The sequence below is a fragment of the Sporolactobacillus putidus genome, assembly GCF_014647035.1.
Lineage (GTDB): Bacteria > Bacillota > Bacilli > Bacillales > Sporolactobacillaceae > Sporolactobacillus > Sporolactobacillus putidus.
This window is the reverse complement of the sequence record NZ_BMOK01000002.1, coordinates 346,029-395,381: the sequence shown is the minus strand read 5'-3', so window position 1 is coordinate 395,381 and position 49,353 is coordinate 346,029. Positions and strand designations below refer to the sequence as shown.

35 protein-coding genes, 1 pseudogene and 1 riboswitch (1 of these 37 cut by a window edge) are annotated in these 49,353 nt (G+C 50.3%); of the genes and pseudogenes, 29 read left to right on the top strand and 7 right to left on the bottom strand.

The genetic code is table 11. The features are described from left to right. Nucleotides 1-378 precede the first annotated feature (378 nt). From bcaP to IEX81_RS04050, 6 genes are all read left to right on the top strand, one after another. The gene (gene bcaP / locus IEX81_RS04075) at nucleotides 379-1,797 is read left to right on the top strand and encodes a branched-chain amino acid transporter BcaP (RefSeq protein ID WP_188801776.1); all 1,419 of its coding nucleotides are present in this window, start codon (nucleotides 379-381) and stop codon (nucleotides 1,795-1,797) included. 214 nt (nucleotides 1,798-2,011) lie between these two features. Further along, entirely contained in the window at nucleotides 2,012-4,171 is a 2,160-nt protein-coding gene (locus tag IEX81_RS04070) for a transglycosylase domain-containing protein (protein ID WP_188801775.1), read from the top strand. A 221-nt stretch (nucleotides 4,172-4,392) separates the two neighbouring features. Further along, nucleotides 4,393-5,454, top strand: a complete 1,062-nt coding sequence (gene hemE, locus IEX81_RS04065) for a uroporphyrinogen decarboxylase (RefSeq protein WP_188801800.1) — start codon at nucleotides 4,393-4,395, stop codon at nucleotides 5,452-5,454. Continuing rightward, nucleotides 5,444-6,373, top strand: a complete 930-nt coding sequence (gene hemH / locus IEX81_RS04060; protein WP_188801774.1) for a ferrochelatase — start codon at nucleotides 5,444-5,446, stop codon at nucleotides 6,371-6,373. Before hemE ends, hemH begins: the two co-directional genes overlap by 11 nt. 642 nt (nucleotides 6,374-7,015) lie before the next feature. Continuing rightward, nucleotides 7,016-7,588, top strand: coding sequence for a TetR/AcrR family transcriptional regulator (locus IEX81_RS04055; RefSeq protein ID WP_188801773.1), 573 nt, complete (start codon nucleotides 7,016-7,018; stop codon nucleotides 7,586-7,588). A 129-nt stretch (nucleotides 7,589-7,717) separates the two neighbouring features. Next, complete coding sequence (locus tag IEX81_RS04050; protein ID WP_188801772.1) at nucleotides 7,718-10,258, top strand: YhgE/Pip domain-containing protein; 2,541 nt, start codon at nucleotides 7,718-7,720, stop codon at nucleotides 10,256-10,258. 95 nt (nucleotides 10,259-10,353) lie between these two features. Here IEX81_RS04050 and IEX81_RS04045 read toward each other — a convergent pair whose 3' ends face one another. Then, complete coding sequence (locus IEX81_RS04045) at nucleotides 10,354-11,004, bottom strand: histidine phosphatase family protein (protein WP_188801771.1); 651 nt, start codon at nucleotides 11,002-11,004, stop codon at nucleotides 10,354-10,356. Nucleotides 11,005-11,286: 282 nt separating this feature from the next. Here IEX81_RS04045 and lplA point away from each other — a divergent pair, with 282 nt between their 5' ends. From lplA to IEX81_RS04030, 3 genes are all read left to right on the top strand, one after another. After that, nucleotides 11,287-12,276 carry a lipoate--protein ligase gene (gene lplA / locus IEX81_RS04040; RefSeq protein ID WP_188801799.1) on the top strand — a complete coding sequence of 330 codons (990 nt, stop codon included), beginning with the start codon at nucleotides 11,287-11,289 and terminating at the stop codon, nucleotides 12,274-12,276. A gap of 217 nt (nucleotides 12,277-12,493) precedes the next feature. Beyond that, nucleotides 12,494-13,753: a M48 family metallopeptidase gene (locus IEX81_RS04035; protein ID WP_229727455.1), complete on the top strand. Its 1,260-nt coding sequence runs from the start codon at nucleotides 12,494-12,496 to the stop codon at nucleotides 13,751-13,753. A gap of 389 nt (nucleotides 13,754-14,142) precedes the next feature. Next, nucleotides 14,143-15,243, top strand: coding sequence for a D-alanine--D-alanine ligase (locus IEX81_RS04030; RefSeq protein WP_188801770.1), 1,101 nt, complete (start codon nucleotides 14,143-14,145; stop codon nucleotides 15,241-15,243). Between the two features lie 252 nt (nucleotides 15,244-15,495). Here IEX81_RS04030 and IEX81_RS04025 read toward each other — a convergent pair whose 3' ends face one another. Continuing rightward, complete coding sequence (locus IEX81_RS04025; RefSeq protein ID WP_188801769.1) at nucleotides 15,496-16,428, bottom strand: 3D domain-containing protein; 933 nt, start codon at nucleotides 16,426-16,428, stop codon at nucleotides 15,496-15,498. A 372-nt stretch (nucleotides 16,429-16,800) separates the two neighbouring features. On the opposite strand from IEX81_RS04025, the gene IEX81_RS04020 reads away from it, so the two are divergent. Next, nucleotides 16,801-17,316 (top strand): acyl-CoA thioesterase, encoded by a 516-nt coding sequence (locus tag IEX81_RS04020; protein WP_188801768.1) that lies wholly within the window; start codon nucleotides 16,801-16,803, stop codon nucleotides 17,314-17,316. A gap of 188 nt (nucleotides 17,317-17,504) precedes the next feature. Here IEX81_RS04020 and IEX81_RS04015 read toward each other — a convergent pair whose 3' ends face one another. The 3 genes from IEX81_RS04015 to IEX81_RS04005 form a co-directional block, all read right to left on the bottom strand. Then, nucleotides 17,505-18,110: an ECF transporter S component gene (locus IEX81_RS04015; protein WP_188801767.1), complete on the bottom strand. Its 606-nt coding sequence runs from the start codon at nucleotides 18,108-18,110 to the stop codon at nucleotides 17,505-17,507. Between the two features lie 231 nt (nucleotides 18,111-18,341). After that, nucleotides 18,342-18,470: riboswitch (FMN riboswitch) on the bottom strand. Between the two features lie 135 nt (nucleotides 18,471-18,605). After that, nucleotides 18,606-19,520, bottom strand: a complete 915-nt coding sequence (locus tag IEX81_RS04010) for a 1,4-dihydroxy-2-naphthoate polyprenyltransferase (RefSeq protein WP_188801766.1) — start codon at nucleotides 19,518-19,520, stop codon at nucleotides 18,606-18,608. Between the two features lie 345 nt (nucleotides 19,521-19,865). Further along, complete coding sequence (locus IEX81_RS04005) at nucleotides 19,866-20,147, bottom strand: YdbC family protein (protein ID WP_188801765.1); 282 nt, start codon at nucleotides 20,145-20,147, stop codon at nucleotides 19,866-19,868. Between the two features lie 197 nt (nucleotides 20,148-20,344). On the opposite strand from IEX81_RS04005, the gene IEX81_RS04000 reads away from it, so the two are divergent. Both IEX81_RS04000 and IEX81_RS03995 read left to right on the top strand, forming a co-directional pair. Further along, the gene (locus IEX81_RS04000) at nucleotides 20,345-20,848 is read left to right on the top strand and encodes an NUDIX hydrolase (protein WP_188801764.1); all 504 of its coding nucleotides are present in this window, start codon (nucleotides 20,345-20,347) and stop codon (nucleotides 20,846-20,848) included. 134 nt (nucleotides 20,849-20,982) lie between these two features. Beyond that, nucleotides 20,983-21,537, top strand: coding sequence for a superoxide dismutase family protein (locus IEX81_RS03995; protein WP_188801763.1), 555 nt, complete (start codon nucleotides 20,983-20,985; stop codon nucleotides 21,535-21,537). A 137-nt stretch (nucleotides 21,538-21,674) separates the two neighbouring features. On the opposite strand, the gene fabL is transcribed toward IEX81_RS03995, so the two are convergent. Continuing rightward, the gene (fabL, locus tag IEX81_RS03990) at nucleotides 21,675-22,430 is read right to left on the bottom strand and encodes an enoyl-[acyl-carrier-protein] reductase FabL (RefSeq protein ID WP_188801762.1); all 756 of its coding nucleotides are present in this window, start codon (nucleotides 22,428-22,430) and stop codon (nucleotides 21,675-21,677) included. A 297-nt stretch (nucleotides 22,431-22,727) separates the two neighbouring features. On the opposite strand from fabL, the gene menB reads away from it, so the two are divergent. From menB to IEX81_RS03925, 13 genes are all read left to right on the top strand, one after another. Then, complete coding sequence (gene menB / locus IEX81_RS03985) at nucleotides 22,728-23,549, top strand: 1,4-dihydroxy-2-naphthoyl-CoA synthase (RefSeq protein ID WP_188801761.1); 822 nt, start codon at nucleotides 22,728-22,730, stop codon at nucleotides 23,547-23,549. Between the two features lie 139 nt (nucleotides 23,550-23,688). Further along, the gene (locus tag IEX81_RS03980) at nucleotides 23,689-25,188 is read left to right on the top strand and encodes an o-succinylbenzoate--CoA ligase (protein WP_188801797.1); all 1,500 of its coding nucleotides are present in this window, start codon (nucleotides 23,689-23,691) and stop codon (nucleotides 25,186-25,188) included. A gap of 68 nt (nucleotides 25,189-25,256) precedes the next feature. Next, nucleotides 25,257-25,574: a hypothetical protein gene (locus tag IEX81_RS03975; RefSeq protein WP_188801760.1), complete on the top strand. Its 318-nt coding sequence runs from the start codon at nucleotides 25,257-25,259 to the stop codon at nucleotides 25,572-25,574. A gap of 138 nt (nucleotides 25,575-25,712) precedes the next feature. After that, nucleotides 25,713-26,366, top strand: a complete 654-nt coding sequence (locus IEX81_RS03970; protein ID WP_229727454.1) for a phosphatase PAP2 family protein — start codon at nucleotides 25,713-25,715, stop codon at nucleotides 26,364-26,366. A gap of 104 nt (nucleotides 26,367-26,470) precedes the next feature. After that, on the top strand, nucleotides 26,471-26,911 hold the full coding sequence (locus tag IEX81_RS03965) for a peptidylprolyl isomerase (protein WP_188801759.1): 441 nt from the start codon (nucleotides 26,471-26,473) through the stop codon (nucleotides 26,909-26,911). A gap of 23 nt (nucleotides 26,912-26,934) precedes the next feature. Then, nucleotides 26,935-27,246 carry a thiamine-binding protein gene (locus tag IEX81_RS03960; RefSeq protein WP_188801758.1) on the top strand — a complete coding sequence of 104 codons (312 nt, stop codon included), beginning with the start codon at nucleotides 26,935-26,937 and terminating at the stop codon, nucleotides 27,244-27,246. A gap of 2 nt (nucleotides 27,247-27,248) precedes the next feature. Beyond that, nucleotides 27,249-27,698 carry a hypothetical protein gene (locus IEX81_RS03955; RefSeq protein WP_188801757.1) on the top strand — a complete coding sequence of 150 codons (450 nt, stop codon included), beginning with the start codon at nucleotides 27,249-27,251 and terminating at the stop codon, nucleotides 27,696-27,698. Then, entirely contained in the window at nucleotides 27,695-28,126 is a 432-nt protein-coding gene (locus tag IEX81_RS03950) for a hypothetical protein (protein WP_188801756.1), read from the top strand. The genes IEX81_RS03955 and IEX81_RS03950 overlap by 4 nt, the downstream gene beginning before the upstream one ends. 164 nt (nucleotides 28,127-28,290) lie before the next feature. Further along, nucleotides 28,291-31,797 (top strand): helicase-exonuclease AddAB subunit AddB, encoded by a 3,507-nt coding sequence (gene addB / locus IEX81_RS03945; RefSeq protein WP_188801755.1) that lies wholly within the window; start codon nucleotides 28,291-28,293, stop codon nucleotides 31,795-31,797. Next, nucleotides 31,781-35,533 (top strand): helicase-exonuclease AddAB subunit AddA, encoded by a 3,753-nt coding sequence (addA, locus tag IEX81_RS03940; protein ID WP_188801754.1) that lies wholly within the window; start codon nucleotides 31,781-31,783, stop codon nucleotides 35,531-35,533. Before addB ends, addA begins: the two co-directional genes overlap by 17 nt. Then, nucleotides 35,530-36,735, top strand: a complete 1,206-nt coding sequence (locus tag IEX81_RS03935) for an exonuclease SbcCD subunit D (RefSeq protein WP_188801753.1) — start codon at nucleotides 35,530-35,532, stop codon at nucleotides 36,733-36,735. The genes addA and IEX81_RS03935 overlap by 4 nt, the downstream gene beginning before the upstream one ends. Next, the gene (locus IEX81_RS03930) at nucleotides 36,722-40,123 is read left to right on the top strand and encodes an AAA family ATPase (RefSeq protein WP_188801752.1); all 3,402 of its coding nucleotides are present in this window, start codon (nucleotides 36,722-36,724) and stop codon (nucleotides 40,121-40,123) included. The genes IEX81_RS03935 and IEX81_RS03930 overlap by 14 nt, the downstream gene beginning before the upstream one ends. A 703-nt stretch (nucleotides 40,124-40,826) precedes the next feature. After that, complete coding sequence (locus IEX81_RS03925) at nucleotides 40,827-44,066, top strand: efflux RND transporter permease subunit (protein WP_188801751.1); 3,240 nt, start codon at nucleotides 40,827-40,829, stop codon at nucleotides 44,064-44,066. 80 nt (nucleotides 44,067-44,146) lie between these two features. Here IEX81_RS03925 and IEX81_RS03920 read toward each other — a convergent pair whose 3' ends face one another. Next, nucleotides 44,147-44,689 carry a hypothetical protein gene (locus IEX81_RS03920; protein ID WP_188801750.1) on the bottom strand — a complete coding sequence of 181 codons (543 nt, stop codon included), beginning with the start codon at nucleotides 44,687-44,689 and terminating at the stop codon, nucleotides 44,147-44,149. A gap of 256 nt (nucleotides 44,690-44,945) precedes the next feature. Between IEX81_RS03920 and IEX81_RS03915 the strand changes: the two genes are divergently transcribed. The 4 genes and pseudogenes from IEX81_RS03915 to IEX81_RS03905 all read left to right on the top strand — a co-directional run. Further along, a complete protein-coding gene (locus IEX81_RS03915; RefSeq protein WP_188801749.1) occupies nucleotides 44,946-45,791 on the top strand; it encodes a YitT family protein in 846 nt (281 codons plus the stop codon). 110 nt (nucleotides 45,792-45,901) lie between these two features. After that, nucleotides 45,902-46,042 carry an RAxF-45 family protein gene (locus tag IEX81_RS16800; protein ID WP_373292326.1) on the top strand — a complete coding sequence of 47 codons (141 nt, stop codon included), beginning with the start codon at nucleotides 45,902-45,904 and terminating at the stop codon, nucleotides 46,040-46,042. A 167-nt stretch (nucleotides 46,043-46,209) separates the two neighbouring features. Beyond that, nucleotides 46,210-47,784: pseudogene (abc-f, locus tag IEX81_RS03910) on the top strand (ribosomal protection-like ABC-F family protein); the annotation flags it as partial. A gap of 156 nt (nucleotides 47,785-47,940) precedes the next feature. After that, nucleotides 47,941-49,353: the 5' portion of an NAD-dependent succinate-semialdehyde dehydrogenase gene (locus tag IEX81_RS03905; RefSeq protein ID WP_188801795.1), read on the top strand. It continues 9 nt past the right edge of the window; 1,413 of the gene's 1,422 nt are visible here — the first part of the coding sequence; its start codon is at nucleotides 47,941-47,943; its stop codon lies beyond the right edge, outside the window.

The following is a 49,353-nucleotide window of genomic DNA, read 5'->3' as shown; positions in this document are numbered from 1 at the left end:
ACGGCAGTTGCCGTTAACGGTATGGACAGGAAGGTAATTTGCCTACAAATATTTTACTCATACAGACAACTTACTAATAATGAATAAACAGAAATTTTCATAAAAATTTCTTTCATTTGGTTTGTCCTTCCATCTGACAATTTAATGTCATGAAAGCCAACATTTTATTGATCCGAAAAATAATAAAATATTTTTATTTATGAATACGCTATTATTCGCTGTCTTATAAAAAATCTGAAGGGGAATGCGGTGACGGATTAGTCTGAGTGTATTGAATATTTGAGAATAATGAGTATAATGGATTCTATTGAATGTAATGTTTTATTACATTAATTTTTTACACTATTTATACTATTTTAAAAGCAGGAGGCATTTTATATGAGCAACATTTTTAAAACAAAGCCGATTGCAAGCCTGATTGCCGAAACAGAAGGCAAGCAGGGCCTGAAGAAGGCGTTGGGGGCGTTTGACCTGACCTTGCTCGGAATCGGAGCCGTAATCGGAACAGGTATTTTTGTTTTAACCGGTGTCGCGGCAGCCACCTATTCTGGACCTGCACTTGTCATATCATTCATCCTATCAGGATTGGCCTGCTTCTTCGCCGCTCTGTGCTATGCAGAATTTTCGGCGTCGGTTCCGGTTGCAGGTAGCGCGTATACATACAGCTACGCTGCTCTTGGAGAAATTTGGGCATGGATCATTGGCTGGGATCTGATTCTTGAATATGCCGTTGCGATCAGCGCGGTTGCTATCGGCTGGTCTGGATATGCCGTCACCCTGCTGCAAAGCATGGGCCTGACTCTTCCAAAGGCCTTTACATTAGCGCCGCTTGACGGGGGTGTCGTCAATCTTCCGGCAATGCTTATTATCGCTCTTATTTCCTGGCTGCTGATCTCAGGCGTGCGGCAGACATCGAATTTGAACGGCACGATTGTTATTATCAAATTAGTAGTCATCGCTCTGTTCATCGTTCTCGCCGTTTGGCATGTCAAACCGGCGAACTGGGTGCCGTTCATGCCTTTCGGCTTCAACGGTGTCGTTTCGGGCGCGGCCGTTATTTTCTTCGCCTACATTGGATTTGATGCCGTATCAACGGCGGCTGAAGAAACAAAGAATCCTCAGAAAAACCTGCCAAGAGGTATTCTGTATTCACTCCTGATCTGTACAGCATTGTACATTGTCGTTTCATTGATTCTCACTGGCGTTGTCAAGTATACCGCCTTTGCCCACACATCGGCTCCTGTTGCCTATGCGCTTCAGCAGATTGGCATTAACTGGGGGTCGGCGCTTGTTTCTGTCGGCGCCATTTGCGGGATCACTTCGGTACTGCTCGTTATCACTTACGGACAGACCCGTATCTTCTTCGCGATGGCCCGCGATGGTCTCATTCCTAAAGTATTCGGCAAGGTCAGCGAAGAACGCAAAACACCGGTGACTTCAACCGTACTTGTTGCTGTTGTAACGATGATTACCGCCGGCTTCCTCCCGATCGGGATTGTTGCCGAACTGGCGAATATCGGAACGTTGTTTGCATTTATCATTGTTTCAATTGGCATCTGGGTTCTTCGCGTGAAGAAACCGGATCTGAAAAGATCGTTCAAGACACCTTGGGTTCCTGTTGTCGTTCCGCTGGCTGTCCTTTCCTGCGGCTATCTGATCATTCATCTTCAGCCGGCTACTCTGCTTCGTTTTGTCGTCTGGTTCGCGATCGGCATGGTTGTCTACTTCGCGTACAGCCGGCACCACAGCTTACTTGGGAAGGCACTTGAATCAGAAAAGTCTTCTTCGGCGTCTTAACACAGAAGCACTAAATCAAACATTAAAATCAGCGGTCTTCTTCCTCAGCGTTGCGGAAGAAGGCCGCTTTTTGTCCTATCCTGTCAAAAATTTTTGTAATCTGCTTGAGTCCTTCATTTTTTTTGGTAAGGTGTAAAGAGATAGTTCACTTAGTAAGAGCAAATAATATAGTTGGTATGGTACGCACAAGATGTTGTGAAGGAGAAATGATTCAATGGATAAGACCAGGTTGTATAACCGATTGTTTATGGCCGCCTACTTTATCTTAGGTGCGGCGATCGTCGGGCTGCTAGTCTTTTTTATAATTCTCCTTATCGGCAACTATTTGACTGATGATCAAAGTCTGGTGATGAGCCGGACATCGGTCATTGTTGATGAACAGGGGCATGAAATTTCAAAATTATATGCAGAGAACCGGGACCCCGTTTCTTTAAAGAAGGTGCCGAAGTATGTCCAGAATGCTTTCATAGCTACGGAGGACACCCGTTTTTATCAAAATTCCGGAATTGATCTTCGCGGAACGCTGCGCGCCGCTGTAACGGATATTTTATCGGGCCAGAAGGCTGAAGGCGGCAGCACGATAACGCAGCAGCTTGCACGGAATGCCTATTTATCAAATGACAAGACGTGGCTCCGGAAACTAAAAGAAGCGGCAATCGCTGTCAGCCTGGAACGGAAGTACAGCAAAAATCAGATTCTCGAGATGTATCTGAACCAACTTTATTTCGGCAACGGCATTTATGGTATCGAGATGGCTTCGAAGTTTTTCTTTAATAAAGATGTCAGCCAGCTGACCGAGGACGAGGGCGCTCTGCTCGCCGCTCTTCCAAAGGGACCCAATGGCTATTCGCCGATTTTCCATCCGGATCTTGCGCTTCAAAGGCGCAATCTTGTGCTGGATCTCATGCAAAAAAACGGATATCTCTCGGCGGAGCAGGTCGTCCGGCTGAAAGGAAGGACACTGGGGCTTAACGTGACGAAAATCCAGACCCATCCGGAGTATAATACGTATATCGACATGGTTAAGGATGAAGCCCAGCAGCGCTACCATATCGGAAACGATGAACTCATGCGCGGCGGCTATAAAATCGTTGTTCCGATCAATATTCAGGCGCAGGAGGCATCCTACACGGCCTTTAATAACAACGGCTATTTTCGCGGCACGAATCCAACTGTCTCGCCTCAAGGTGCCTTTGTGCTTATGAGTAAGGATGGCGGGGTTCTCGCCGTTCAGGGCGGGAGAGACTACGTCAGCGGCGGCTACAACCGGGTGAACGTTTTAAGGCAGCCGGGATCGTCGTTCAAGCCGCTCGCCGTGTACGGACCGGCGCTTGATTCGGGGAATTATCAGCCTTTTTCCATGCTCCAGGACAAACAGGTCGTCTATAATAATTACGACAATTACGCGCCAAAAAATTATAACGGTGTTTATACCGGACAGATGTCTATGTATGACGCAGTCACGGTCTCGCAAAATGCCCCGGCGGTCTGGCTGCTAGATCAGATCGGAATCACCCGGAGTAAGGCGTATCTGTCCAAACTGGGATTCAATCTGCCGGACAACGGACTGGCGATCGCCCTCGGCGGTTTGCAGCAGGGCGTGTCGCCGCTTCAAATGGCGGCGGCCTATACGGCATTCGATAATCAGGGTGAGAAAACGACGCCGTATTTCATTCAGGCTATCTATGATTCCAACGGTCATCAGGTTGGCGATGCGCAGCCGAAGAAAACGAAAGTCTTTTCAGCCCAAACCGCCTGGTACATGACACGGATGCTCCAGTCTGTTGTAAAGAACGGAACGGCTCAGGCGGGCTATACCGATGCGGCGCTTGCCGGGAAAACCGGTTCGACGGCCTACACAAAATACGGCCTGAGAGACGCCTGGTTTGTCGGCTATACGCCGGATGTTGTCGGATCTGTCTGGATTGGATACGATCAGACGAGCGCCAATCAGTTTCTTTCGGGCTCAAGCGATGATGCCGTGCGCTTGTTCAAATCGGTGCTCAATAATGTCCCGGGTGAATCGCGACTCGCATTTGTCAAACCGCCGGACGTTTCCGATCTTGATCAGCCGATCCGGCTGGCACAGGTGACCGATTTAAGTGTGCAGGGAACGCTCGGAAAATTTGCCATGCCGGCATTGAAACTGACCTGGAACTCTGCACCTGACAAGCGGATTGTTTACCAGATTTTTGAGGAACAGAACGGGGTCAGGACACTTAAAGGGGAAGTCACAGGGAAAAATCAGTATCAGATCGATTTTGTCAATCCGACGGCCACAGCTACCTATTTCGTGATTCCTTATAATCCCCAGACCAATCAGCAGGGCGTACCTTCGCCCAAGGTTGATGTAAACTGGTTCTCGCATTTGTGAGAGGATGGATGATTTTCAGGAATTAGGGATGAATTTTGTCATTTTATCCCGTAAAATAGAATAGTGCCCGAAAAAACGAAAGGGTGCCGGGAGACTTGCGGAGATGATCCGTAACCGTTTCTTTAAATAAAACGTAGACTTGCGGGTGCCATCTGTCTCGTTTTTACTTTAGCCAGAAAAAGGGCTGAGTGAAAAAGCCAAGGGGCACCCTCCGAAAGGGATTGGACAAATTGTTTAATGATATATTTCTGAAAGCCTGCAGACATGAGGACGTCCCCTACACGCCGGTCTGGTATATGCGCCAGGCGGGACGCTACCAGGAGGAATACCGGGCGGTCCGCGAAAAGTACTCGTTTTTTGACATCAGCCGGAACCCGGATGTCTGCGCGAAGGTCACACGTCTTCCTGTTGACAAACTGGGCGTGGACGCGGCCATCTTGTTTGCGGACATTATGACGCCGCTCAAAGCGAGAGGACTCGGCGTGGAAATCGTTGAGGGAGTGGGGCCGGTCATTGAACACCCGGTAAAGTCAGGAAAGGATCTGGCCCGTCTTGGCGAGCTGGACCCCCGCAGTGATGTGCCCTATGTCCTTGACACGGTCAATTTGCTTCATCAGCAGCTTCAAGTTCCGCTGATCGGATTTGCGGGAGCGCCTTTTACACTGGCCAGTTATCTGGTGGAAGGCGGTCCGTCGAAAAATTATCACCGGACAAAAGCGTTTATGTACACACAGCCCGGGGACTGGAACGTGCTGATGGATTATCTTTCCGGGCTGACCGTCACTTATCTGAAGGCGCAGATTGAGGCAGGCGCTCAGGCTGTTCAGGTGTTTGATTCATGGGTCGGCGCTCTCGGAGAGGAAGATTATCGGACTTATATAGCGCCAACGATGGTTAAAATTTTTACGGAACTTAAAAATACCGGAGCGGTAAGCATCTATTTTGGAGCGGGAGCGGGACATCTTCTGAAAGAGTGGGCCAAACTGCCGGCCGATGTGCTTTCCATCGACTGGCGCACATCGCTTGCAGACGCGCGCAGACAGGGGGCGGACAAGGCCCTTCAGGGCAATCTGGATCCCTCGTTGCTGCTTGCTCCCTGGTCCGTGTTAAAAGAACGTGCGAAGAAAATTCTTGATGAATCAGACGGAAAAAACGGATTCATTTTCAATCTCGGCCATGGCGTTTTTCCGGAAGTCCGGGAGCAAACATTAAAAGCCTTAACGGATTTCGTGCACGATTATTCCCAAAACCTGAAAAAGCTGGTGCAAAAGAATGGAAAATGAGACAGTTGGTCTGCTCGTCATGGCTTACGGCACGCCCTATCAAAAAGAGGACATCGTGCCTTATTATACGGCCATCCGTCACGGAAGACGGCCAAGCGACGAGCAGATTGCCGATCTGACCCGGCGCTATGAGCGTATCGGCGGATCATCTCCGCTAGCGGAACTGACGCGGCAGCAGGCTCTGGCTCTAGAGAGCAGGCTGAACGTGCGACGGAAGGGTCTGACTTTTAAAACGTATCTTGGACTGAAATACATACATCCGTTTATTGAAGACACGGTAAAGCGGATTCACAATGATGGTATCGACCGTGCCGTTGCGCTTGTGCTTGCGCCTCACTACTCACGTTTCAGTGTTCAGTCCTATGCTGACAGGGCTCGTGCCGCTGCAGAAAAGTCGGGCGGCCCGAAGATCCTGCCTATTGAGAGCTGGTACAGGGAAGCGGATTTCATTCGTTTCTGGACAAAGCAGATTCAGCAGACCCTGGCGTTGATCCCGAAGCCCGAACAGGATCAGAGTATCGTTATTTTTTCGGCGCATAGTCTGCCTGAGAAAATTCTGAAAAACGGCGATCCGTATCCTGATCAAGTCGCGGAAACAGCGGAATCGGTGGCAAAGGAAGCGGGGATCATTCACTATGTCCGGGCATGGCAGAGTGCGGGCAAGACGCGCGACCCTTGGCTCGGACCGGATGTGCTGAATGTCGTCCGGAAACTGGGAGAAACGCAGGTATATAAACATTTCATATTCTGCCCGATCGGTTTCGTGTCCGAACATCTGGAGGTGCTCTATGATAATGATCAGGAATGCCGGCAGCTCGTCGAATCGTTCGGCGGAACATATCATCGCCCGCAGATGCCTGATACCGATCCGCTCTTTATCGATGCACTCGCGTCCGCAGTGCTCAAGGCCTTAGATTAACTCAAGGCGGGGCGATTCTCCGCCTGAACAAGGCGATTCGCGACCTTATTGGGGCGAAAGTGCGCTGCTATAGGGCGAATAGCTTTTCTTTCAGGGCGATTAACTCAAGGCGGGGCGATTCTCCGCCTGAACAGGGCGATTCGCGACCTTATTGGGGCGAAAGTGCGCTGCTATAGGGCGAATAGCTTTTCTTTCAGGGCGATTAACTCAAGGCGGGGCGATTCTCCGCCTGAACAGGGCGATTCGCGACCTTATTGGGGCGAAAGCTCGCTGCCGTAGGGCGATTACTTCTTCTTTCAGGGCGATTAGCTCCAGGCGGGGCGATTCTCCACCTGAACAAGGCGATTCGCGACCTTATTGGGGCGAAAGTGCGCTGCTATAGGGCGAATAGCTTTTCTTTCAGGGCGATTAACCCAAGACGGGGCGATTCTCTTCCTGATCACGGAATTTCGCCTTCCTTATTTTGAATTCTTGCGGAACATAGTCGGGGAGAAACGCCGACTTTCGGCAAAAATAAAAATCTGATGTTGAGGGCCTGACGAATTTGTGCTTTTATCTTGCAGGCTCTTTATTATGATGTTAAGATACGTACGTAATACTAAATGACTGATTTGTTCATTCGGTCAGAAATCGGTGATAAAAATGGTTGTCGATCGCAAAGAGAGCATTGCCGAAGCAGCGGAAAGAACTTTCGCGTCTTTCGGCTACAAGGCTACGACAATGGATCTCGTGGCCCGTGTGGCCAATGTCGGCAAGGGGACAATTTACACTTTTTATAAGAATAAGGAGGAATTGTTTTATGCGATTATGAATCAGTTTATCCAGAAGCTTAAAAAAGTAGCGCTGAACGCGATTCATCCTGAGGACAGCTTCTTCACCAACCTCCACCGGGCACTGTACAATGTGCTGGAATTGCGCAAGGAACACCAGCTGACTATCAAACTGACGCAGGAAATCAAAGAAATCGGCACGATGCAGGCGAAACAGGCGCTCGCCAATGTGGAAGACGCGATTCTGCTCTTTCTTGAAGGCTTTGTGAAGGATGCGGTTCTAAAGGGAGAAATTCAGCCTTGCGACGCAAAGATCACCTCTTTTGTCATTCTGAAACTGTATATTGCGCTCGTCTTTGACTGGGAGCAGCGGCACGACTCTCTGACAAGCGAGGAGATTGCAGACCTGTTTGATCTCTATTTGGTGAAAGGATTAAGAAAATAATTGTCCGATGCTTTTTTATGGCACAAAATGACCAAATGACTAATATGGTCATTACGACTGACTTCAGACATATAAAATGAATGTGCCGGTTAAAAGTTTATGGGTGCAAAGAAAAGGGTGTTTCGCTTCATGAATGTTTTTCATTTAATCTGGGAAGAAGGAAAGGCCATTGTCAGTAAGCCAAAAAATATTATTTTTATGCTCGCTGTCATGTGCATCCCGCTTCTTTATGCGGGAATGTTTCTCTACGCATTCTGGAATGCTTACGGGATGACCGGGCATCTGCCCGTTGCCGTCGTTAATCAGGATCAGGGTACAACCATTGACGGAAAGCGCCTGAATGCAGGCAATGATCTGGTGGCGGGACTGAAAAAAAACAATAATTTCGACTGGCAATTTGTCAGCGATCAGAAGGCGAATGACGGGTTTAATAACAATCGCTACTTCATGGTTGTCCGCATACCGGAGAATTTTTCAAAAAATGCCATGACACTGACAGATCAAGTCGTTAAACCGGCCAACCTGTACTACAAGGTCAATGCCGATTATAATTTTGTCGCTTCAAAAATGGCCGGGACCGGGCTGACTGAGCTGAAATCGGGTGTGTCGGCTCAAATCACAAAATTGTATGCTCAGTCCATGTATTTCCAGCTGGATAAGCTTTCACACGGTCTGAGCGATGCTGCAAAGGGATCGAAGAATCTTGCGAAGGGCAGCAGTCAGGAAGTCGATGCTCTGAATCAATTAAAAAACGGTTTTAAGCATCTGATGGACGGTGTGAATCAGTTTACTGACGGATCAGGGAAACTCGCGAGCGGCGCTTCCGATCTGAATAACGGGGCCAAAGCTTTAAATGCCGGAGTTCAGCAGTATACGGGTGCCGTGAGCAGCCAGATTGCGCCGGGGGCCACTCAATTATCATCGGGCCTGAACCAGTTGAATAACGGTATCCGTCAGCAGAACCTGGGTACAAATATCAGCAGCCTGAACAGCGGTATGCAGGAATTTTATTCGATGATTCAAGGATTGCCGGAACAGATCAACGGCTCCATTAATCCGGCTGCGATCGGGGAAGCGGCAAAGCAGCAGGTTGTGAACAGCCAGACAGCTATTGAAAATAACGCTGTCGCGCAAGCGGGTGATCTTAAAGGTCAATCAGAAACTGCTGCAAACGGGATTGTTGCAGGTATCACTCAATCTGTGACACAATCGCAGGGTTCAATCAGTCAGTCTTTAAATTCAAGTTTACCGACAAACCTGGAACCATTGCTCGTGGCAGCCATTCAAAAGGCTAACCCTACTTTGACGCCAGTACAGGCAAATGCTCTCGCTCAGGGAATTTTGGCTGATCCGCAAACAAAGTCACAGTTGAATCAATTATCCGCCGGAGTCGCGGGTCAGACTGTTTCAACCATTAACAGCGCCATTTCAAGCAGTACGCCAACAATTGCAGGAAGCTTACAGAGTTCGGCGGAAAATACCATAGGACAAACTGCCTTTGCGACAGCTCAGCAAGTCGCGCAGGAAACGGCCGCAAATACGGCTTCACAAATTAAGGGCGGTATTGCGGTCAGCCTGCAGCAAAAAGATCCGAAAACAGGCCAGACGCTTGAATCGGCTGCCGGGCAGCTGGCCGGCGGAACGGCTCAGCTGGCTGGAAGCAACGGTATTCCGTTTATTATTTCAAGTATCAATCAGGCCGCTCAGGGTGCCCAGACGTTAAACGGCGGATTAAATCAGCTGAACAGCAACTCTGCCGGCTTGGCAAGTGGGGCGTCGACACTGGCCGGCAGTACGGGCACTTTGGCAAATGGCGCTAAATCTCTGGCAAGCGGTGCCGGGCAATTAGCCGGCGGAACAGCACAGTTGCAATCGGGTACCGGAAAACTGTCCGCCGGGGCTCAGAAAATTTCTGACGGAAATGCGAAGCTGAGCGGCAGTCTGGCTGGCGCCCATCAGCAGTTGGCCGGCACGCCGACGAATAACGCGCATGCCGTTAAATTTTCACAGCCGGTTACGGCGATTGACGGCACGCATCAGTCGGTCAGCACATTCGGATCAGGCTTTGCACCTTATTTCATCTCTCTCGGGCTTTTTATCGGTGCATTGCTGCTGACGATCGTATATGACCTCGGCCGGCCGGCCGGTCTTTCCACAAACGGAGCGGCCATTGCACTGAGCAAATTTTTCATCACCGTGATCATGGGTATCGGCAATTCGCTTCTTGTCGATTTTGCAGTCCTTAAGGGGCTTGGGCTCAGCGTGTCAGCCCCGTGGACATTCGTCGGATTTACCATGCTGGCCAGTGTGACGTTTATGGCGATCATCGTCTTTCTTGCCGGGACGTTTGACAATATCGGCCGCTTCATCGCGTTGATCATGCTGATCCTGCAGCTGGTCACCTGTGGAGGAGCGTATGCTGTCCAGCTGATTCCGAGTCTGATTCAGCCTGTTGGGCAAGTCCTCCCGATGACCTACAGTGTTGCCGGTTTCAGAAATATCATTGACGGCCACCAGCAGGCCATGCTCGCGCAGAACGCACTTGTTCTGACCGGATTTCTGGCACTGGCTCTTGTGCTGAGCATGATCAGCTTCACGATTAAATTCCATCTGAACAACAGGGCGCCGAAGCCGGCCGTCCCGCATCAGGATGTTACCGCTGAATCCTAAAGCTGAAATGGTTCAGAAAAAAGCCGCCTGATGGGTTCAAAATGACCCGTCTGGCGGCTTTTTTGCATGGCTTTCGGCTTAAATCGGCTGATAGATTAAAGATTTTCAATCTGTCCAATGTAGCTGATGGTAAACGTACCATTATCGTACACGAGTTTTGTAACGCTCGTATTCGGGATGTATGAAACATGGCTTTCCCGATTTGAGAGAGAATAGATCAGGCAGTTGATGAACAGGCCGTGGCTGACGGCGAGAAGGCTGGACTCTTCTGAGCCGGCAAACAGATCCAGAACTCTGTTGATTCGATTTCCGACGTCATCATAATTTTCCGCAAGACCTACGGTATCCAGCTTTTTTAGTGCATCTAAACCTTGAATTTTTAATTCATCCGGTGAATCTCCGGTGATCACAAGATTCTCCATTGCCTCGCTTGCCCGCCGCCACATCAGATCGTTCGGGCCCCCTTCGAACATACCGAAACTGACTTCTCTCAGGTCGGCTGTTTCAACCAGGGGAGCATCGGGACTTGCCGAGTGTGACAAAACGATTTTCGCCGTTTGTCTTGCTCTCCCGAGATCGCTCGTGAATGCGGCGTCAAAGGTGATGCCTTCTTTCTTAAAAACGGCGCCTAATTCGGCGGCCCGGCGCTCTCCCGTTTCAGTGAGCGGTGAATCGGAGCACCCCTGTACCTTATTCAATTCGTTGAAAAGCGTTCGTCCATGCCTGACGAGATAAATCGTTTTCATTTTTCATCCTCCAGACAATGATCATGATGAACATTTTTTCTTGTTTTTATGGAAAAAACGGATAGAAAACAATCAACGTGTTTAGCTTAGCGTAAAAATGGTTTTCTTGCAAAGAACTGATTGATCCGGCATCATTCCGTTTGCAAAGAGACTTTCAGCAAAACAGAGATTCAGTCAGGCCAATGCCGCTGATCGGACGTCGTCCTAGACGAAATGGTGGAACCGTTTTAAGATTATAGAAGAAAAAGAGTGATGCCTGGCCGTTAGGAAGGGGACAGAATGATGAAATACATTAATAATCGCGATATTCTTGATCAGACCCTGAATTTCGCACTTGAGGAATTTGCGCTGACTCATTTGGACAGAGATGAGACTTATTTGATGTTTTACCGGATGACGCCGACCGTGATCGTCGGGCGCAATCAGAACACGGTTGAAGAGGTAAATATGGATTATATTCGTTCTCATGACGTCACCGTGACCCGTCGCCTGTCCGGCGGCGGGGCAGTCTATAATGATCCCGGCAATCTCAGTTTCAGCTTCATAGCCAGGGACGACGGTGACAGTTTCAATAACTACCGCAAGTTTACCGAACCGGTCATCCGGGCGCTGAAACATCTCGGTGTCGATGCTAGGCTTGAAGGTCGAAACGACCTGACCGTGGGCGGGAAGAAAATATCCGGAAACGCGCAATTCGTAACGAAAGGCCGAATATTCAGCCATGGCACTCTCCTTTTTGACGTGAATCTGGACAATGTCTCGCTTGCATTAAATCCGGATGCTGAAAAATATGAATCGAAAGGGATAAAATCGGTACGCAGCCGAGTAACCAATATTCGCGAGCATCTGAGAGAAGATATGGATATCCGGCAATTCCGGGAAACGCTTCTGCATTACCTATTTGAAGGCGACGATAAGATACCGGAATACACCATCACGGATGAAGACTGGATCCAAATTATCTCCCTCGCGAAAAATCGCTATCGGAACTGGGACTGGGTATTCGGAAAGTCGCCGGCATTCAATGTCAGAAAGGCCAAACGCTTTTCAGGAGGCCGGGTGGATGTCCGTCTCGTTGTCAAAAAAGGATACATTGACCATATCACGATCTTCGGGGATTTCTTTGGCACGGGAGATGTGAACGAAGTTGAGCGTCTCCTGACCGGCGTCAAATACGAAAAAGACGCTGTTGCCGATCAGTTGAAGACAATCGATGTCCATCAGTATTTCGGCAAAATCGGGTTTGATGAATTGATTTCTCTGATGTTCTGACAATCCAAGAGACCGGCGCTTTTTTGCGTGGCAGTCGGTGCGCACTGCCGTGGAGGGGGGGCCGTGCACCAAAAGAAAAAAGTCCGGTTTTTGGACATAGCTTTTAAAAAAGAGTGCTTGTTCTAAATTCAGGGGTGGAAAACTAAATTAAGAATAGCCGGTCCGTCAGCGCCTGAGGGCGGCTGAATCTTTGTATGGTTGAAAAGGAGGATTCCTTTTGAGAAAAGCTGCCTGGGGCTTTATTGTATTTTACTTCATTTATATTGTGATTATGGCCGGCTATTTCTTTGTCTGGTCGAAATCCGGTCTTCCGCCCGGCATCAAAGGAACCCCGGCTGATCCCTCACAGTTCATGACCGGGCGTCAGCTTGCCGAAAGCGCAGATTACAATGCCTGGCGTCATTTCTTGTCTTTTGCTTCCATTCCGCTTGAATGGGCTGTTTATCTGTTTGTGCTGATTTCGGGTTTTTCACAATGGCTGAGACGGCGTTCGGAGCAGCTGTCCTCACTATTTCTTGTTCGGATATTTGTTTGCTTTGCGGTGTTGTCGCTGATTTCCGCCGCCGTCTTTTTCCCGATAAATTTCGCCGAATACCAGCTGTCCCTTCATTACGGGATCTCTGTTCAGCATTTTTCGGACTGGATCAAGAATCAGGGCATTACTTTCGCGGTCGATGGCCTGATTTCGTTCATCACACTTACCGCTGTTTTCTTTTTTATCCGCAGAAACCCGCGAAGCTGGTGGCTGCCGGTCTGGCTTCTGTCCGTACCCTTTATCGTGTTTATCCTCTACCTGCAGCCGGTTGTGATCGATCCGCTTTATAATCATTTTCAAAGTTTGCAGGACGGCGAACTGAAAAGCGAGATTCTTCATCTTGCATCGAGTGCGGGAATTCCGGCGAACAATGTTTTTGAAGTGGATATGTCCAGCCAGACAAATGCGATGAACGCCTATGTTAACGGAGTTGGCTCTCATCTGAGGATTGTTCTCTGGGACACGACCGTTCAGAGGCTCAGCCGGCCCGAGGTGCTGTTTATCATGGCTCATGAAATGGGCCATTATGTGATGCATCATATTATCTGGGGAACCGTTGCCGCGCTGGCCGGGCTATTCATCGGTCTTTTTCTTGCCGCTAAAGGTCTCCTTTGGACCGTTCAGCGCTGGGGTCCAAGCCTGAATCTTGCGCATCCGGGCGATTTGGCGGCACTGCCCCTTGTCTTGCTGCTGTTTTCGTTCCTTTCTTTCGCCGGCGAACCAGTTCAGAACGCCGTTTCGCGTCAATTCGAGCATGCGGCCGATGTCTACGCCATTCAAATGACGCAAAATCGAAAAGCGGCGATTTCCTCATTTCAAAAGATTTCGGCGGCAAGTCTTGGCGAAATTAATCCTCCGGCACTGGTAAAATTCGTGCAGTATGATCATCCGACCATGCTCGACCGGATTAACTTTCTGGAGCATGTGAAGTTGAAAAAATGAGTGATTCGAGGCGGGATGAGCGAACCGGAAAATGATCGCGCGGTCAAAAATTTTTGCCTTTTTTTTCTTCTTAAAGAAGTCTTCCCACCCTGCCCATTTGTGCTAAACTAAAAAAGACGGCTGATTCGTACCGGAACATAAAGAACGTCGTGCCGCCGAATTTTTGTCCGGAAGTTTTTGAGCAAAGGGCTCTGTTAAACATATCTGTTGATTTTCGCCCCATGCGCTCGCTTTCCGCGGGCAATCCGTGAGCCTCCTCGCTCGGGTACTTCGCTGTGGGTCTTGCCCCCTCGCTGTTCCCGCAGGAGTCCGCCACCTTCCGCTCAATCAACATTGAGTTTTAACATAACTAAGCAAAAAGAAAAAGAAAGAGAATTGAGGAAATCAGGATGACAAGTGAAAAAAAAACAGTCGCCGTGCTTTACGGCGGCAGATCAACGGAATATGAAATTTCGCTCTTAACTGCTTATTCGGTAATAAACGCTATGGATCTGGAAAAATATAGAGTGCTTCCCGTCTATATTCAGCAGGACGGACAGTGGATCGCAGGCCCCGAGATTAAGAAGAAGCTGGACTATAAGGATCAGCTGCTGCTTAAGGAAGACAGGGCTCTCGAAACGCGCGCAGAGCACTGGCTGGCTCCTTCCGCACCTTCTGCTGTCAATAACAGGCCCGATATCGTGTTTCCGCTGCTGCACGGGCCTAACGGTGAAGACGGAACGGTACAGGGACTCTTTGAATTGCTGAACATCGCGTATGTCGGTTCCGGCGTCTCGGGATCCAGTGTCGGCATGGATAAAGTGCTGATGAAGGATGTGTTTACGGCGCATGGAATACAGGGACCCAACTATTTGTCTGTGCCCCGTTTCGATTGGGAAAACGATGCTCCGTCGGTCATTCTTCAGGTCAAAAACTTGATCGGTTATCCGTGTTTTGTGAAACCCGCCAATTGCGGATCCAGTGTCGGCATCAGCCAGTGCCTCAGTGAAACCGATCTTTCCGCCGCGATCACTAAGGCTTTCCGGTTTGATACAAAAGTGATTGTCGAAGAAAAAGTCAACGGGCGCGAAGTGGAAATCGGCGTAATCGGCAATCACAAGCTCTCGGTTTCCGTCCCAGGAGAAATCAAGACCGGTGACGCGGATTTCTATGACTACCAGTCGAAGTACCAGGAAGGAAAGAGCACACTGATTATTCCGGCCGATCTGCCGGAAAAAGTCAGGGCAGAACTGGAAGACGTTGCGAAAAAAGCTTTTACCGCACTGAATCTGTCCGGCCTTGCCAGGGTTGATGTTTTTGTACGGGAAGGGGACAATCGTGTCATCCTGAATGAGGTGAACACGATGCCGGGCTTTACCCAATTCAGCATGTTCCCCCTGCTGTGGCAGCATACCGGGATTTCCTACCGTGATTTGATTGAAAAGCTGATCAGTCTCGGCATTGAAAAATACAATGAAAAGCAGAAAATCCAGTATCGGATTGATAAATAAAATGCGTGTGGACAGAAAATTAGGACGGTTGTTTTAAAACGTTGAAAAGACCGGATAGAAAAATCTTTTGCTTATCGTTCAGAGCCTGATACGCAAACTTGAATAGGCACGGCATGCCGGCGGGGTGTTCTTTCGCCGGCATACGTATATCCTCAAAAAACAGACGTGCTTCGAAGTCATGATAAGCGGTATATGAATATAAAAAAACCATCGATGAACGATTGTGTTCATCGATGGTTTTTAACCGTGCGGTCAATGAATAACGGTAACCGTCAGGGTTCTCACCCCAAAAGCGAGCGCCGCGTCTTTTGTCTGGAAATGTATGTCAATCCGATTACCGCTAATGCTTCCTCCTGTATCTGCTGCGATGTATGTGCCATAGCCCGGTATAACGACTTTGGAACCGAGAGGGATGACGGAAGGATCGACGGCAATGACTTTCGCGCCCGGATTGCTGCCCAGATCCATGCCGGTTGCCGTTATGCCATTAAGCGCATAGCCTGTGGCGACGACTGTCAGTGTGTTGCCCGTTGGCGCCGGAGCCGGAGCCGGCTGTGCCACAGTATTTGGCGTGTAGGTCACAGTTTGGACTGTCGGATTCTGAGGTGCCGTCGGTGCTGGGGATGCCGCCGGAGCCGGCGGCGCCTGACGCTGCTCACTGGCCGCCTGCTCGGCAGCCTGGCGGGCCTTTTCTTCAGCCGCCATTTTTTCCTGCTGTGCCATCTCAGCGGCTTTGGCCTGCGCTGCCTTTAGCTGGGCCTGATGGTAAGAGACATTGTAAAGCAAAGCCGTCGTCTCAGAATCCGCCACACCGCTGCCTGATAGACTATGATCTGCCTGAAAGGTGTCAACTGCTTTAAGTGTTAGATCTCCGAATACTCCGTTTATCTCGCCATGATAATAGCCAAGTTGTTTCAGCTCTTCTTGAAGCTTGGCGACGGAAGGATTTCTGTCCCCTTCGCGGAGCGAATTGTTTCCGAGTATACCATTGATGTCAATTCTGTCTGATTGCTTCTGAGGAACCTTTACGGCAAATCCTACAGCTGCTGATCCGGAACTTTCGGTTTTCATCGTGTGACTATCATTTGTACTGCTCGTCTTGGCCAATACGATGGTCGTTGGTGCCAGGACACCGATGCACACCGTGAGGCTGGTCACCGCCGTCAGCCTTTTAATGATATTCATAAATGTAACCTCCTTAATTGTGCAAACCATGTCTGAAAGGCAATGATTCACATCCATTGGTAATTGTAAGCGTTGAATATCTCATCCGTGTTTAAGCAAGATTACAGTTTTGTAACAATGAGATACTGTCTTATGAATTTGTCAAGATTGTTTCGATGGATTTTTGCTGTTTTTTTTATGTAAAGTTTCCCATAGCTTACACTTTCTTGTCAGGTGCGTACGAACTTTTTTTTCTTGAAAAGAGGATTATTCTGATTAATATGTTGAATATTTTCAAACTTTGGGTTAACATCGACTTGCTTTATTATTCATCTTGGAAATCATTTACGGCTGGCATGGGATCAGACCGGGCGATCAGGAGGAGAACCAGAAATGAAAGAAAAAAAAGTCAATGAATCACGTTCGGTTACGTCTGTGCACGTTATGCCGAACGATACGAACAACCATGGGACGTTTTTCGGCGGCAAGCTGATGATGTATGTGGATAACATCGGGGCGGTCGCGGCGACCCGTCACGCCCGCCAATTAGTTGTCACAGCTTCCATCGATTCCGTAGATTTTCTGTACCCGATCAATACGGGGTCATCAGTTTGCCTCGAGGCCATTGTCACCTGGACACACCATACGTCCATGGAGGTCTTCGTGAAGATTATTACAGAGGATCTGAAGACAGGGGAACGCAAGCTGTGCACGACTTCTTTCCTGACTTTCGTTGCGATTGGCGAAGACGGCAAAGCTGTTCCGGTGCCTAAGGTGATTCCTGAAAGTGAAGAAGAAAAGATGCTGTACAACAGTGCGGAAAAACGGTATCTTCATCGTCGGGACAGAAGGCTCGAAACGAGGAACTTCGCTTCCAAGCTGACGTTGAATAAACCTTGGGAGCGTTGAAACATGTGTCGGCGCTGTGATCACGACTAATGGCACCATAGGGACTGTTACGCGGAGCTGCAGCGCTGGCTGCCGGAAATTTTTTCACCTGTGGATCATTATCGAACGATCTGAAGACTTAATAAAAACAGCCGCAGACAGGATCATCTGTCTGCGGCTGTTTTTAAAAAAACGGCGGAACGATTCAATCAGGCGGCACTGCGTTTCTGCAGATAATTTCTGAGGCGTGCATAGACCGGGATCATCAGGAGAGTCAGAGCAGCTCCTTTAACGATGTTGAACGGCATAATACTGTAAACGATCAGTGTCAGCAGGCTGTGAATGCTGTGATTTACGGCCTGGGCCTGAGAAACGGCCATATTCACACTGAATCCAAGGAAGAGGGCGTAACTCGGAAAAATGACGTAGTAATTGGCAATCGACATGATCGCTGTCATGATCAAGGTTCCGATAGCCATTCCGATTGCGAGTGACGCGGCCGACGGTTTTTTGTGGTAAAAATACCAGGAAACGAGGGTCAGTATCGATCCCGCCGAAAAGTTGGCTAATTCTCCAACAGGAACGACGGTCAATGAACCCATCAGCAAAATATGAAGAATGTTTTTAATCGCCTCGATGGCCACTCCGGCACCCGGTCCAAGAAGAAGCGCACCGATCAATGCCGGAATATCGCTGAAGTCCATAGTCAGAAATCCCGGCAGCAGGGGGATTGGAAAAGCAATTAACATAATCAGGAAACCAATAGTAGATAATAGAGCAATCGAAACCATTTTCTTTAATGATACTCGACTCATGATCATATCACCCCGTATTTTTATGATTGGGGGACGGTGTGTTGCGCATTCCGTTTCGGTTTTTTCTCGGATTGTCCGGCTGCACCTTAACTCGGTTGAAACGTGAAACAAAAAAGCCCAAAGGATTTTTTTCCTTTGGGCTTTTTAACAAAACGTAAGGTCGCCGATCATGATGAAAAAACGGCGTTATACGAGAAAATGCTCAGGCAGAACGCGAAAATACGTCGGCGCATCATCCTTCTCCCATCCAGACTTTACTGTCGGCTCCGGCATCTCACCGGATCAGCCTTTCGGCTCGCGGACTCTGAAATAAGCTCCATTACCGCCGGTCGGGAATTTCACCCTGCCCTGAAGGAATCTTGTATTTATTTGACAGCCATATCATACATTTTTTTGTAAGGTTCGGCAAGACTTTCGCTCAAGGAAAATGGCCTCGGGATGCTGACCATTAAAAAGAACGCGCCCTCTAAGGTAGCACGCTCATAAAAGTATCATTCAGATAAAATGATCAAGCACTAATCCAAGGGAGAGAAGGAACCCGAACAAAGTCTGCATTTGTGCGGTTGCTTTCATCGCCGGCATCAGCTGGATAGACTTGTTTCTGCCATGGAAAAGCCTCGTAGCCTGGATCGCCTTGGGAAGACTCGCAAATACGATCAGAACCCAGGCGGATTCAACATGGAAAACCATGAGGCCGATAATCCAAAGATAGGAAAAAGCAAAGAGCGAAGCCAGCAAATTGATCGCTTTCGGCCGCCCAAGCAAGATGGGCAGTGTCCGCCGCCCTTTCTCCTTGTCGCCGGTCAGATCGCGGATATTGTTCGCCATATTAATCCCGCCAACCAGAATGCCGATTGGGATCGAAATAAGGATACAATTCAATGTCAGCGTTTCCGTCTGAATAAAGAAAGAAATCCAGATGATAAAAACACCCATGAACAGGCCGGAAACAAGTTCCCCGAAAGGGGTGTAGGCGATCGGATAGGGACCGCCTGAATACAGATACCCGGTCAGAATGCAGACCGTTCCGACGGCAGCGATCCACCAGCTGCTTTCAAGGCAGATGTATACCCCGATTAACATGGCAGCAAAGCATAAGGAAAGGGCCAAATTCAGAATCGTTTTCGGACGAACCCCATCCCGGACGATACTTCCTCCGATTCCCACAGATTCTTCGGTGTCGAGGCCTCTTTTGAAATCAAAATACTCATTGAACAGGTTGGTTGCAATCTGTATCAGCATCGATGCGACAAGCATGGCGATGAAGAGCAGAACATTCAGTTTCCCTGATGGCAGCGCGAGAGCGGTTCCCAATGTAACGGGAACAAAGGAAGCCGTAAGCGTATGCGGACGCATCATGTTCCACCATTTTTTGAAACCCGTATTTTTTTCCGGAATTCGTTCGCCCATTTTCCAATCTCTCCCAGTAAAAAATTAATCCGGCAGGTAGACGGCATAGATTAAGAGATTTATAGAAAACCTGCCCCAATAAACTGACTTTCGACAACAAATCGACAAGATTTCTCTTTTCAGTTTATGAAAATCAGCCTGAAGTGTCAACATTCGGAGCGTTGACGCCGGTTAAACTCTCAATGAAAAGAAACAGGCGCTGGGAACAGTTTCATAAACTCCGATGCCGAAAGACCGCAAATGTTAAAAAGAAGAGATGCTAGGAGTATTTGGGATAAAGGGAGCGGGAATCCGGATGGGAACAAGTACCATTTTGCTTTACAAACGGAATTGGGAAAAAAGGTTTTACGAATTAACGGCAGGAGGGATATTTTCCTGGGAAGTGCGGGGGGGTTGGGGAAAACGCGTGTTCAGCAACGTTCGGAGCGCATTGCATTCGACGCCGGTAAGGGTAATGCCCCGTCCCATTTTTTTCTTGTCGGGTGCCCAGCTCCTGATGTCGTATTTCGCATCGCGATCATTCCAGCTCACTAGGTTCAGCTCTTTAGTCCAGCCGGTGGATTCCGTGGCCAGTACACCAAAATGCTGGATAATGCTGAAATGGACTTCTGAATTTGTTTCTGCCATAATAATCACCTCTATTATTTGTTTTGAACAAATGTTCTGATATCAGTGTAAACACGAACAAATGATCTGTCAATATATTTACTGTAAAACAGTACAGAAAAACCAATTGGTGTCACAATTTTGCTATAATTACGATGAAGCAGTGTCGAGTATCCGGCATGCAAAAAAAGCCTGGGTGAGATGAATGGGGGAGAGGTATGCTTCGCTATACGCTTGCATTTATCAGATACAATGATGAAATTTTAATGATCAACCGGGAAAAATCACCATGGCAGGGAGCCTGGAACGGCGTCGGCGGAAAGCTGGAGGCGGGGGAGACACCCAATGAGTGCGTGATCCGTGAAGTCCGGGAAGAGACCGGTTTAAAGATAATCCAACCTATTTATCGCGGAATGGTGACTTGGAATCCGGATGAAGAAGAGGCACAGGGAATGTATGTCTTTGTAGCCGATATCGAGCAAAAAGATGAAATGAAAACCCCGAAAAGAACGAGGGAAGGTATCCTCGACTGGAAAAAAGAAACATGGCTGCTTTCAGAAAAAAACTTTGGGACGGTTCCGACCTTGCGCTATTTTATGAAGGACGTGCTTGATATTGGGCGGATCAGGCCGGCGGACTACCATTGCACCTTCAGCGGCGATGCCGTGATCCGTTCTGAAATCAGGCCCCTGCCTGAGACGGCTGCTCCCTTCAGTTTTTAAAGCGGTTCGTGCTTCATTTTACACCTTGCCTCGGCAGCACTTCCATCGGCACATGCCGGAGCGGTCGGTATGTCCCGGAACCGCCGAGTAGAAAGGCCGAAACTGCACATGATAGGTGCGGGAGGTTGATTAAGGTGAATTTCAGCAAATTTTTCTATTTATATTGTGCCCTTCTTGTCCTCGCCGCTCTGATCTATGAAACCCATTGGGGGCATGAGGCGAGTGCGAAAGGAAATCCAAGTCAGAGACTTATTGTGCCGCTCATTGATGGAAAGGGTGAAGAACTCGGCGAAGCCGTTCTTACCGAAACAGAAAAAGGGGTCAGTATTGCGCTCCAGGCTGAGGGACTCAGACCGGGGATTCACGCAATCCATTTTCATGAGGCCGGCAGCTGCACGCCGCCCGATTTTATGTCTGCAGGCGGCCATTTTAATCCGGATCACAAACAGCATGGGTTGAAAAATTCGCTCGGCCCGCATGCCGGTGATATGCCGAACATTTTTGCCGACAGTCACGGGAGGGTCAAAACCGTCCTATTCAATCCACGAATAACGCTTGAAGAAGGCAAGAAGAATTCTCTCAGAGATGCGGACGGCTCCGCTCTGGTTATTCATGAAACCGGCGACGATCAGCAAACGGACCCGTCCGGCAACGCCGGGGAACACGTTCTTTGCGGTGTAATAAAGTGACAGTCTGAAAGAGACGCGTAGTTCAGCGGGACCGTGAGCCTTTTCAATTGAGAAAAAATGAAGGAGCGAATGCTCCTTCATTTTTTAAAAGGTAAGAAAGTACAAAATATGGTTTGGCGAGCAAATAAAGGATTGCTTTATTCTGCGAGCAGCGACAGACCGCCGTCTACTGTAATCGTCTGTCCGCGGATCATGAACGCCTGCGGGGTACAGAGGAAATAAACAGCCTCGGCCAAATCTTCCGGTTCGACAATACGTCCTGCAGGATTGCGCTTCGCAGCTTGTTCAAGCAATTCTTCGCGGTTCGGGAAATGCTTCAGGGCATCGGTATCGACAGCGCCTCCGGAAACTGTATTCACCGTGATTTTCATAGGCGCAAGCTCAACAGCGAGATAACGCGTGATGGCTTCGACAGCCGCTTTAGATACGCCGACCACGACGTAATTGGGCAGGGCCCGGACCGCTCCGAGGCTTGAGAGCGCGACGATATGCCCCCCGCCCGTTTTATTCATCAGCTTGGCTGCTCTCTGTGCCGCAAATAAATAGGCTTTTGCATTAATATCCTGTGTCCAGTCCCAATGTTTTTCCTGAATATCCATGACCGGACGCTGCACGCCGGATGCCGCGTTGTTTATAAAGACATCCAGTCTTCCAAACGTTTCTTCGGTGGTATCGAACAGATGATTCATTTGCTCCAGCTCACCGATATTGGCTTTTACAATTTTTACGGTGACGCCATACCGGCTCTCGATTGCACGTTTTGTCTCTTCAGCATTCGTACTTTTGCGCGCGTAGTTCAGAACGAGGTCGTATCCGTTCTGCGCGAATTTTTCAGCGATGGCTTTCCCGATACCGCGGGTGCCGCCCGTAACCAAAGCAACCTTCTTATTCATTCCCAAGCCTCCTGTACCATTTCCAGCTCACTTCAGTATAGCAGAGTCTGTAAAAAAGCGGCAAGAACCCAGGGCGCGATCATGTTTAGAGTGAACGTGGGATCACGGACGAAAGCAAAAATACCTTCAGAAATCATTCGCATATGGTAAAATAAAGCGTGTGCTCACGATGAACGGTCACGATTACGGCCCAATTAATGAGCTGGACCGTGAGACAGGCTGTGCAGGAATCCCCGGCTGTTTTTTCTAACATCTGGTGTAAGAAACCTTAAGATAATTGAAAGGAAGCGTTTATCCATGTCGTCTTTTGAATGGAAGACTGTCAGGCCTTATGACGAAATTATTTTTGAAACTTATGAAGGCATTGCTAAAATAACGATAAACCGCCCTCATGTCCGCAACGCATTCACACCGAAAACGGTCATGGAAATGATTGACGCATTTTCGAGAGCGCGCGACGACGCAAATATCGGTGTCGTGATTCTGACAGGTGCCGGAACAAAGGCGTTCTGCTCAGGCGGTGATCAAAAAGTGCGGGGAAACGGCGGTTATGTCGGAAGCGATAATATTCCGCGCCTGAATGTGCTTGATCTGCAGCACTTGATCCGAGTGATGCCGAAACCGGTAATCGCGATGGTGGCAGGCTATGCCATCGGCGGCGGCAATGTCTTGCAGGTCGTCTGCGATCTGACCATCGCTGCGGATAATGCCGTCTTTGGGCAGACCGGCCCGAAAGTCGGAAGTTTTGACGCCGGCTATGGCGCCGGTTATCTGGCACGGATAGTCGGCCACAAGAAGGCGCGTGAGATCTGGTATCTCTGCCGGCAGTACAATGCGCAGCAGGCTCTGGATATGGGGCTTGTCAATACGGTCGTGCCGCTTGAAAATCTGGAAGAGGAGACCGTCCAATGGGCGAAAGAAATGCTTTCGAAGAGCGCAACGGCGCTCCGCTTCCTAAAGGCCTCTTTCAATGCCGATACGGATGGGCTCGCCGGCCTGCAGCAACTGGGCGGAGACGCGACGCTGCTCTATTACACGACGGATGAAGCTAAGGAAGGACGGGACGCCTTCAAAGAAAAGCGCGATCCGGACTTCAGCAAGTTCCCGAAATTTCCATGAACTTGCGGATTTTGATCTGTTCTAAAAAACGGCTTTTTCCTAAAAAAAGAAAGCCGTTTTTTCTGCAGCCGACCGGGCGCGATGTGCGGCCCGGCTTTTTCAGACCTTTTGAACTTCCCGGCAAGGAGGGGAATTGATGATGGAAACGATCATGCCGAACTGGCTGATGCGGCGGGCAGAGCTTACTCCGGACCGTACGGCGTTTGAGACGGATCGGGAAACAGTCAGCTTCCGTACGCTTTTCCAGATGGTAACGGATATTGCCCGGGAGCTTCGGTCGATCGGCGTCCGGGAAAATGACAAAGTCGCTCTTTTAAGTGAAAGCAGCCTGGAACTTGTTGGGTTTTACCACGCGATAAGCGGCGCGGGGGCGGTCAGCGTTCCCCTGAACAATCGGCTGAGCCCGGAAGAAGCGGCGTGGCAACTGCGCGACTGCGGGGCAAGGTGGCTGATTTGCGATCAGGCTTTTCTTCCTCTTGCTCAAATGATTGTCGATAGAACGCCATGCACGCTGCTGACGATGGCGGAAGTTCACGATCAGCCGAAAACGTCTTGCGGGTTAAACAGCGCATTTGATTTAAACAAGCCCTGCACAATCATTTATACATCCGGAACAACAGGCCATCCGAAAGGCGTGGTGCTGACCTATGGGAATCACTGGTGGAGCGCCGCCGGCTCGGTGCTCAATCTGGGCCTGAGGGAAGATGATAAATGGCTCTGCTGCGTCCCTCTTTTTCATGTCAGCGGGCTCTCCATTTTAATGAAAAATGTGATTTACGGCATGACCGTTGTGTTGTCCGGAAAATTTAATCCTCATGCGGCGAATCGGCAGATCTGTGCGAACGGCGTAACGATGATGTCGGTGGTTGCCAATATGCTGCGGCGAATGCTGGACGACGCCGGAGCGGAAGGCTATCCCGGGACATTTCGCTGCATGCTGCTCGGCGGCGGCCCAGCTCCGCTTCCGCTGCTGAACCGCTGCAAAGAAAAGAGAATCCCGGTTTTCCAGACATACGGATTAACGGAAACGGCTTCGCAGACCGCCACCCTGCCGCCGGAATACATGTTTACGAAAATCGGATCGGCCGGGAAACCCTTGTTTCCCGCTGAAATTCGTATCGTCACGGATGGGAAGGCTATGCGTCCGAATCAGCCTGGCGAGATTATTGTCAGAGGTCTGAATGTGACCCCTGGATACTGGGGCCGTAGAGACGCGACGGAGCGGGCAATAAAAGGCGGCTGGCTGTATACCGGGGATATCGGTTATCTGGATCAGGAAGGCTTTTTATATATCCTCGACAGACGTCAGGATTTAATTATTTCGGGTGGCGAAAATGTGTATCCGGCTGAGGTCGAATCGACACTCCTCGGCCATCCCGCAGTTGAAGAAGCCGGAGTCATCGGTGTTGCGGATGAGACGTGGGGAGAGGTTCCTTATGCCTTTGTCGTCATAAAAAAGGGATTGGTTTTTTCAGAGAAAGAACTTTTGAATTACTGCCGCAGAAGGCTTGCCGGATATAAGCTTCCTGTCCGGATTCAGCCTCTGGAACGGCTGCCGAGGAACGCATCCCGAAAGCTCCTGAGAAGAAAGCTCGTCGATTTTCTCCCGAAAACTTTTGCCCCCAGAAATGATTTTTAAAGAACATTGGGTATGATAAGCTGAGATTGTTCTTTTAATTAGAAGAAAAGATGAAAGAGGCGAAGAGGATGATTATCGTTTATTTCAGCCTGGTGCTTGTTGTTGCGTCGATTGCTCTATTCATTGCGTCATCGGCGAAAACAGCAAAACAAATGAACGGATCGATGGGAAAAATAGCGAAAACAGCCGAGAAAATACGGGAGCAATCGGAGAAAATTGCTAAGGAAAAGTATCAGCTGACTCAGAATCTCTCCGCCATTCAGCTTGACTTTTTCAAGAAAAGGGAAAAGGTTCAGAAAGCGACGCAAAGCGTAAAAAAATCCGTTATTCTGACACAGGAAAATTTTTATAAGGCAAAAATCGCGATGAAAAACGAAAAAGCATGAGTGAAGCGGTTGATTCATTCATGCTTTTGTCGTTTCCGGATATGTCGGGCCTTCCCTGTTCAGCTTTAGGGTGGGACACCGGGACGGCACGCGTATCTGCGGGAAAACTCAAAATTGAAGAGGGGGGGCAGAAGTCTATTGAAAAGCAGACGGCAATCCGTGTCGGGATGGCTTTTTATTATGTTGCTGTCGGTGATTTTATTTCTGATCCTCGTTCTTGCGGTCCGCATGCCTGCCGTCCAGCAGGCGGACGACGAATGGGTCCGGTCTCTCGATCCGATTCGATCGGCTCCGATGATCGCTTTTTTTGCAAAATTGACCGATTTCGGAGCCAGCCGGGTGCTGATCCCTATCGTTGCAATCTGTACGGCTTTTCTGCTGTTTAAGAAACGCTATTCGTCCTCAATCATTTTACCGGCTGCCTATCTTGCAGAGCGGACACTGAACGACATCCTCAAAAACTGGATCATGAGGAACCGGCCGCCCTTCCCGCACCTGGTTGCGGAATCCGGATACAGTTTTCCGAGCGGCCATGCGATGAATGCGGTTTCTGTGTACGGACTCCTGATCCTGCTGATTGTTCCGCTCATCAGGTCCGGGCGCCTGAAGATGTTTTGGACTGCACTGTGTCTCGCAATGATTCTTTTGATCGGCTTCAGCAGGCCTTTTCTGCGCGTTCACTACTTCAGCGATATTCTCGCCGGCTATTGTGCAGGGGCTGCCGTTGTCGCAGCATGCGCGCTTGTACAGCTTATTATTCACCTCCCGGGAGAGCGCGGAAGGATTCGCTAGCCACCGGTCCAATCAAGGGAAACGGTGCATATCTTAATCATCGTAGAACTATAGCTTATATGATAGAATAAGGTCGAGAATCAGATATGAGGGAGACTGTTTTTATGGAAAAAAAAGGATATATACTCATGGACAGCGGCAAGAAAATTGAACTCGTTTTTTTCCCAGAGGATGCACCGAATACCGTCGCCAATTTTGAGAAACTGGCCAACTCCGGTTTCTACGACGGATTGACTTTTCACCGGGTGATTCCCGGATTCGTCAGCCAGGGAGGCGATCCGACGGGAACCGGGATGGGCAGTGCCGGGTATACCATAAAGTGCGAAACAGATGGAAATCCGCGTCAGCATGTCGCAGGTGCGCTGTCGATGGCTCACGCGGGCAGAGACACGGGCAGCTGCCAGTTTTTTATCGTTCACGCGCCGCAGCCGCATCTGGACGGCGTACATACGGTTTTTGGCCAGGTGACGAGCGGTCTTGAGACTGTTCTGGCTATGAAAAACGGAGATGTGATGTCGGAAGTCAGGGTTTGGGAAGAAGCGTAGTTTCAGAATAAGGGGGTACAGTAATGCCGCAAACAAACGTCGGACTGCAAATTCTGCCCTTTTCAAAGGAAAAGGACACTTATGCATTAGTCGATAAAGCGATAGAAGCCATTCAGCAGTCGGGTGTCCGCTATGAGGTTGACGCACTGGAGACCGTCATGGAAGGGGAGCTCGACGATCTGCTCGAAGTCGTCAAGAAGACGATTTATGCAACGGTCGCCGCAGGAGCGGACGAAGTGGCCGCCGAGGTAAAGATTCATTTCCGCCCTCAAGGAACATCGATTGAGGAAAAGGTCGGCAAGTATCGGAAGATTGAAAACGACCAAACAAAATAAGAATGAAAAAAAGATCTGCCGCCGGCAACTCTGTCGGGGGCAATTTTTTTCTGTATCTAAGGCCGATAATTTCTGAGTTTAGGGCGATTCTTCCACATCATGGTGTTCAGAGGAAAATATCGCCGTTCACGAACATATATCGCCGCTCGGCGGAAAATATCGCCGTTCGCGAACATATATCGCCGCTCAGAGGAAAATATCGCCGTTCACGAAAATATATCGCCGCTCAGCGGAAAATATCGCCGTTCACGAACATATATCGGCGCTCAGCGGAAAATATCGCCGTTCACGAACATATATCGGCGCTCAGCGGAAAATATCGCCGTTCACGAACATATATCGCCGCTCAGCGGAAAATATCGCCGTTCGTGAAAATATATCGCCGCTCAGCGGAAAATATCGCCGTTCGCGAACATATATCGCCGCTCAGCGAATTATATCGCTCTTCGTGAAAATATATCGCCGCTCGGCGGAAAATATCGCCGTTCGCGAACATATATCGCCGCTCAGCGGAAAATATCGCCGTTCACGAACATATATCGGCGCTCAGCGGAAAATATCGCCGTTCACGAACATATATCGCCGCTCAGCGAATTATATCGCTCTTCGTGAAAATATATCGCCGCTCGGCGGAAAATATCGCCGTTTGCGAAAATGTACGCCGCTCAGCGGAAAATATCGCCGTTCGCGAAAATATATCGCCGCTCAGCGGAAAATATCGCCGTTCGTGAAAATATATCGCCGCTCAGCGGAAAATATCGCCGTTCGCGAAAATATATCGCCGCTCAGCGAATTATATCGCTCTTCGCCGATAATCCGTGAGTATGGAGTGATTCTTCCGTATTTTTGGGCGATTCTCTCTGAGCTTAAGGCGGTGTAGAACTTTTCCATCACTTGTGTACCGGCCTTTCAACGATTCAGACAATAATTGATCATGAGCTAACGGAATAATCATTAAGAACAAATGTTCCTGATGTGATATAATGAAGTCAGATTTTTTCTTTGAAATTGCCTGATCCGGAGACGGTGGGAGGAGGAAAGATGATGTCCGTGCGCTTTATTCTGGGACGCCCGGGAACCGGGAAAACTACGGCCTGCATGGAAGAAGCCAGAACGTTGATTCGGGAAAATCCATCGGGTCCCCCGCTGATTTATCTCGTTCCCGACCATATGACATTCAGCATGGAATATGCTTTCGCCAAAACGGACGGCCTCGGGGGCATGACGCGACTGAATGTCTTCAGCATTTCCCGTCTTGCGTTCCGTGTTCTCCAGCATTCCGGCGGTATCACCCGATATCATTTAAATGAGACGGGGATTGCTATGCTGCTGCGGAAAATTGTTGAGCAGAACAAAGGTGAACTGCACCTTTTTAAAAAAGCAGCGGAACAGAGCGGCTTCTATAGTCTGCTCGGCGGCACGCTGGCTGAATTCAAACGATACTGTCTGACACCCGATCAGATCGCCGAACGGGCGGCATCACTTGACGGAGAGGCCGCCGATCATCTGCTTCTGAAAGACAAGCTTCATGATCTCTCGCTGGTTTATCGCTCATTCGAATGGGCGCTTGCCGGAAAATATGTCGACAGCGATGATTATCTAAGGCTGATGACCGAGAAGATTGCCGAAACGGATTTTCTGAAGAACGCCGAAATCTGGGTTGACGGTTTTCAGACGATGACACCCGAGGAACAGCGAGTTGTCGGAGAACTGATGGAAACGTCCAAGCGGGTGACGATTGTCCTCGGTATCGACAGAGTTTACGACCGTCTTCCCGACGAGTTTTCTGTATACCGGCATCCCGCCCGTCTCTTTCTCCGGCTGAAAGAGTACGCCGAGGATCAAAATCTTGAACTTGAACCTTTTGTGATCAAAACAGAAGTGCTGCGCGCGGAGACATCAGCGCTGAGGCACCTGACACGTTATTTCGATCAGCAGCACATCCGCGAATCCCAGAGTATGGAAGGACTCGAACTGACTGAAGCTGTGAACCGGCGCGAAGAAGTTGAACAGACAGCCAGGGACATTGTGGGACTCGCCCGCGACCGGGGCTTCCGGTTTCGCGATATGACCGTTCTCGTTCGCAATCTGGGAGACTATCGCGATCTGATTGCAACCATTTTTGCCGACTACGGCATCCCCGTTTTCATTGATCAGAAAAGGCCGATGCGCCACCATCCGCTCGTTGAACTGATCCGTTCCGCACTCGAAGCGATTCAGCAGAACTGGCGTTATGAGCCGGTTTTCCGATGCGTCAAAACCGACCTGCTGATCCCTCCCAGCAGCAGTCTTCCTGCGATGCGCGAGGCGATGAACGAGCTGGAAAACTATGTCATGGCCTACGGTATTTACGGCAAAAATAGATGGACGGCTGCCGATCCCTGGAGCTACAGAGTCTATCGCGGTCTGGAAGAGGATCAGCGGGAGCAGACCGAAAAAGAACGCGCTGCCCAGGACCGGATAAACCGCGTCCGCTTTCTCGTGGCCGAGCCGCTGGCTTCATTTGAGAGGGAACTTAAATCCGCGTCAACCGTGCGGGAAAAATGCACGGCTCTCTATGAATTTATGATGGAGCTAGCGATACCCGAAAAATTGGAAAGAATGGCCCGGGAGGCTGAAAGAGAGGAAAGACTGGCGGATGCGAAGGAGCACGGGCAAGTCTGGAATGCCGTTATGGACATGCTGGATCAGTGTGTTGAAGGCGCGGGTGAGGAAAACATTTCTCTTGAGCTTTTTTCAAAGATTATCGATACGGGCCTCGATACACTTGAGTTTGCGCTCGTTCCGCCGGCACTCGACCAGGTGCTGGTCGGAAGTATGGACAGGATGCGGTCGTCGGAACTGAAGGCTGTTTTTCTGATGGGCGTCAATGAAGGCGTGATTCCGGCGAAGCCTTCGGAACAGGGGCTGTTCTCCGACGAGGACCGGGGTATTCTCGAAGTTTCGGGCATGCATGTTGCCGACGGGGAGACCGGGCAGATGGCCGCGGAGAATGAGTTAATCTTCCGCGCGCTGTCTTTGCCGAAAGAGAGGCTATTTTTGTCTTTTCCGCTTGCTTCGGAAGACGGCGAATCTCTCAAACCGTCTCCGCTGATCGGCCGGGTGAAACGAATGTTTCCCGGCCTTTCTGCCAGGCTGTCGCCGGCGGAGCCGCGCTTGCTTCCGGAGGAGAAACAGATTGACTTTATCAATGTGCCCCGGAAAACGATCGGCTTTCTGGCCTCGCAGATCCGTGAATGGAAAAATGGGTATCGGATCGCCGGTCTCTGGTGGGACACTTATAACTGGGTTATAGAACAGGAGAAATGGGGGGAGGAGGCGCGCCACGTTCTGTCCGCACTTTTTTCGCGTAATGACGAACGGCTCAGCAAAGAAACAGCGCGCGCGCTTTATGGTGAAACGATTCAGGCGAGTGTATCCCGGATGGAGCAGTTCAATTCCTGCCCGTTTTCCCAGTTTGCCTCGTACGGCCTGAGACTTCGCGAGCGGGAGGTCTTTCAGCTTGCGGCTCCGGATATCGGCCAGCTTTTTCATATGGCCATCAAACGGATGACAGAACAGATCCTGCAAGCTCACCGGCAATGGAGCGATCTGTCGCCGGAAGACTGCGACAGGCTTGCCATGGAAACCGTATCATTTCTCGCTCCGAAACTGCAGCGCCAGATTCTGACCAGTTCGAGCCGCAACCATTATATGCAGCACAAGCTGGCACTGGTTGTCGCCCGCGTCGCCCGGGTTATGCGCCGCCATGCGCAGGCAAGCGGCTTTACACCGGTCAGTCTTGAACTTTCGTTCGGTCCCGGTCAGCCCATCCCCCCGCTGCAGTTTTCGCTTAAAAACGGATGCAGGATGGAGATCGTCGGACGGATCGACCGGGTGGATAAAGCGGAAGATCCGGATCACCGCCTGCTGCTGCGGATCATTGATTACAAATCCGGCAGCACGGATTTAAGCCTGGCCGATGTCTATTACGGACTGGCTCTCCAGATGCTGACCTATCTTGATGTCGTCCTCACTTATTCGAAACAGTGGCTCGGCGTTCAGGCCGAACCCGCAGGTGTACTCTATTTTCATGTGCACAACCCTTTCCTGCGCCTTTCGGATAAACTTGCGCCTGATGCGCTGGAAGATGAGCTTTATAAAAGTTTCAAGATGAAAGGGCTGCTTTCGGAAGATAAGGCCGCGCTTCGCCTTACAGACAATATTGCAGAGGGCGGGCATTCCGCGATTGCTCCATTCGGCCTCAAGAAAAACGGAGAATTCTATAAAGGATCTTCTGTCGCCGGAACCGAAGAATTTGATAGGTTAAGAAACCACACTAAAAATATGATGAAGCAGGTTGGGGACAGGATTACGGACGGCGATGTCCGGATTGCCCCTTACAGACTGAAGGATCGCGTTCCCTGCACCTATTGCCTTTACCGCCCCGTCTGCCAATTCGACCAGTCACAGCCGGGCAATGCGTTCCGTCAGCTGAAAAAGCTGCCCGATGATCAGATCCTTCTTATGTTGAAGGAAGAAAAGAGTGATCCGAATGATAATGAAGCCTGAAAACAGCCGCTGGACAGATCAGCAGTGGCGGGCAATCACTGAGCACGGGCATGATGTTCTTGTAGCCGCAGCAGCCGGTTCGGGGAAAACGGCGGTGCTTGTCGAGCGCATTATCCGCAAGATTACCAGCCATGAACGGCGGGTGAATATTGACGATCTGCTTGTTGTCACGTTTACCAAAGCGGCGGCGTCGGAAATGAGGGAGAGGATCGGGAATGCACTGGAGCAAGAGCTTTCCGCACATCCCGAGGATCTTTTCCTGCGCAGGCAGCAGGCGTTGCTCAGCAAGGCTTCAATCATGACGCTTCACGCTTTCTGTATGTCGGTCGTTAAAAAGTATTATTACTTTCTTGATCTTGATCCCGGTTTCCGGCTGCTTGACGAGACGGAGGCCGCTCTGCTAAGAGAAGAAGTGCTGGACGATGTCCTAGAGGAACGGTACGCCTCGGATGATTCCGGGTTTTACAGACTGGCGGATCAGTATTCGGATGACCGGAGCGACGATACCCTCCGCCGGCTGATTGTCAGGCTGTATGATTTTTCGCGCAGCAACCCCTGGCCGGACGAATGGCTGGACCAGATGGTGAAAGCCTATCAGCTCGGAAACGATGCATCAATTGATGATTTTGAATGGATTGAAGTTTTGAAGAAAACGCTGAATCAGTATATTTCGGCTGCCATCGCGGCGCTTGAGGAGGCAAGGCGCCTCTGCGAAGATCCTGGCGGCCCGGCGGTTTATGCGGGAACACTAGACCAGGATATTTCCGGACTTCAGAAATTAGCTGCGCAAACCGGGTCGGACTGGGAAACGCTTCGTGCTTCCTTCTTAGAGGCTGCTTTCGGAAGAATGCCTGCGTGCAGAAGCGATGACGTTGATGAAGGGCTTAAGGATCAGGTAAAAAAAATACGCGACAAAGTGAAAAAGAGAGTCGCCGATCTTCAGCAGCAATGGTTTGTCCGGACATCCGCAGAAAGTCTTCAGGATCTGAGAGACATGGCTCCGTCTGTTGCACTTTTGCGGGCGCTCGTCAAAGATTTCTCGGCCCGTTTCAAAAAAGAAAAACGAAGGAAGGGGCTGCTCGATTTTTCGGATCTGGAACACGAATGTCTGACCATTCTGCGCCGGGAAGGATCCTATCCCGGAAATGAGGAACCCTCTGTTGTTGCGGAACAGTACCGCGCTCGTTTTGAAGAAGTTCTGGTGGACGAGTATCAGGATACAAACCGCGTTCAGGAATCGATTATACAGCTGATCACAAAGGACAGTGAGCGGGGCGGGAACCTGTTTATGGTCGGCGATGTGAAGCAGAGCATTTACGGTTTCCGCCTGGCTGAACCCGGACTTTTTATTGAAAAATACAAGCGGTTTTCCGATCATGATTCGGATGGACTAAAGATCGATCTGTCCAGCAATTTTCGCAGCCGCCCGGAAGTGATTCACGGGACCAACTTTCTGTTCCGGCAGACCATGGATGAAACGATAGGCGGAGTGGACTATGATTCCAATGCCGAACTGCGTTATGGAGCAGCCTATCCCTTTGAAGAGAGGCCTGCCGATCTTGAACTCATTAACCGCGCGGATCACGGGGAGGAAAATAACGGGGCGGATCAGGACGACTTCGACGCGACCGAACTTGAAGCTGCGGCAATCGCCGACCGGATCAAAGCCATGATCGGAGACGGTTCCGGTCCTGCATTTCAGGTTTACGATCGCCCCTCCGGACAAATGCGGGCCGTCCGCTATCGCGATATCGCGGTTCTGATGCGGTCGGCGAACACTTCGGCCGCTGTCATGAAAGATGTTCTCGGACAGTGCGGGATTCCGGCCTATGCCGAGCTTTCCAAGGGCTATTTTGACACGGTGGAAGTTTCCATTATGCTGTCTCTTCTCCAAGTGATCGACAATCCCTATCAGGATATTCCGCTTGCAGCTGTGCTCCGGTCTCCGATCGTCGGCCTTGGCGGCGACGCGCTCGCCCGGATACGCATGACGGAAAGGGAATCTGCTTATTACGCGGCTGCTAAGCGCTATGTTGAAGATAACCGGGATTCTCTCGCGGATACCCTGGCCGGTTTTCTGGAGCAGCTTTCGGCATGGAAAAGCATGTCGGTCAGCCGCCCGGTTTCCGAACTGATCTGGCAGATCTATCGGGACACCGGTTATTATGATTACGTTGGAGGCCTGGCGGGAGGAACGCAGCGCCAGGCCAATCTCAAAGCTTTTTATGACCGGGCGGGACAATATGAAAAAACGTCTTTCCGCGGCTTGTTCCGTTTCCTGAGGTTCATTACACGCCTGCGGGAGAGCGGCGGTGATTTGGGCGAGGCGCGCGCGCTTAGCGAGCAGGAAGACGTGGTCAGAATCATGACGATTCATAAGAGCAAGGGGCTTGAATTCCCCGTTGTTTTTGTGGCCGGAATTAATAAAAAATTTAATTTAAAGGACACGGCGGCCCCCGCGCTGCTGCATAAAACACTTGGTTTCGGATCGCGCTGGATTGACCCGGACCGGCGCCAGAGCGTACCCACCCTGCTTTTTCTTGCGATTCGAGAACAGATGAGAGCCGATGCCCTCGCCGAGGAAATGCGCATCCTGTACGTCGCGGTCACGAGAGCCAGAGAAAAATTGATTCTTGTCGGCGCTGTCCGCGATGCGGACAAACAGGCGAATCAATGGGCTGCGGCTCTGCACTGCCGCGGCTGGCTGCTGCCGGAATACGTCCGCAGCCCTGCTTCCTCATTCCTTGACTGGATCGGCCCATGCGTGATCCGTCATCAGTCGGCGGAGGTGCTTCACGAACTGGCAGGTGAAACTCCGGACAGATCGGCGGTTTCCCGCGACCGTTCTTCGTGGACGATCAGCATGATCGCGGGAGGCCGGCTGGCCGCTGATCGGACGGCAGAATTGAAGGCGGACCGGGCCCGGCTGGAGCGCGTGAAACAGGGGCAGAAGGTGGAATCGCACTCGGATATGCGTGACGAGGTCGAGCGCCGGCTCGGCTGGACCTATCCGCAGCGCGGGGCCACGGTTTACATGGCAAAGCAGACCGTTACCGAGATCAAGTCGCAGCAGGAGTATTTCAGCGGCGGCCAGGATGACCGGCTGCTCGCCGGCCGTCTTCAGACGATCGGGGGCGAACGTCCGCGTTTTCTGCAGAAGGGCACGCTGTCGCCCGCAGAGCGCGGAACGGCGCTGCACGTTCTGATGCAGCATCTGGATCTTGGAATGGCGACGGATGAGGAAGGTATCAAATTACAGGGGCTTGGGCTTGTTGAAAAAGAACTACTGACCCCCGAGCAGGCAAAAAGTCTGAATTATACTGCAGTGGCCCGGTTTTTTCTGTCTCCGATCGGCAGGAAAATGAAAAACGCGGAAAAAGTGATACGGGAATGCCCGTTCAGTCTTGTTCTTGAAGCGGACAAGGTATATCCATCCTGGGAGCAGACGGATCAGGAAGGGAAAGAGCAGGTGCTGGTTCAGGGTGTTATCGACTGTATCATTGAAGACGGCGGAGAATTGACGCTTCTTGATTATAAAACCGACCGGCTGTCTCCGCATTTTTCTGACGAAAGTTTAGCTGGGGAGGAACTGAAGAGACGCTATCATGTGCAGCTGGATCTTTACCGGCAGGCGATAGAAAAGATCTGGAGGCGCCCGGTCGCACAGGTCGGACTTTATGCTTTTGACGGCGGATATTTTGTGGATCTCTCGATAGAACGGAGGAAGAGTGTATGAGACTCCTGCATACGGCGGACTGGCATCTCGGCCGAACGCTTGAGGGGCGATCGCGCGAAGACGAACAGGAAGCGGTGATGGACGAGATTTGCAAGATCGCGGACGAGGAACAGATCGACGCTGTCCTGATGGCCGGAGACGTGTTCGATACGGTGAATCCTCCCGCCGTTTCTGAAGCACTTTTCTATGAAACCGCGGAACGACTGGCAAAAGGCGGAGAAAGACCGCTCATTGTTATTGCCGGCAATCATGACAGCCCCGACCGGCTGGAAGCTTCGCGCCCGCTCGCCGGTAAAAGGGGAATTAAGATAGTCGGCCGCCCGGTCACGGCTCCGATTTCCTTACCCATTGCCCGGACAGGTGAACGGCTCGCGGTCAGTGCAATCCCGTATCCTTCCGAGTCAAGACTGAATGAATGCCTGAGCGAGATGAACGAGGAAAAAGCGATTCAGGAAGCCTATAATGATCGGCTGGCCCTACTTTTTCACGAACACGCACGATTTTTTTCCCGAAATACAGTCAATGTGCTGATGACGCATGTATTCGCCGCGGGAGGCAGGGAATCCGATTCCGAGCGGCCTGTACAGGTCGGCGGAGCTTATACGGTTTATCCCTCATCATTTCCCGGCTCGGCTCAATACGTGGCGCTGGGGCATCTGCACCGCCCGCAGACGATGGAAAAGTCGTCGGTATTAACACGCTACGCGGGGTCGCCGCTCGCCTACAGTTTTTCTGAATCGGATCAGCCCAAATCGGTGACCGTGATTGATGTGGAGCCGGGGAAAGAGGCATCCGTCGAAACCGTCAGGCTCTCGGCGGGCCGGCCGCTCGTCCGCTGGCGTGCGGAAAACGGGCTTGAAGAGGTTCTGAGCTGGCTCGGAGAGGGGCGCGACAAGGACGCCTGGATTGATCTCGAAATCCGCCTGAGTGAGGCCTTGAACATGCATGAGATACAGGCGCTGCGCAAGAAGAACGATCACTTTGTCGGCATCCGGCCGATCTATGGCAGCCTTCCCGAAGAAGAGAGCGGAATCAGGCGGTCAAATCTGCCGATTGATCAGCTGTTTATCCGTTTTTATAAAGATCAGACGGAAGGAGCGGAACCGGGCCCGGAATTGGTTCAGCTTTTTTTGAAAATGATTGAGGAAGATGAGGCGGAGAAGGAAGCCGCAGCGGGGAGTGATGATCATGAAACCGGTTGAACTGACACTTCAAGGATTGAACAGTTTCCGCGACGTTCAGCATGTTGATTTTGAATCCTTGTGCGCCGACGGCATCTTTGGGATTTTCGGCCCGACCGGAAGCGGAAAATCGACGATTCTGGACGCCATCACACTGGCGTTATATGGCACGGTTGAGCGCGCCGCCAACCATACACAGGGCATACTCAATCAGTTGGAAGACCAGCTTTCCGTAGGTTTCACGTTTGAATTGGCGGGACAGAAAAAAACGCGCTACCGCGCCGAAAGAACCTATAAACGGAAAAAAGACGGCGGAATGAGGACGAGCAGCTGCCGATTGATGAAACTGGGCGAAAAAACGGAGGTTCTGGCGGATAAAGAACGCGATCTCACATGGAAGATTCAGGAGATACTCGGACTGACACATGATGATTTTACCCGGGCCGTCGTATTGCCTCAAGGCAAGTTCTCAGAATTTCTGTCGTTAAAAGGAAACGACAGACGCCAGATGCTGCAGCGGCTGTTCCATTTGGAGAAGTACGGAGACGAGCTGACGGCGAGGCTGAAAAGGCACGCCGACGCGGCAAAACAGCGGCTGACCCTGATTTCGGAAAAAGAAGCCGTGCTGGGCGATGCCTCGAAAGAAGCGGTTGAGACGCTGCGTGAACGATTGCGGCAAGTCACCGATGAGCTTGCCGGGAAGAGAACCGCGCTTGAAAAATCACTGCTCGAACGGGACAGAGTCAAACAGGTGTGGGATTTTCAGGAGGAAAAAAGAGCCAAAACAGCGGCATTGCAGGCACTTCTTGAAAAGCAGCCGGCCATTGAGAAAGAAAGACGGCTGCTGGAACTGGATGACGCCGCAGAAAAAATATTGCCCTACCTTGAGGCACTGATTGCATCTGAAAAAGAATATCAGAACGCAAATGACGTCTTTACCCAGACGGAAAAACGTTTTGCGGCTTCCGGAACAGCCGAGGAGTCAAAGAGGAGGGTACACGAAGAAGCAAAGAAAGTTGAGGAAGAACGCGGCCCGCTTCTTTCCGAGCACAAGCAGCAGCTTGTTCAGGGGCTCGGCTTGCAGCAGCAGCTTAGCCGGGTTCGAAGGGAAATGGCCGCCGATGCGGCTTCGCTGGCAAAACTTGATCACGAAATTAGGAGCTGCCGACAATCGGGCGATAAGGAGAAGCAGCGCAAGGAGGAACTTTTAAAGAAACTGGAACAGCTGGAGAAGTCCCTTCAGAAGCTTGAAATTTCCAGTGGCCGCAGAGCCGCCATTCGTAAGGCACTAGACGAGAAAGCCGCTATCGATCTGATCGATTCCCATTTGAAGGAAAAAAGAAAAGAATGGACCGAGAATCAGAAAGCATGGCTGGAATGCAGCGATGAACGGGATCGCCTCAGCAGAAACAGGCAGCTGCTCGATGAAAAAAGCGGGCAACTGTTTAAACGTTATCAGGCTGTTTATAATCAGGCAGCCGTGATCAGCGAGCGCATCAGGATGGCCCGCGCCTATCTGAAAGCGAGGAGAGAAGAGGCGGAAAAGGAGCAGGAGACAGTTTTCAGAAAGCGGTTGTCCCTCAATCTGGCTACGGAGCTGAAGGACGGAGAGGCGTGCCCGGTCTGCGGAGCGGTGCATCATCCGCATCCGGCGGAGGCCGGAAAGTATCCTTCTGAGGAAGCGATCAGTCAAACGATTCGTTTTTATCAAAAAGCCGACGATTCTTTGATTCTGCAGCAGCAGGAGATCAAAATATGCCTCAATCAGCTGGAACAACAGTCTGGGACATTCACAGCCTTATTTTCTGAAGCTCTGCGTGCAGAATTCCCTGACGGTGTTTCGGAGGCCGCTGAATTTGTCAACTGGGAAAAAGCCGGTTTCAAGCCGGTTCTGGAAGAGACGGAGCTCGCGGTCAGAGAAGAAAAACAAGATGTGCTGAGCCTTGGTGAGGCATTTGACCGTTTGTCGGACGAAGCGCGGCAAATGGAGGCGGATCGTCTTTCCCTGGAATCACAGCTTAATTTTTACGGTAAGAAAAAGAAGAGGATACAGAGCGCGGCACTGGTACGGAAAAAAGAAATGGAAGACCGCATGAAAAACTGGCCCGATGAATTCCCGCCCATTGATGCAATTCAGAATACATACAGAAAGGTACAGGAAGCGGATCAGAAAGCTGAAAAGATCAGAACGGAGATCGCTCAGGCAAGGCAAGAACTCAATCTGATTGAGCAGAGACTGGCTGGAAAGGAGGAGAAAAGCCGCGGGCTTGAGGCGAATTGGAATGAAATCAAAGGCAGAATGGATGCATCTGAACAATCGTGCACGCGCGATGTCGCTGCCTTAAAGGCTCTTAACCTGGCGGAGAACGACCCGATAGAAGACAACTTGTCCAAGCTGAATCAGGTCATCGAACAAATGAAAAGAAATCGTGAAAACAGCTACCGGGAATGGCAGCAAGCGCTCACCGTCCACATCGAGGCAGACAAGCGTTTTAATAATGCTTCGGACAGAAAAGAGAGGGCGGAAAGGTCCAAAGGGGAGGCCGAAGAAAGATGGGCCGGCCGGATATCACGTTCAAGTTTTGAAAAAAGGGAAGAAGTGCTTGCCGCTCATCTTCCGGAAGAGACGCGGGCAGCGTTTGACGGGGAGATTGCCGCATTTGAAAAAGAGAAAGCAAGACTTGTTTCAGATCTGCAGTCACTCTCGGAAAAGCTGATGGGCAGGTCAGTGGACAGGGAAAAGCTGGATGAAGTGGAAAAGCGCTGCAACTGTCTGAAAAGAGAGGTTCAGACGCTGAGCGAGCGTTACGGAGCGGACGCCAAGGAGCTGGAAGGCTTGGAAGAGAAGCATGTCCTTTTTAAACAACTTGAATCCGATCGTAAACGAACGCAGCAAGCGTCCGATCAGTTTGAAAAATTGCAGCGCGTTTTCCGTGGCAATGCATTTGTCGAATTCGTGGCTGAGGAGCAGATGCAGCAGGTTTGTCTGGCCGCATCGAAGCGGCTGGGGGATCTGACGCGCGGCCGGTACGCGCTTGAAGTGGATGGATCGGGCGGATTCCGTATCCGGGACGACGGCAATGGAGGAGTCCGGCGGCCGGTTTCCTCACTTTCTGGAGGCGAAACGTTTCTGACCTCGCTCGCGCTTGCATTATCGCTTTCGGAACAGATCCAGCTGCGAGGCAATGTGCCTCTGCAGTTCTTCTTTCTTGACGAAGGCTTCGGAACCCTCGATCCTGATCTTCTGGATACAGTGGTGACCGCTCTCGAAAAATTGCACATGCGCCGGCTTTCTATCGGTGTGATCAGCCACGTGCCCGAGATGCGGGAACGGCTGCCGCGAAGGCTGATTGTCGAACCGGCGCTGCCTTCTGGAAAAGGAAGCCGGGTCAGAATGGAAGTTTTGTAACGAAAAAGGTTCGGTAAATCGGGATCCCGCCGGAACAGGGCGAATCCGAGCCAAAAAGGAGCGATTGTTCGAAAACTGAGGGCGATTTGCTTCTCATTTGAGGCGATAGCTACACTTTTCCGGGCGATTAACACCTGACAGGGCGATACTCTGCCGGAACAGGGCGAATCCGGGCCAAAAAGGAGCGATTGACCGAAAACTGAGGGCGATTTGCTTCTCATTTGAGGCGATAGCCACATTTTTCCGGACGATTTACACTTCTTTCAGAGCGAGTAACTTCAGGCATCTGTGATACATCGTTCTTTATAGTATTTTGTTAAACTATAACTCGTTATTTATTGAATCGTCCTGTAAAATGTCTGTTAGGAATAATTTTATTTAGAATCTAAGTTGTTTCATTCACAACGCTCTATTTATGGTATCTTTATAGATTTTTTTCTTTAATAGCTGACAGGAAGTTATGATCTTTTACAATTTGTTCATTTCCAGTTCATTCTGGCTCTCTATAATATTTGTGATTTTAAATATGACTTTATAAACTACGCCGAAAGTCTTATGGAGCAGTACACCTGCAGATTGTTCCGCAACCACAGGGTCTGAGCTTAGTATAGAGTCAGAAAGGAGGCTAACGGAACAGGAATTGATAGTCCTGAAAAATGCATACAAGAATGAATGAAAAAAATAATTAAGTGGAGTGGATTATGTGAAAAAAATCATTTCTTTTTCGATGCATAACAAACTGGCTGTCTGGCTGCTGACACTGATTGTGATCGTCGGCGGTATCTACGCTGGCGCGAGTATGAAGATGGAAACCATGCCGAACTTCAACATTCCGGTAGTCAGTGTCTCGACGATTTATAACGGAGCGACGCCTGATGAAATCGACAGCAGCATTACCCAGCCGATCGAGCAAAAGCTTCGGTCACTGCCGGGAGTCCAGAATGTCAGCTCCACATCGGCGACAGGGATGTCTTCAGTCGTCGTAGAATATGGCTACAACCAGGATATGAATCAGGCCGTCAACGACATCAAAGGAGTCGTCGATCAGCTCACTCTTCCTTCCCAGGCACAGAAGCCCAATGTCATGAAAATCAGTATGAACGCCATGCCTGTTTACAGCTTAAGCATTACCGGAAAAGGGCAGTCGCTGGACCAGCTGACTAGTAAAGTGCAAAATGATCTGCTCCCTGCTGTTGAGAGTGTGAGCGGTGTCTCCTCTGTCACGCTGTCCGGACAGCAGACTGAAGATGTTCAGATCTCTTTTAACGCGGATCAGTTAAAAAAATACGGACTCAATCAGGATACAGTTGTCAACCTGATTAAGGGAAATACTATCTCAACACCGCTTGGCTTGTACACCATCAATAAATCCCAGAAATCGGTCGTTGTCAGCGGCAACATCCAATCGGTCAATGACCTTAAGAATATCAGAATACCGGTTGTGCCCCAGGGCGCGTCCTCCTTGCAGGGAGTGGCCGGAAGCTCCGGTCAGGCCGGCGCGGGATCAGCGTCTATGCAAGGAACCGGGATCCGGTCGGGCACATCGGGTGTTCAGGGCAGCAGCCGGTCCCTGGGTGCGGGGCAAAGCGCCGCGGTTCAGGCACAGCAAATACCGACCGTCCGGCTCTCGGATGTTGCCGACGTAACGTATGAGAAGAAGGCAGAGTCCATCTCCCGGACGAACGGAAAACAGTCCATTGGTTTGTCGATCGTCAAGGGTCAGGATGCAAACACGGTGGACGTTGTTAACGGAGTCAAAGATCAAGTTGCCAAGTTTGAAAAGAATAATACCGGCATTCAGGCCGTTGCCATGTATGATCAGGGGCAGCCGATCCAGCAGTCGGTCAGCACAATGCTGGAAAAGGCGATTTACGGTGCCGTCTTTGCGATGCTTGTGATCCTGCTCTTCCTTAGAAATATAAGGACAACCTTGATTTCTGTTGTCTCGATTCCTCTTTCGCTGCTTATTGCCCTGCTCGTTCTGAAACAAATGAACGTGACGCTTAATGTCATGACGCTGGGCGCAATGACCATTGCCATAGGGCGTGTCGTCGACGATTCCATTGTCGTCATCGAAAACATTTACCGAAGAATGTCGCTGTCCACAGAAAAACTGAGCGGCATGGCCCTGATCAGGGAAGCCGCTCACGAAATGTTCATTCCGATCATGTCGTCGACCATCGTGACCATTGCCGTCTTCCTGCCGATGGCCACGGTCAGCGGAGTCATTGGGCAGATCTTCCTGCCATTTGCCTTAACCATCGTCTTTTCTTTGCTCGCTTCGCTGCTTGTCGCGATCACGATTGTGCCGATGCTGGCAGACAGTATGTTTAAAAGGGGTCTGAAGAAGAAAACGCATAGTGAAGAAAACCCGGGCAAACTCGCTTCTTTTTATCGCAGGCTTCTGAACGGCGCACTTAATCACAAAATGATCGTCTTTGGATCGGCCGTTGTCCTTTTTATTGCCAGCTTGTTCCTTGTTCCGCATATCGGCGCAAGCTTCCTGCCGAACGATTCGCAGAAACAAATGATCATCTCGTACAATCCGAATCCGGGCCAGACCGTTGCAGATACGGAAAAGGCAGCCCTCAAAGCTGAAAAATATCTGCAATCCAATAAGAATATGACAAAAATGCAGTACTCGATCGGCGGATCCAGTTCGACCGCCATGTTCCAGTCTTCGGCTAATCAGGCACTCTTCTTCACCTCTTACAAAAACAGTACGCCGGACTTTGCAAAGCTTCAGGAAAAAACACTCCAGGACCTGAAAAAGGTTTCGAATCAGGGTGACTGGCAGTTGCAGAATTTCGGTTCCGGCGGATCCAGTACCAGCACGCTGACGCTGTACGTGTACGGAAATTCGATGAACGATCTGCGCCCTGTAGTCAATAACCTGGTAGACCTTGTCGCACAGGACAGCAATTTTTCCCAGGCCGGATCCAGCCTATCCAAGTCCTATGATCAATATACGATCGCTGCCGATCAGGCGAAACTGGGACAATACGGTATTTCCGCGGGCCAGATCGCACAGACGCTGATGCAGTCGAGCAGTATAGCGAATAATCAGGCGCTGACGTCGATCAAGCGGCCTTCCGGAAGCGATCTGAATGTTTATTTAAAAACCGCCAGCGATTCCGGTATCAACAGTATCGGTGATCTGACGAATCAGACCATTGCGTCGCCCACTGGAAATCAAGTCAAGATAAGCGATATTGCCGGTGTCCAGAAAGGGCAGTCGCCGCAATCGATCACAAAGCGTGACGGTAAGCTGTATGCGCAGGTGACAGCAAACGTGACAGCGAAAAATGTATCCGCAGCAACGGCAGAGCTGCAGAAGAAGATTAACAAAATGCACCTTCCGACCGGAACGAGCGTCTCATTTTCCGGTGTGTCGCAGCAGATGAACGATTCGTTCAGTCAGCTTGGCATGGCGATGCTTGCCGCCATCATTATTGTCTATTTTGTCCTCGTGTTGACCTTTGGCGGGGGCCTGGCACCGCTCGCCATTCTCTTTTCGCTTCCGTTCGCGATTATCGGAAGTCTGGTAGCCCTGCTGATCAGCGGCGACACGATCAGCGTTTCGTCCATGATCGGCGCGCTCATGCTGATTGGTATCGTCATCACGAACGCAGTCGTGCTTATCCACCGGGTTATCCATAAAGAAAAAGAAGGGCTAGACACAAGAGAGGCCATTCTCGAAGCCGCCGGGACGCGAATCCGGCCGATCCTGATGACGGCAATCGCGACAATCTTCGCACTGCTGCCGCTCGCGTTCGGCATGGAGGGGAGCGGCGGCCTGATTTCGAAGGGCCTGGCCGTTACTGTCATTGGCGGCATTACCAGCTCGACGATCCTGACACTCGTTATTGTTCCGATCGTTTATGAAACATTGATGAAATTCCGCGGCAGAAAAAGAAATAGAAGAGAGGAAGCTGCCGAATAATTAAAGATTGTTAAAAAGACCGTTTCGAAAGAATCCTTTTCGAAGCGGTCTTTTTCTCGCTCTGATAAAGCCTGTTATGCTCAGGTTTGATCGGAAATTTTGTGTGACAGGCATTGATTGGATACTTTTAACTGCTGATCCAGCTTTTCGAGTGCTGCCTGAACGGCCGTCCTGTCCTTGTTTTTTACGGCAGATTTCAACTGTCTGAAAACGCCGTGCATGCCCTTTTGTTTTCCGTGAAGCGCAGCCAGTTCTTTCTGAGCCTGATGCTTGGAAATTTTTCCTTCTTCGAACTGTTTATGAATGCTCTCGATCTTCTGTTTATTTTCCTGATCGAAGCCGCTTTTCTGGCATTCCGCTTTATGTTTCTGATAGGCAGGTGTCTTTTTCCATTCATTCAACAGTTGCTCGCGGACAGCGAGATCTTTTTTCAGCCGGGTGTTCAGGTCAGGAGAGGCATAATCATCAATGACCTGGATCAGCCATTTTTGCCGATCCGTTTTCAGATGGGCATCTTGGCCGTGCGCCGCCGCAGCCGGGGGACATGAAGCCGCATTTGCCGCCGACGGGATAAAAATAGAGACCGCCAGGCACGGTATGACGAATAAAGAGAGAAATTTCATCTAAAGCCCTCCTGCTTGCATTCTGAATTCTAATGATAGCTTTGACGGAAACGTGTTAAAATATCCTTTTGAGGAAAGTATTCTTTATCCTGAAACAGCCGGAAATTCGATTGAGCATTTTTCTGCAATGTGGTAATTTGTAAGTGATAAGAATAGAGACCCGCTTATTTTGCTAATGAGCGAAAATGCGGAGTGCTGTTATCAGGTTAATTTTCTAAAATACGATTTGAAAAAAGTAATGTGAAGGAAGGTTTGCATGGCTGTCTATCAGGAAATCAAGGTGCTTACGATTGTTGTGATCGGCGCATTTCTTAACGCCGTTTCGCTGAACCTGTTTTTAATTCCGGCTAAAGTCCTTTCGGGAGGCGTAACGGGTATTGCTCAGCTGATTTCCGCGCTGCTTCAGCCGACGGCGATCCATGTCAGTACCGGGCTTTTGCTCCTGCTGATGAACATCCCTGTTGCTTGGGTAGGATGGATAAAGGTCGGGCACCGGTTCACGCTGTACAGTGTCATCAGTGTCGCGCTGACGACCTTTTTCATGGCTATCGTTCCAGTGTATCCGCTAACCGGCGATATTCTGCTGAACGCAGTCTTCGGGGGTGTGGTTCAGGCGACCGGGGTCGGCCTGACACTTAAATTCGGCGCTTCAACCGGCGGGATGGACATCGTCGCAATGATCCTTTCGCGTGCGAAGGATCGTCCCATCGGCGTGTACATGTTCGGACTCAACGCATTAATCATCCTCTCCGCGGGTTTCTTTTTTGGCTGGCGCAGGGCGCTGTACACGCTTCTTCAGTTGTATGTGAGTACCCGGGTGATTGATGCGATTCATACACGTTATGTCAAACTGACCGCTTGGGTTGTGACCAATAAGGCCAAAGAGGTACAGCAGGCGATTTATGCCGCTCTTGAACGCGGCATCACGCGCATTCCGGCGAAAGGTGGTTTCACCAATCAGGATAAAGAAGTTTTGATGATCGTGATCACACGCTATGAGCTTTATGATTTAAAACGTGTCATCAGGATGGCTGATCCACTGGCGTTCACCAATGTTGTTGAAACTGCGGCGGTTTACGGTCTGTTCAGAAAAGATAAATAGGCCGATCATTTATCGATGATGATAAGGAAACAGTGACATAAACGTTGCCTGAAAGGATTGTTATTTGAAGAACGTTCTGATAAAATAACTGTTAATCGTTATTAAAGGAGGTGGGTCTGTTGTCTCTGTTCACGAAGTTTCGCGCGCAGCTGGAGTCATTTCTCTATTTCGTACGCGCGATTTTTGCTGCTTTTTCAATCTCGGGAGAAGTCTGCCCTTTTTTGATAAAACAGCATAGCTTTGTGAAGTGACGCAGCCCACAATCGCAGGATCTGTCGAGCCGGGAAAAATCGCCCGGTTTCCAGTCGAACTGAACAATATGGTTTCTTTGCGAATTTGAATGAACAAGCCATGGGTATGATTGCGCCCATGGCTTTTTTGCATGGATTAATTTACAGATAATGGAAGTGATGGTTAAATGATGATTTGCCAGGCGGATCACATCAAAAAAAATATAGCGGGAAACGAGATCTTACATGATGTCAGCTTTTCAATCAATGATGGAGAGAAAGCGGCGGTTGTCGGGGCAAACGGCAGCGGCAAAACAACACTTTTTAACCTGATTGCACGGCTTGAGCCGCCGGATCAGGGCGCTGTATCGATTAAAAAGGGCGCGACAGTCGGCTACCTCAGGCAGCTGCCGGACGGAGAAGGACGCACCGTAAGGGAAGTTTTGAAAGGGGCTTTTGCGGACTGCCTGACCGTTGAAAAAAAGATGAGGAAAGTTGAAGAAATGTTAGCGGATGCCCCACCAGGGAAACTGGAAAAGCTTCTGACTGATTATGCCGTGCTCCAGGAAAAATTTCAGCAGGCGGGGGGTTATGATATGGATTACCGAATAGAGCAGGTTGCCGAGGGAGTGGGCATTGCGCCGCTCCTTAACCGGAGCTTTTCCTCGCTCAGCGGCGGGGAAAGAACGAAGACCGGCCTGGCCTTGCAGCTTCTGATGGCGCCGGATCTGCTGCTGCTCGATGAACCGACCAACCATCTGGACATCGTTGGGCTTGAATGGCTGGAGCAGTACATCAGGCAATATCAGGGGACGGTCCTGCTCGTATCCCATGACCGGCGCTTTCTAGATCGGACCACGGACAAGATTTTCGATCTTGAGGATGGAGAGATCAGCGTATATTTTGGAAATTACTCGAACTTTGTCAAAGAAAAACAGGAACGCCTGATTCAGGCATTTGCGGCGTATGAGGATCAGCAGAAAAAAATCAGGAAAATGAAAGAGACGATTAAACGTCTGAAAGAATGGGCGAATCAGTCGAGCCCTCCGAATGCGGGCCTGCACCGGCGGGCAAAAAGTATGGAAAAAGCGCTTGACCGGATCGAACGTCTCAAAAAGCCGAAAATGGAAGCTGATAAAATGACGCTTAATTTTCAAAGCGCCCGCCGAACAGGGGACCGTGTGCTCGGCTGCAAGGATCTGACGGTCACATTTTGCGGACATGTCCTGTTCAGCAGGATCAGTTTGGAATTGTTCTACCGTGATCGGATGGCTATAATCGGGCCGAACGGATCTGGTAAAACGACGCTGCTGAAATGTCTGCTTGGCGAAATAAAACCCGATCACGGTGAAGTCAGGGCGGGCACCAATCTGAACATTGGCATCCTGTCGCAGCATGTATTCGAGGAACAGGGTGAAAAAGAGCGAAGGGTCATTGACGTATTTCGGGAACACGCCAGTCTTGCGGAAGGGGAAGCACGTCATGAACTGGCCAAGTTTCTTTTTTTCGGATCGGATGTTTTCAAAAAGGTCGGAACGCTGAGCGGTGGCGAACGCGTCCGTCTCAGACTGGCAGATCTCATGGTTAAGAAGGTCAATGTTCTCATCCTCGATGAACCGACCAACCATCTGGACATCGAATCCCGCGAAGTTCTTGAAGAGGCTGTCCGACGCTTTCAAGGAACAGTTCTTGCGGTCAGTCACGACCGTTATTTCCTGAACAGGTGCTTTCAAAAAATCTTCTGGCTGCAGAATGGAAAACTGCAGCGATACGAAGAAAGGGGCGGGCAAGAAAAAAATCAGATATGAATGAAAATATGCAACAATTTGATTGCCGAAAAATGAATTGTACCGGATAATAAAAAAGGATGGTTTCTTTAAAATGGTCTCAAGGAGGACATTGAATTGCCAAATTATGACATGTTAAACTACATCGGCGGTGAATGGACGGGGAAAGATCTGCCGAAAATCGAGGTCACGAATCCGGCGACGGGTGAAGTGATCGGCTCGGTTCCATCTGCCGGTAAGGAAGAGGCGGAGCAGGCGATTGATGCGGCAAGCGCGGCCTTCACAGGGTGGTCGCACCTTACGGCCGGCGACCGCAGCGACTTGCTGATGAAAGTTTATGATCTAATGATCGAAGGCCAAGAAGAACTGGCCCGTCTGATGACGATGGAGAACGGCAAGCCGCTCAGAGAATCGAGAGGAGAAGCCGTTTATGCCGCATCATTTCTGAAATGGTTTGCGGAAGAGGGCAGACGGGTTTACGGAAGAACCGTTCCCGGTGTGGCTCCGAATCACCGGATTAAAGTGATTAAGCAGCCGGTCGGTGTCGTTGCGGCGATCACCCCGTGGAACTTCCCGGCGGCGATGATCACGCGGAAGATGGCTCCAGCACTGGCTGCAGGATGCACCTTTATCGTCAGGCCGCCGCGCCAGACACCGCTGACGGCCTTGAAAATAGCGGAATACTGCGAGCAGGCGGGCATTCCGAAAGGGGTATTCAATGTCATTTGCGGCGCGCACGGCCCGATCACTGACGCTTTCATGAACCACCAGGAAGTGCGTAAAATCACGTTTACCGGTTCGACCGAAGTTGGTCGCCATTTGCTGAAGGCAGCGGCTGACCAGATTAAAAAAGTCTCGATGGAGCTTGGCGGACACGCACCGCTGATCGTCTGTGACGATGCCGACCTGGATGTCGCCGTCGCTCAGACGGTTGCGAGCAAGTTCCGCAACAGCGGCCAGACCTGTGTATGCGCCAACAGGATTTTTGTTCAGTCAGGGGTCTATGATGCCTTCGTGGAAAAATATGTGCATGCCGTTCAATCGACGCTGAAAGTCGGCAACGGATTGAATGAAGACGTCAATTTTGGCCCGCTCATTGACGGGAAGGCTTATGAAAAAGTGGAGGGACAAGTAAAGGATGCGCTGGAAAAAGGAGCCGAGCTGATGACCGGCGGTACGGGAACAGCGGAACACGGAGCCTATTTCTATCAACCTACTGTTCTGAAAAATGCGACTCAGGATATGGAAATCATGCATACGGAAACGTTCGGCCCTGTCGCTCCGATTCAGAAGTTTGAAACCATCGACGAGGCGATCAGGCTGGCCAATGACACACCATACGGGCTTGCCGCCTACTTCTTTACGAAGGACATCGGACGCGGCACCCGACTCTCCGAAGAACTGGAATACGGAATCGTCGGCTGGAACGACGGCCTGCCGTCCACTGCTCAGGCGCCGTTCGGCGGCGTCAAGCAAAGCGGTCTCGGGCGCGAAGGCGGGTCCGAGGGCATCGAAGAGTATCTGGAATCCAAGTATATTTCTCTG

What these genes read in the sequence shown, in the direction of transcription:
- bcaP (WP_188801776.1), top strand. Translation starts at nt 379, where the DNA reads ATGAGCAACATTTTTAAAACAAAGCCGATTGCAAGCCTGATTGCCGAA.
- IEX81_RS04070 (WP_188801775.1), top strand. Translation starts at nt 2,012, where the DNA reads ATGGATAAGACCAGGTTGTATAACCGATTGTTTATGGCCGCCTACTTT.
- hemH (WP_188801774.1), top strand. Translation starts at nt 5,444, where the DNA reads ATGGAAAATGAGACAGTTGGTCTGCTCGTCATGGCTTACGGCACGCCC.
- IEX81_RS04055 (WP_188801773.1), top strand. Translation starts at nt 7,016, where the DNA reads ATGGTTGTCGATCGCAAAGAGAGCATTGCCGAAGCAGCGGAAAGAACT.
- IEX81_RS04050 (WP_188801772.1), top strand. Translation starts at nt 7,718, where the DNA reads ATGAATGTTTTTCATTTAATCTGGGAAGAAGGAAAGGCCATTGTCAGT.
- IEX81_RS04045 (WP_188801771.1), bottom strand. Translation starts at nt 11,004, where the DNA reads ATGAAAACGATTTATCTCGTCAGGCATGGACGAACGCTTTTCAACGAA.
- lplA (WP_188801799.1), top strand. Translation starts at nt 11,287, where the DNA reads ATGAAATACATTAATAATCGCGATATTCTTGATCAGACCCTGAATTTC.
- IEX81_RS04030 (WP_188801770.1), top strand. Translation starts at nt 14,143, where the DNA reads ATGACAAGTGAAAAAAAAACAGTCGCCGTGCTTTACGGCGGCAGATCA.
- IEX81_RS04025 (WP_188801769.1), bottom strand. Translation starts at nt 16,428, where the DNA reads ATGAATATCATTAAAAGGCTGACGGCGGTGACCAGCCTCACGGTGTGC.
- IEX81_RS04020 (WP_188801768.1), top strand. Translation starts at nt 16,801, where the DNA reads ATGAAAGAAAAAAAAGTCAATGAATCACGTTCGGTTACGTCTGTGCAC.
- IEX81_RS04015 (WP_188801767.1), bottom strand. Translation starts at nt 18,110, where the DNA reads ATGAGTCGAGTATCATTAAAGAAAATGGTTTCGATTGCTCTATTATCT.
- IEX81_RS04010 (WP_188801766.1), bottom strand. Translation starts at nt 19,520, where the DNA reads ATGGGCGAACGAATTCCGGAAAAAAATACGGGTTTCAAAAAATGGTGG.
- IEX81_RS04005 (WP_188801765.1), bottom strand. Translation starts at nt 20,147, where the DNA reads ATGGCAGAAACAAATTCAGAAGTCCATTTCAGCATTATCCAGCATTTT.
- IEX81_RS04000 (WP_188801764.1), top strand. Translation starts at nt 20,345, where the DNA reads ATGCTTCGCTATACGCTTGCATTTATCAGATACAATGATGAAATTTTA.
- fabL (WP_188801762.1), bottom strand. Translation starts at nt 22,430, where the DNA reads ATGAATAAGAAGGTTGCTTTGGTTACGGGCGGCACCCGCGGTATCGGG.
- menB (WP_188801761.1), top strand. Translation starts at nt 22,728, where the DNA reads ATGTCGTCTTTTGAATGGAAGACTGTCAGGCCTTATGACGAAATTATT.
- IEX81_RS03980 (WP_188801797.1), top strand. Translation starts at nt 23,689, where the DNA reads ATGGAAACGATCATGCCGAACTGGCTGATGCGGCGGGCAGAGCTTACT.
- IEX81_RS03975 (WP_188801760.1), top strand. Translation starts at nt 25,257, where the DNA reads ATGATTATCGTTTATTTCAGCCTGGTGCTTGTTGTTGCGTCGATTGCT.
- IEX81_RS03965 (WP_188801759.1), top strand. Translation starts at nt 26,471, where the DNA reads ATGGAAAAAAAAGGATATATACTCATGGACAGCGGCAAGAAAATTGAA.
- IEX81_RS03960 (WP_188801758.1), top strand. Translation starts at nt 26,935, where the DNA reads ATGCCGCAAACAAACGTCGGACTGCAAATTCTGCCCTTTTCAAAGGAA.
- IEX81_RS03955 (WP_188801757.1), top strand. Translation starts at nt 27,249, where the DNA reads ATGAAAAAAAGATCTGCCGCCGGCAACTCTGTCGGGGGCAATTTTTTT.
- addB (WP_188801755.1), top strand. Translation starts at nt 28,291, where the DNA reads ATGTCCGTGCGCTTTATTCTGGGACGCCCGGGAACCGGGAAAACTACG.
- addA (WP_188801754.1), top strand. Translation starts at nt 31,781, where the DNA reads ATGATAATGAAGCCTGAAAACAGCCGCTGGACAGATCAGCAGTGGCGG.
- IEX81_RS03935 (WP_188801753.1), top strand. Translation starts at nt 35,530, where the DNA reads ATGAGACTCCTGCATACGGCGGACTGGCATCTCGGCCGAACGCTTGAG.
- IEX81_RS03930 (WP_188801752.1), top strand. Translation starts at nt 36,722, where the DNA reads ATGAAACCGGTTGAACTGACACTTCAAGGATTGAACAGTTTCCGCGAC.
- IEX81_RS03920 (WP_188801750.1), bottom strand. Translation starts at nt 44,689, where the DNA reads ATGAAATTTCTCTCTTTATTCGTCATACCGTGCCTGGCGGTCTCTATT.
- IEX81_RS03915 (WP_188801749.1), top strand. Translation starts at nt 44,946, where the DNA reads ATGGCTGTCTATCAGGAAATCAAGGTGCTTACGATTGTTGTGATCGGC.